General features: G+C 59.6%; 48 protein-coding genes, 1 other RNA gene and 1 pseudogene (1 of these 50 running past the window's edge). 14 read left to right on the forward strand and 36 right to left on the reverse strand.

Annotated features, from left to right (window positions below; all coding sequences use genetic code 11):
* Positions 1 to 948: 948 nt before the first annotated feature.
* The 7 genes from AK821_RS26240 (at position 949) to AK821_RS26270 (ending at position 11,107) form a co-directional block, all read left to right on the forward strand.
* A complete protein-coding gene (locus tag AK821_RS26240; protein WP_064392856.1) occupies positions 949 to 2,109 on the forward strand; it encodes an efflux RND transporter periplasmic adaptor subunit in 1,161 nt (386 codons plus the stop codon).
* Positions 2,106 to 5,207 (forward strand): multidrug efflux RND transporter permease subunit, encoded by a 3,102-nt coding sequence (locus AK821_RS26245; RefSeq protein WP_064392857.1) that lies wholly within the window; start codon positions 2,106 to 2,108, stop codon positions 5,205 to 5,207. Before AK821_RS26240 ends, AK821_RS26245 begins: the two co-directional genes overlap by 4 nt.
* An 8-nt stretch (positions 5,208 to 5,215) precedes the next feature.
* Positions 5,216 to 5,893, forward strand: a complete 678-nt coding sequence (locus tag AK821_RS26250; protein ID WP_007916978.1) for a heavy metal response regulator transcription factor — start codon at positions 5,216 to 5,218, stop codon at positions 5,891 to 5,893.
* Positions 5,883 to 7,247 (forward strand): heavy metal sensor histidine kinase, encoded by a 1,365-nt coding sequence (locus tag AK821_RS26255; protein WP_064392858.1) that lies wholly within the window; start codon positions 5,883 to 5,885, stop codon positions 7,245 to 7,247. The genes AK821_RS26250 and AK821_RS26255 overlap by 11 nt, the downstream gene beginning before the upstream one ends.
* 403 nt (positions 7,248 to 7,650) lie before the next feature.
* A complete protein-coding gene (locus tag AK821_RS26260) occupies positions 7,651 to 7,872 on the forward strand; it encodes a hypothetical protein (protein ID WP_064392859.1) in 222 nt (73 codons plus the stop codon).
* Positions 7,873 to 8,069: 197 nt separating this feature from the next.
* Entirely contained in the window at positions 8,070 to 9,386 is a 1,317-nt protein-coding gene (locus tag AK821_RS26265; protein WP_064392897.1) for an OprD family porin, read from the forward strand.
* Positions 9,387 to 9,598: 212 nt separating this feature from the next.
* The gene (locus tag AK821_RS26270; RefSeq protein ID WP_064392860.1) at positions 9,599 to 11,107 is read left to right on the forward strand and encodes a sensor domain-containing diguanylate cyclase; all 1,509 of its coding nucleotides are present in this window, start codon (positions 9,599 to 9,601) and stop codon (positions 11,105 to 11,107) included.
* Between the two features lie 179 nt (positions 11,108 to 11,286).
* On the opposite strand, the pseudogene lpxC reads toward AK821_RS26270, so the two are convergent.
* The 18 genes and pseudogenes from lpxC to rsmI all read right to left on the reverse strand — a co-directional run.
* Positions 11,287 to 12,195, reverse strand: a pseudogene (gene lpxC, locus AK821_RS26275) (UDP-3-O-acyl-N-acetylglucosamine deacetylase); the annotation flags it as partial.
* Between the two features lie 112 nt (positions 12,196 to 12,307).
* Complete coding sequence (ftsZ, locus tag AK821_RS26280) at positions 12,308 to 13,504, reverse strand: cell division protein FtsZ (RefSeq protein ID WP_007916986.1); 1,197 nt, start codon at positions 13,502 to 13,504, stop codon at positions 12,308 to 12,310.
* 67 nt (positions 13,505 to 13,571) lie between these two features.
* Positions 13,572 to 14,831 carry a cell division protein FtsA gene (gene ftsA, locus AK821_RS26285; RefSeq protein ID WP_008082764.1) on the reverse strand — a complete coding sequence of 420 codons (1,260 nt, stop codon included), beginning with the start codon at positions 14,829 to 14,831 and terminating at the stop codon, positions 13,572 to 13,574.
* Positions 14,832 to 14,846: 15 nt separating this feature from the next.
* Positions 14,847 to 15,713, reverse strand: coding sequence for a cell division protein FtsQ/DivIB (locus AK821_RS26290; protein WP_064392861.1), 867 nt, complete (start codon positions 15,711 to 15,713; stop codon positions 14,847 to 14,849).
* 4 nt (positions 15,714 to 15,717) lie between these two features.
* On the reverse strand, positions 15,718 to 16,677 hold the full coding sequence (locus tag AK821_RS26295; protein WP_064392862.1) for a D-alanine--D-alanine ligase: 960 nt from the start codon (positions 16,675 to 16,677) through the stop codon (positions 15,718 to 15,720).
* Positions 16,674 to 18,134 carry a UDP-N-acetylmuramate--L-alanine ligase gene (murC, locus tag AK821_RS26300; RefSeq protein ID WP_064392863.1) on the reverse strand — a complete coding sequence of 487 codons (1,461 nt, stop codon included), beginning with the start codon at positions 18,132 to 18,134 and terminating at the stop codon, positions 16,674 to 16,676. The genes AK821_RS26295 and murC overlap by 4 nt, the downstream gene beginning before the upstream one ends.
* Positions 18,127 to 19,197: an undecaprenyldiphospho-muramoylpentapeptide beta-N-acetylglucosaminyltransferase gene (murG, locus tag AK821_RS26305; RefSeq protein ID WP_064392864.1), complete on the reverse strand. Its 1,071-nt coding sequence runs from the start codon at positions 19,195 to 19,197 to the stop codon at positions 18,127 to 18,129. Before murG ends, murC begins: the two co-directional genes overlap by 8 nt.
* A complete protein-coding gene (ftsW, locus tag AK821_RS26310) occupies positions 19,187 to 20,404 on the reverse strand; it encodes a putative lipid II flippase FtsW (protein WP_016987575.1) in 1,218 nt (405 codons plus the stop codon). The genes murG and ftsW overlap by 11 nt, the downstream gene beginning before the upstream one ends.
* Positions 20,401 to 21,747, reverse strand: coding sequence for a UDP-N-acetylmuramoyl-L-alanine--D-glutamate ligase (gene murD / locus AK821_RS26315; protein ID WP_064392865.1), 1,347 nt, complete (start codon positions 21,745 to 21,747; stop codon positions 20,401 to 20,403). The genes ftsW and murD overlap by 4 nt, the downstream gene beginning before the upstream one ends.
* A 5-nt stretch (positions 21,748 to 21,752) precedes the next feature.
* The gene (gene mraY, locus AK821_RS26320; RefSeq protein ID WP_007917000.1) at positions 21,753 to 22,835 is read right to left on the reverse strand and encodes a phospho-N-acetylmuramoyl-pentapeptide-transferase; all 1,083 of its coding nucleotides are present in this window, start codon (positions 22,833 to 22,835) and stop codon (positions 21,753 to 21,755) included.
* Positions 22,835 to 24,202 (reverse strand): UDP-N-acetylmuramoyl-tripeptide--D-alanyl-D-alanine ligase, encoded by a 1,368-nt coding sequence (locus AK821_RS26325; RefSeq protein ID WP_064392866.1) that lies wholly within the window; start codon positions 24,200 to 24,202, stop codon positions 22,835 to 22,837. The genes mraY and AK821_RS26325 overlap by 1 nt, the downstream gene beginning before the upstream one ends.
* Complete coding sequence (locus AK821_RS26330) at positions 24,195 to 25,658, reverse strand: UDP-N-acetylmuramoyl-L-alanyl-D-glutamate--2,6-diaminopimelate ligase (protein WP_064392867.1); 1,464 nt, start codon at positions 25,656 to 25,658, stop codon at positions 24,195 to 24,197. The genes AK821_RS26325 and AK821_RS26330 overlap by 8 nt, the downstream gene beginning before the upstream one ends.
* On the reverse strand, positions 25,658 to 27,397 hold the full coding sequence (locus AK821_RS26335) for a peptidoglycan D,D-transpeptidase FtsI family protein (protein WP_177330985.1): 1,740 nt from the start codon (positions 27,395 to 27,397) through the stop codon (positions 25,658 to 25,660). Before AK821_RS26335 ends, AK821_RS26330 begins: the two co-directional genes overlap by 1 nt.
* A complete protein-coding gene (gene ftsL, locus AK821_RS26340; protein ID WP_007917008.1) occupies positions 27,397 to 27,690 on the reverse strand; it encodes a cell division protein FtsL in 294 nt (97 codons plus the stop codon). The genes AK821_RS26335 and ftsL overlap by 1 nt, the downstream gene beginning before the upstream one ends.
* Positions 27,687 to 28,634: a 16S rRNA (cytosine(1402)-N(4))-methyltransferase RsmH gene (rsmH, locus tag AK821_RS26345; protein ID WP_007917010.1), complete on the reverse strand. Its 948-nt coding sequence runs from the start codon at positions 28,632 to 28,634 to the stop codon at positions 27,687 to 27,689. The genes ftsL and rsmH overlap by 4 nt, the downstream gene beginning before the upstream one ends.
* Complete coding sequence (mraZ, locus tag AK821_RS26350; RefSeq protein ID WP_007917012.1) at positions 28,631 to 29,086, reverse strand: division/cell wall cluster transcriptional repressor MraZ; 456 nt, start codon at positions 29,084 to 29,086, stop codon at positions 28,631 to 28,633. The genes rsmH and mraZ overlap by 4 nt, the downstream gene beginning before the upstream one ends.
* 402 nt (positions 29,087 to 29,488) lie before the next feature.
* An RNA gene (gene rnpB / locus AK821_RS26355) (RNase P RNA component class A) lies at positions 29,489 to 29,842 on the reverse strand.
* Positions 29,843 to 29,915: 73 nt separating this feature from the next.
* Positions 29,916 to 30,821: a 16S rRNA (cytidine(1402)-2'-O)-methyltransferase gene (gene rsmI, locus AK821_RS26360; RefSeq protein ID WP_064392869.1), complete on the reverse strand. Its 906-nt coding sequence runs from the start codon at positions 30,819 to 30,821 to the stop codon at positions 29,916 to 29,918.
* Between the two features lie 177 nt (positions 30,822 to 30,998).
* Here rsmI and AK821_RS26365 point away from each other — a divergent pair, with 177 nt between their 5' ends.
* From AK821_RS26365 to AK821_RS26380, 4 genes are all read left to right on the forward strand, one after another.
* Complete coding sequence (locus AK821_RS26365; protein WP_064392870.1) at positions 30,999 to 32,810, forward strand: penicillin-binding protein activator; 1,812 nt, start codon at positions 30,999 to 31,001, stop codon at positions 32,808 to 32,810.
* Complete coding sequence (locus tag AK821_RS26370) at positions 32,810 to 33,172, forward strand: YraN family protein (RefSeq protein WP_064392871.1); 363 nt, start codon at positions 32,810 to 32,812, stop codon at positions 33,170 to 33,172. The genes AK821_RS26365 and AK821_RS26370 overlap by 1 nt, the downstream gene beginning before the upstream one ends.
* A 104-nt stretch (positions 33,173 to 33,276) precedes the next feature.
* Positions 33,277 to 33,870: a phosphoheptose isomerase gene (locus tag AK821_RS26375; protein WP_008082788.1), complete on the forward strand. Its 594-nt coding sequence runs from the start codon at positions 33,277 to 33,279 to the stop codon at positions 33,868 to 33,870.
* Positions 33,867 to 34,445, forward strand: a complete 579-nt coding sequence (locus AK821_RS26380) for a BON domain-containing protein (protein ID WP_007917023.1) — start codon at positions 33,867 to 33,869, stop codon at positions 34,443 to 34,445. Before AK821_RS26375 ends, AK821_RS26380 begins: the two co-directional genes overlap by 4 nt.
* Before the next feature lie 146 nt (positions 34,446 to 34,591).
* Here the strand turns inward: AK821_RS26380 and AK821_RS26385 are convergent, their stop codons facing one another.
* From AK821_RS26385 to rplM, 7 genes are all read right to left on the reverse strand, one after another.
* Positions 34,592 to 35,005, reverse strand: coding sequence for a ClpXP protease specificity-enhancing factor (locus AK821_RS26385; protein ID WP_064392872.1), 414 nt, complete (start codon positions 35,003 to 35,005; stop codon positions 34,592 to 34,594).
* A gap of 16 nt (positions 35,006 to 35,021) precedes the next feature.
* Positions 35,022 to 35,639 (reverse strand): glutathione S-transferase N-terminal domain-containing protein, encoded by a 618-nt coding sequence (locus AK821_RS26390; protein ID WP_007961620.1) that lies wholly within the window; start codon positions 35,637 to 35,639, stop codon positions 35,022 to 35,024.
* Positions 35,640 to 35,784: 145 nt separating this feature from the next.
* A complete protein-coding gene (locus tag AK821_RS26395) occupies positions 35,785 to 36,567 on the reverse strand; it encodes a cytochrome c1 (RefSeq protein WP_064392873.1) in 783 nt (260 codons plus the stop codon).
* Positions 36,567 to 37,778, reverse strand: coding sequence for a cytochrome b (locus AK821_RS26400; protein WP_064392874.1), 1,212 nt, complete (start codon positions 37,776 to 37,778; stop codon positions 36,567 to 36,569). Before AK821_RS26400 ends, AK821_RS26395 begins: the two co-directional genes overlap by 1 nt.
* Positions 37,778 to 38,371, reverse strand: a complete 594-nt coding sequence (petA, locus tag AK821_RS26405; protein WP_007917031.1) for a ubiquinol-cytochrome c reductase iron-sulfur subunit — start codon at positions 38,369 to 38,371, stop codon at positions 37,778 to 37,780. Before petA ends, AK821_RS26400 begins: the two co-directional genes overlap by 1 nt.
* A 270-nt stretch (positions 38,372 to 38,641) precedes the next feature.
* Positions 38,642 to 39,034, reverse strand: coding sequence for a 30S ribosomal protein S9 (rpsI, locus tag AK821_RS26410; RefSeq protein WP_008080273.1), 393 nt, complete (start codon positions 39,032 to 39,034; stop codon positions 38,642 to 38,644).
* A 14-nt stretch (positions 39,035 to 39,048) separates the two neighbouring features.
* Positions 39,049 to 39,477, reverse strand: coding sequence for a 50S ribosomal protein L13 (rplM, locus tag AK821_RS26415; RefSeq protein WP_007917032.1), 429 nt, complete (start codon positions 39,475 to 39,477; stop codon positions 39,049 to 39,051).
* A gap of 245 nt (positions 39,478 to 39,722) precedes the next feature.
* Between rplM and AK821_RS26420 the strand changes: the two genes are divergently transcribed.
* The gene (locus AK821_RS26420; RefSeq protein ID WP_064392875.1) at positions 39,723 to 40,763 is read left to right on the forward strand and encodes an NADP(H)-dependent aldo-keto reductase; all 1,041 of its coding nucleotides are present in this window, start codon (positions 39,723 to 39,725) and stop codon (positions 40,761 to 40,763) included.
* Between the two features lie 105 nt (positions 40,764 to 40,868).
* Here the strand turns inward: AK821_RS26420 and AK821_RS26425 are convergent, their stop codons facing one another.
* Positions 40,869 to 42,005: an acyl-CoA dehydrogenase family protein gene (locus AK821_RS26425; RefSeq protein WP_064392876.1), complete on the reverse strand. Its 1,137-nt coding sequence runs from the start codon at positions 42,003 to 42,005 to the stop codon at positions 40,869 to 40,871.
* Positions 42,006 to 42,255: 250 nt separating this feature from the next.
* Between AK821_RS26425 and AK821_RS26430 the strand changes: the two genes are divergently transcribed.
* Positions 42,256 to 43,152: a GlxA family transcriptional regulator gene (locus AK821_RS26430; protein WP_177330986.1), complete on the forward strand. Its 897-nt coding sequence runs from the start codon at positions 42,256 to 42,258 to the stop codon at positions 43,150 to 43,152.
* A 195-nt stretch (positions 43,153 to 43,347) separates the two neighbouring features.
* Here the strand turns inward: AK821_RS26430 and zapE are convergent, their stop codons facing one another.
* The 3 genes from zapE to AK821_RS26445 form a co-directional block, all read right to left on the reverse strand.
* A complete protein-coding gene (zapE, locus tag AK821_RS26435) occupies positions 43,348 to 44,442 on the reverse strand; it encodes a cell division protein ZapE (RefSeq protein WP_038361044.1) in 1,095 nt (364 codons plus the stop codon).
* A gap of 90 nt (positions 44,443 to 44,532) precedes the next feature.
* Complete coding sequence (locus tag AK821_RS26440) at positions 44,533 to 45,888, reverse strand: tryptophan--tRNA ligase (protein WP_064392878.1); 1,356 nt, start codon at positions 45,886 to 45,888, stop codon at positions 44,533 to 44,535.
* A 24-nt stretch (positions 45,889 to 45,912) separates the two neighbouring features.
* On the reverse strand, positions 45,913 to 46,542 hold the full coding sequence (locus tag AK821_RS26445) for an alpha/beta hydrolase (protein WP_064392898.1): 630 nt from the start codon (positions 46,540 to 46,542) through the stop codon (positions 45,913 to 45,915).
* A gap of 144 nt (positions 46,543 to 46,686) precedes the next feature.
* Between AK821_RS26445 and AK821_RS26450 the strand changes: the two genes are divergently transcribed.
* The gene (locus tag AK821_RS26450) at positions 46,687 to 47,121 is read left to right on the forward strand and encodes a YhcB family protein (protein WP_064392879.1); all 435 of its coding nucleotides are present in this window, start codon (positions 46,687 to 46,689) and stop codon (positions 47,119 to 47,121) included.
* A gap of 228 nt (positions 47,122 to 47,349) precedes the next feature.
* Here AK821_RS26450 and AK821_RS26455 read toward each other — a convergent pair whose 3' ends face one another.
* The 7 genes from AK821_RS26455 to AK821_RS26490 form a co-directional block, all read right to left on the reverse strand.
* The gene (locus AK821_RS26455) at positions 47,350 to 48,084 is read right to left on the reverse strand and encodes an OmpA family protein (RefSeq protein ID WP_064392880.1); all 735 of its coding nucleotides are present in this window, start codon (positions 48,082 to 48,084) and stop codon (positions 47,350 to 47,352) included.
* A gap of 111 nt (positions 48,085 to 48,195) precedes the next feature.
* Positions 48,196 to 48,840, reverse strand: a complete 645-nt coding sequence (locus AK821_RS26460; protein ID WP_064392881.1) for an MBL fold metallo-hydrolase — start codon at positions 48,838 to 48,840, stop codon at positions 48,196 to 48,198.
* Between the two features lie 51 nt (positions 48,841 to 48,891).
* A complete protein-coding gene (locus AK821_RS26465; RefSeq protein WP_064392882.1) occupies positions 48,892 to 51,627 on the reverse strand; it encodes a LuxR C-terminal-related transcriptional regulator in 2,736 nt (911 codons plus the stop codon).
* A gap of 345 nt (positions 51,628 to 51,972) precedes the next feature.
* Positions 51,973 to 53,337, reverse strand: coding sequence for a DUF1329 domain-containing protein (locus AK821_RS26470; RefSeq protein ID WP_064392883.1), 1,365 nt, complete (start codon positions 53,335 to 53,337; stop codon positions 51,973 to 51,975).
* Between the two features lie 27 nt (positions 53,338 to 53,364).
* Entirely contained in the window at positions 53,365 to 55,254 is a 1,890-nt protein-coding gene (locus AK821_RS26475) for a DUF1302 domain-containing protein (protein WP_064392884.1), read from the reverse strand.
* Positions 55,255 to 55,590: 336 nt separating this feature from the next.
* Entirely contained in the window at positions 55,591 to 57,273 is a 1,683-nt protein-coding gene (locus AK821_RS26485) for a fatty acid--CoA ligase (protein WP_064392886.1), read from the reverse strand.
* A 146-nt stretch (positions 57,274 to 57,419) separates the two neighbouring features.
* Positions 57,420 to 57,671: the 3' end of an MFS transporter gene (locus tag AK821_RS26490; RefSeq protein ID WP_064392887.1), read on the reverse strand. The gene runs 933 nt beyond the window's last position; the window shows 252 of its 1,185 coding nt (coding positions 934-1,185); its start codon lies beyond the right edge, outside the window; its stop codon occupies positions 57,420 to 57,422.

Below are 57,671 nucleotides of genomic sequence, written 5' to 3' on the forward strand. Positions count from 1 at the left end.
GTCTACTGGAGTAGACATCGTATCGCCCGAATCGACTTGAACTTGCAGATCGTCACGGCAGGTAAGAAGATCTAAAACCGTCCACCATGTCTCCGAACATGTGTCCACCATGTCTCCGGTACATACACTCCCAGAGGGAGAGGGGACTGATCGTGGTGTTTGGGAGAGCTACGCCGACGTGCGATACCGCGTTGAACTCAGGTTTTGAAACAGATCAAAAGCCCCTCACCCTAGCCCTCTCCCAGAGGGAGAGGGGACTGATCGTGGTGTTTGGGAGAGCTACGCCGACGTGCGATACCGCGTTGAACTCAGGTTTTGAAACAGATCAAAAGCCCCTCACCCTAGCCCTCTCCCGGAGGGAGAGGGGACTGATCGTGGTGTTTGGGAGAGCTACGCCGACGTGCGATACCGCGTTGAACTCAGATTCTGAAAAGCTCACAAATCGGCTCCCTCTCCCTCGGGAGAGGGCTGGGGTGAGGGGCAGCCCCACCACAGAATCAAAGCCCAGCACGCTGTGCTCCTCACCACTCAACAGGATGAGCGTTAGCTCGGCTGCAGCTCTTGATCTGTAAGGCGACGTCGGAAGGCTGAGTGGAGGGGTTGATCCGGGGGTGGGAGCGCAGCGACCGTTTGGCGCAGCCAAACACATCGAGAGGAGGTGCAGCGAAGCAAACCGTAGGCGATGCCCCCCGGATCGATCCCGGAGCGAAGGAACCCCGAGCCCCAGCGAGCGGGCCGCACGCAGGAGCAAGCCTTTTTGGTTACTTTTTCGGCGTCTGGAAAAAGTGCCCCGCCGTAAGGGCGGAACCCTAAGCCGCCGTTACCGCAGCAACGGATATGCACCCAACGAAACTGACAGCGCTGACAGCTAGCCGTCACCCTACTGACCCGCAGACAGGTTTATAAAGACAACAACCCTGCCCAAACTCCGTCCGGCGCCCACCCCGCATGCGAATCCAAAAGAACAAAGCCCTGCTCGCCACCCTATTGATCGTCCTCGCAGGCGCAGGTCTGTGGTACGCCCTGAAACCCGCCCCGACCAAACTCGCCACCCCCACCGCCATCCCGGTGCGAGTCATCGCGGTCAGCGAAAAAGACGTCCCCCGCTACACCAGCGGCATCGGCTCCGTACTCTCACTACACAGCGTCGTGGTGCGCCCACAAATAGACGGCATCCTCACCAAAATCCTCGTCAAAGAAGGCCAACTCGTCAAAACCGGCGACCTGCTGGCCACCATCGACGACCGCTCCATCCGCGCCAGCCTCGACCAGGCCCGCGCCCAACTGGGCGAAAGCCAGGCGCAACTGCAAGTCGCCCTGGTCAACCTCAAACGCTACAAACTGCTCACCGTCGACGACGGCATCTCGAAGCAGACCTACGACCAGCAACAAGCCCTGGTCAACCAACTCAAAGCCACCGCCCAAGGCAACCAGGCCTCCATCGATTCCGCACAAGTACAACTTTCCTACACGCAGATCCGCTCCCCGGTTACCGGCCGCGTCGGTATTCGTACCGTCGATGAAGGCAACTTCTTGCGCATGACCGATACCACCGGACTGTTCACCGTCACCCAGATCGACCCGATTGCCGTCGAGTTCTCGCTGCCCCAGCAAATGCTGCCGACCCTGCAAGGCCTGATCAGCGACCCGCAACGCGCACCGGTCAAGGCCTACATCGGCGCTGATACCGACGGCGAAACCGGCAACCTGCTCGGCGAAGGTCACCTGACCCTGATCGACAACCAGATCAACGCCAACACCGGCACCATCCGCGCCAAGGCCGAATTCGCCAACGCCAGTCAAAAGCTCTGGCCCGGCCTGCTGGTCACGGTAAAAATTCAGACAGCCCTCGACAAAGATGCGTTGGTCGTACCGCCCACCGTCGTACAACGCGGCCTCGACCAACATTTCGTTTACCGGGTAAACGGCGACAAAGTCGAAGCCGTGCAGGTACAGATGGTTTACCAAGGCAGCGGTCAGGACATCATCAAAGGCGTGAAGGCCGGTGACGTGCTGGTGACCGACGGCCAGTCGCGGCTCAAACCAGGTTCGACCGTGCAAGTCATGACCGAGCCGGCGCAGGTGGTGCAAGCGGAGCCGAAACCATGAAGGCGCACAAAGGCGTCTCTACGTGGTGCATCGATCACCCGGTCGCGACGATTCTGCTGACCATCGCGCTGGTGCTGGTCGGCCTGATTGCCTTCCCGCGTTTGCCCATAGCCCCACTGCCGGAAGCGGAATTTCCGACGATTCAGGTTTCCGCGCAGTTGCCCGGCGCCAGCCCCGACACCATGGCCTCGTCCGTGGCCACGCCGCTGGAGGTGCAATTCAGCGCCATCCCCGGCATGACACAGATGACCTCCAGCAGTGCGCTGGGCTCAAGCCTTTTGACCCTGCAGTTCACCCTCGATAAAAGCATCGACACCGCCGCGCAGGAAGTCCAGGCGGCGATCAACACCGCCGCCGGCAAACTGCCCAAGGACATGCCGACGTTGCCCACGTGGAAGAAGGTCAACCCGGCCGACAGCCCGGTGCTGATCCTCAGCGTCAGTTCGACGCAAATGCCCGGCACCGAACTCAGCGACCTGGTGGAAACCCTGCTCTCGCGTCAGATCAGTCAGATCGACGGTGTAGGACAAATCAACATCACCGGTCAGCAACGTCCGGCGATTCGCGTACAAGCCTCGGCGGACAAACTGGCGGCGATAGGCCTGACCCTCGCCGACATTCGTCTGGCGATTCAGCAGACCAGCCTCAACCTCGCCAAAGGTGCGCTGTACGGCGAATCGAGCATTTCCACGCTGTCGACCAACGACCAGCTCTTCCACCCCGAGGACTACAGCCAACTCATCGTTTCCTACAAGGATGGCGCGCCGGTTCACCTGCGCGATGTCGCCAAAGTCGTCAACGGTTCGGAAGATGCCTACGTGCAAGCGTGGGCCGGTGATCAACCCGGGGTGAACCTGGTGATCTCGCGCCAGCCCGGCGCCAACATCGTTGAAACCGTCGACCGCATTCAAGCCGCCCTGCCCGGCCTCGAAGCGATGCTGCCGGCCTCGGTGCAGGTGAAAACCCTGATCGACCGCACGCAGACCATTCGTGCCTCGCTGCATGAAGTCGAAATCACCCTGTTGATCGCGATCCTGCTGGTGGTCGCGGTGATGGCGCTGTTCTTGCGCCAATTGTCGGCAACCCTGATTGTTTCAGCCGTACTCGGGGTGTCACTGATCGCCAGTTTCGCCCTGATGTACATCCTCGGTTTCAGCCTGAACAACCTGACACTGGTGGCGATCGTCGTCGCGGTTGGCTTCGTCGTTGACGACGCGATTGTGGTGGTGGAAAACATCCACCGGCATCTGGAGGCCGGCGACGATATGCGCGAAGCGGCGATCAAGGGCGCCGGCGAGATCGGCTTCACCGTGGTCTCGATCAGTTTCTCGCTGGTGGCGGCGTTTATTCCGCTGCTGTTCATGGGCGGCGTAGTCGGTCGACTGTTCAAGGAATTCGCCCTGACCGCGACCTCGACCATCATGATTTCCGTGGTGGTGTCGCTGACCCTGGCGCCGACGCTGGCGGCGCTGTTCATGCGTAAACCGGTGCACCACGCCCACACCAAACCGGGCTTCAGCGAACGTCTGCTCGGCTGGTACGAGAAAGGTCTGCGCCGCGTCCTCGCCCATCAGAAATTGATGATCGGCGTGTTCGGTTTATCGCTGGCGCTGGCCATCGGCGGTTACATCTTTATCCCCAAAGGTTTCTTCCCGGTGCAGGACACCGGTTTCGTCCTCGGCACCACCGAAGCCGCGGCGGATATTTCCTACGGCGACATGGTGAAAAAACACTTGGCCATGGCCGAAATCGTCGCCGCTGATCCGGCGGTTCAGGCGTTTTCCCATTCAGTCGGTGTCTCCGGCAGCAACCAGACCATCGCCAACGGCCGCTTCTGGATTGCCCTGAAAAAACGTGGCGACCGCGACGTCAGCGCCAGCCAGTTCATCGACCGCATCCGTCCGCAACTGATGAAAGTCCCCGGCATCGTCCTCTACCTGCGCGCCGGCCAGGACATCAACCTCAGCTCCGGCCCGAGCCGCGCGCAGTATCAATACGTACTCAAGAGCAACGACGGCGCGACCCTCGCAACATGGACGCAACGCCTCACGGAAAAACTGCGCAGCAACCCGGCGTTCCGCGACATTTCCAACGATCTGCAACTGGGCGGCAGCATCACCCACATCAGCATCGACCGCAGCGCCGCTGCGCGTTTTGGCCTGACCGCCAGCGATGTCGACGAGGCGCTGTACGACGCCTTTGGCCAACGCCAGATCAATGAATTCCAGACCCAGGTCAACCAGTACAACGTGATTCTGGAACTGGATACAAAACAACGCGGCAAGGCTGAAAGCCTCAACTATTTCTACCTGCGCTCACCGCTGAGTGGCGAGATGGTGCCGCTGTCGGCGCTGGCCAAATTCGACGCGCCGACCATTGGCCCGTTGTCGATTGCCCACGATGGGATGTTCCCGGCGGCCAACCTGTCATTCAACCTCGCGCCCGGCGTGGCATTGGGTGATGCGGTGATTCTGCTCAATCAGGCCAAGGCCGAGATCGGCATGCCCACCGCCATCAGCGGCAATTTTCAGGGCGCGGCGCAGGCGTTCCAGAGTTCGCTGGCCAGTCAGCCGTGGCTGATTCTCGCGGCGCTGGTGGCGGTGTACATCATTCTCGGTGTGCTTTATGAAAGCTTCGTGCACCCGCTGACGATCATCTCGACGCTGCCGGCGGCAGGCTTGGGCGCAGTGATCATGCTGTGGATCTGCGGTCAGGACTTTTCGATCATGGCGTTGATCGGTCTGGTGTTGCTGATCGGTATCGTCAAGAAGAACGGCATCCTGATGATCGACTTCGCCCTCGAAGCGCAGCGCCATCGAGGCCTGTCGCCGCAGGAGGCGATTTTCGAGGCGTGCATCACGCGGTTCCGGCCAATCATCATGACCACCCTCGCCGCCCTGCTCGGCGCGCTGCCGCTAATGCTCGGTTACGGCACCGGCGCCGAATTGCGCCAGCCGCTGGGGATCGCGGTGGTCGGCGGTTTGCTGGTCAGCCAGATGCTGACGTTGTTTACCACGCCGGTCATATACTTATGGCTTGAGCGGCTGTTCCATCGGCCTAAGCCCGCGCCATTACCAGCGCTAGCAACCACAGACTGAGGCGGGTCATGCGCGTTCTGATTATCGAAGACGAGGAAAAAACCGCGGACTATCTGCACCGCGGTCTGACGGAACAGGGTTACACCGTGGATCTGGCCCGCGACGGCGTCGAGGGTCTGCATCTGGCGCTGGAAAGCGACTACGCGGTGATCGTCCTCGACGTCATGCTGCCGGGCCTCGATGGCTTCGGCGTACTGCGCGCATTGCGTGCGCGTAAGCAAACCCCGGTGATCATGCTCACCGCCCGCGAGCGTGTCGAAGACCGCATCAAAGGCCTGCGCGACGGTGCCGACGATTACCTCGGCAAACCGTTTTCCTTTCTTGAACTGGTCGCGCGCCTGCAAGCGCTGACCCGACGCAGTGGCGGCCATGAACCGGTGCAGGTGAGCATCGCCGACCTGTGGATAGATTTGATCAGCCGCAAGGCCACCCGCGCCGGAACCCGACTGGATCTGACGGCCAAGGAGTTTTCCCTGCTCAGCGTTCTCGCCCGTCGGCAAGGTGAAATCCTTTCGAAAACCGCCATCGCCGAAATGGTCTGGGACATCAATTTCGACAGCGATGCGAATGTCGTCGAAGTGGCGATCAAACGCCTGCGCGCCAAGCTCGACGGGCCGTTCGACGAGAAACTGCTGCACACCATTCGCGGCATGGGTTATGTGCTGGAGAGCCGTGGTGTCCAGTAACTCGATTGCCCTGCGCTTGAGCGGGATGTTCACGCTGGTGGCGCTGCTGGTGTTTCTGTTGATCGGCGGCGCGTTGTATCAACAGGTCGACAAAGGCTTGGGATTGCTCCCGGAAGCCGAGCTGGATGCGCGTTACAGCGTGCTCGAATCCACCGTTGGCCGCTTCGGTACGCCCGAACACTGGGTGAAGATCAACAACAAACTCAAGCTGCTCGGTGAAGAAGACAAGCGCATCAGTTTCTGGATCAGCAGCGGCGATCCGCAATACGAATACGGCAACCTTACGCCGCAGATCCGCGAGATCACCAATGGGCCGCTGGGCATGCGCGATCTGCAATTGCCGGGGCAGCCTTATCCACTGAAAGTGCTGGTGAGTGAATTTCCGGCCAAGGATCAGCGCCCACCGCTGCGCTTCATGATCGGTATCGATACCGAGACGTTTCATGAGACGCAGCACAACCTGTTGATCGCATTGATCGCCCTGGCGATTGTCGGTGTGTTGATGGCCTCGGCGCTGGGTTATTGGGTGGCGCGGATCGGCCTCAAGCCGTTGATCAAGCTGTCCCATGAAGCTCAACGACTGGCGCCACCCCTTCGCGCCGGGCGCTTGCGTTTGTCGCCGCTGCCACCGGAGCTTGAGCAATTTGTCGACTCGTTCAACTCGACGCTGGAACGGGTCGAGCAGGCCTACTCGCGGCTGGAATCGTTCAACGCCGATGTCGCCCACGAGCTGCGCTCGCCGCTGACCAATCTGATCGGCCAGACCCAAGTGGCGCTGACCCGTGGGCGCTCTGCCGAACACTATTTCGAAGTGCTGCAATCCAATCTTGAAGAGCTGGAGCGGCTGCGTTCGATCATCAATGACATGTTGTTTCTGGCCAGTGCCGATCAGGGCAACAAGGCGACCAAACTCACGTCCACTTCGCTGGCGGATGAAGTGGCAACGACGCTGGAATATCTGGATTTCATCCTTGAAGACGCACAGGTTGAAGTGCACGTCAGCGGTGATGCGCTGGTGCAGATCGAGGTCGCGCATTTGCGCCGGGCGCTGATCAATTTGCTGAGCAATGCAGTGCAGCACACCGGGCCGGGACAGGTGATCGAGGTGCTTATTGAGGTTGAAGAGCATCAGGTGAGTATCGGTGTTGCCAACCCCGGAACGCCGATTGCCAGCGAGCATTTGCCACGGTTGTTCGAGCGCTTTTATCGGGTGGATGCGTCGCGCAGTAATAGCGGGAATAACCATGGCTTGGGGCTGGCGATCGTCAAGGCGATTGCGTTGATGCATGGTGGGGATGTGTTTGTGCGCAGTGATCGGGGGATGAATACTTTCGGGATTTATTTGCCGGTCTGAAAAGCCCCTCACCCTAACCCTCTCCCAGAGGGAGAGGGGACTGATTGGGGGATGCTGCAGATGTGCACCGACCTGATCTTGATTCACCGAATCCATAATCGACTGGATCTTTCAGGTCGATGTACAACGCCAGACACCTCGGTCAGCTCCCTCTCCCTCCGGGAGAGGGCTGGGGTGAGGGGCTTTTGACTGGCATTGAAATATCCAGTCGAACTCAGGCTTTGAAGAGCATGGAGATCTGCTCCCTTCCCCCTCGCCCCCTTGGGGGAGAGGGCTGGGGTGAGGGGGTGATTTTTGCTCTTGCTGTAACAGTCATTTATGAAAATCACGCTGTTTCCCAACGCCCGGCAACCTTATCTTTGCCCGCACCAAACAGCACTCGCCAAGCGAGAAGGTTTTCAAGATGTCCAACAGTATGGGTATTGCCAGCGCGTTCGTTTTGTCCTCATTGATCCTGTCGCCGATGGCGATGGCTGAAGAATCGCAGTCGTTCGTAGCGCACAACGTCGCTCGCGCTCAGGCTTACGATCAGTATCAGGCTGAAGTGATGGCCAAGGCGCAAAATACCTCGCAAGCCCCGCAGGCTGCCACTTCCCAGATTCAATCGTCCGAGAAAGACAGCTGAGTCGCGCATCGCGCCAACGTTTCCCTCGACGCGGTTGTTTGGCTCTTCCCGTTCAACCGTCGTCATTCCAGGCCGCTGCCTTTCAGCGGCCTTTTTTCGTTGTGGTCTGAAAGCCGTTTGGTTCGTCTGTAACAACAAGAAACATCGAGCGCCTCAAAATATAGAGGCGCCAGTTGACCCAAGGAGCTCCATTGCACGTGCGTTACCCAGTCAGTTTCACCCCGCTGTTCATTGCAATTGCCGCAACGATTGTGCCCGTCGCTCAGGCTGATGAGCCTGCCAAAGAAGGCTTCGTCGAAGGTTCGAGCCTCAACCTAAACGCCCGCAACTACTACATGAATCGCAACCGCTTGCAGAAAGCGGACGACAACATCGAGTGGGGCCAGGGCTTTCTCGGCGTATTCAAATCGGGTTACACCGAAGGCACGGTCGGTTTCGGCATTGATGCCCACGCCATGCTCGGGTTGAAACTCGACGGTGGTGGCGGCACGGACGGCTCAAGCATCTTGCCGGTCAGCGACGGTAACGGCAAAGCGCCGGGCACGTTCTCCACGGCGGGCGGCACACTGAAAATGCGCGCATTCGATACCGAATTGAAGGCCGGTGACCTGTTTCTCGCCAACCCGGTGATCGCCGGCGGTGAAACGCGCATGCTGCCGCAGACTTTTCGTGGTGTGAGCCTGAGCAACCACAGCTTCGATGGCTGGTTGATTGAAGGTGGTCAAGCGAGTTTTACCAAGCCTTACAACCAAAGCGGTCACACACGCATCGGCACGTCCTACGGAACATTGGCAGATGGCGACGAGAGCCAGCACCTGAACTGGGCCGGTGTGGCCTGGAGCGGTGTCGAAGGCCTGACCAGCAGTCTTTATGCCTCTGAGCTCAAGGACATCTGGAACCAGTACTACTACGACCTGGATTACACCTGGCAGTTGAACGATCTGGTCAGCCTCAACCCGGGCCTGCACTTCTATCACACGCAAGACACCGGTGATGCGCTGTTGGGCAACATCGACAACAACACCTACAGCCTGCATTTCACCGTGGGTATCGGTAGCCACAGCGTTACCGCCGCGTATCAGCGGGTCAATGGCAACACGCCGTTCGACTACATCAGCCAGGGTGACAGCGTTTACCTCGACAACTCCCAGCAGTACTCCGACTTCAACGGCCCGAACGAACGCTCGTGGAAGCTCAAGTACGCCTATGATTTCGCCGGCGTGGGTGTGCCGGGGCTGACTTCGTCTGTCTCCTACTCGCGCGGCACGGTGGATCTGACCAAGGTCGACGCCGACAGCAAAGGCTATTCCAACTGGTACAGCGCCGATGGCCGCAACGCCAAACACTGGGAACGCGACCTCGATCTGAAATACGTCGTGCAGAGCGGTCAGGCCAAGGATCTGGCGGTGCACCTGCAATGGGCGAGCAACCGTGGCGGCAACGGTTACGGTGCAATTGATTCGGACACAGATGAATACCGCATGATCATCGACTACCCGATCAACGTCTTCTAAGATCAGCGCCATAACACCGTCTTGAATTCAGTGATGCCCGCCCTGTGGGAGCGAGCCTGCTCGCGAAAGCGGTCTACCATTCGACATCCAGGTTGAATGACACAGCGCTTTCGCGAGCAGGCTCGCTCCCACATTGGGAATGGTTTCTGGTTTTGGCAGCAGTGTTTGTGCAACTACGCTTATAAGACTTCTCCCCAACCGACAGCCCAATCATGATCGCGAGCCGTACCCCACCCGTTGCGGGCAAGACCGGACGCCCCGAGTTGCTGCTGATCTGCGGCAGTTTGCTGACCGTGATCGCGATTGTCGGCATTGTCACTTTCTTGCTGATCCGCGAGCACGCCAACGCTCAGGAATCGGCGACCCGCAGCGCCACCACCATTGCGCAACTGATCGACGCCGATGTGCTGCGCACGGTCGAGTTGTACGACTTGACGCTGCAAGGTCTGATCGCCGCCGCCCAGCGTGATGACCTGCAAAATGTCTCGCCGCAGATCCGCCATCTGGCGCTGTTCGACCGCTCGACCACGGCACGCTTCAAGGGCGACATCCTGCTCCTCGACAAACACGGCGACGTGCTCGCCGACTCTTCGCGGGTCGAACCGAAACCGGGCAATTTCGCCGACCGCGACTACTTCCTCGCCCACGCCTTCAATCGCGATGTCGGCATGTTTATCAGCCGCCCGTTCAAGACCCGTTGCGACTGCGACGAGGCCAACCAGTGGCGCATCAGCTTCAGTCGGCGTATTTCCTCGCAAACCGGCGAGTTCGCCGGTGTGGCCGTGGCGTCGATGAAACTCGACTACTTCGATCAGTTGTTCAACAGCCTCGACATCGGTAAAGACAGCACGCTGAACATCATCAATAACGACGGTGTTCTGCTGGCGCAGAAGCCCTATCTGCAAAGCGATTCCATCGGCAAAAGCTTCGGTAACAGACCCAACGTGATACGGATTCTGCGCGACAAGGATGGCAATGGCAGTTTCACCAGTACTTCGAGCATGGATCATCAACAGCGTCTCTATACCTATTCGCGAGTCGGCAATTTGCCGCTGACCGTGATGGTCGCGCTGTCCAGCGATGAGGTATTCGGCACTTGGCGCCGCACCGCGTTGTTGATCAGTGGTGCCACGGGCGTGTTGTGCGTGGGTTTGCTGTGGCTGACCTGGCTGCTGGCCCGTGAATTGCGCTTGCGCCAGCGGGCCGAGCGGGAGCTGGCGCAACTGGCTGCCACCGACGCGCTGACCGGTGTGGCCAATCGGCGGATGCTCGATCAGGCGTTGCGTCACGAATGGTTCCGCGCCCAGCGCTCAGGCAAACCGATGTCGGTGATGATGATCGATGCCGACCACTTCAAGGCGTTCAATGATCGACATGGGCATCAGGGCGGAGATCAGGCGCTGAAGACGCTGGCCCGTGTCATCACTGAAAATGTCCGGCGACCGGCTGATCTGGTCGCGCGTTATGGCGGCGAGGAGTTTTCAGTGATTCTGGCCGAGACCGACGGTCATGGCGCGCAGCAGATTGCCGAGCATATTCGTCAGGCGGTGGAGCAGTTGCCGCTGGTCGATGGGGCCGAGCGGCCGATGACGGTGAGTATTGGCATCGCGACATGGACGACGGCGAGTGAGATGACGCTTGAGCAGTTGCTGTTTGCGGCGGACAAGGCGTTGTATCAGGCCAAGGAAGGTGGGCGTAACCGGGTGGTGGTGGCTGCCTGATAGATGTATTGGCTTCACCAGCCCTATCGCGAGCAGGCTCACTCCTACAGGGGAATGCATTCCAAATGTAGGAGTGAGCCTGCTCGCGATGAGGCCGGCCCAGGCAACACAAAAACCAAGGGCATAAAAAAAGGCCACCCAAGGATGGCCTTCAAAAAACTAGAGAGGTTTTTTACTTCCACCGCCGCAACCGGGCGCATGTAAGAGATTGGTGCGGTGCTGGCGTCTTCGAACGTCACCACTTCCCAAGCGTCTGTCTGCTCAATCAACTTGCGCAGCAGCTGGTTGTTCAGTGCATGACCGGACTTGAAGCCTTTGAACTCACCAATCAGGCTGTTACCCAAAAGGTACAGGTCGCCAATGGCATCGAGGATCTTGTGCTTGACGAATTCGTCTTCATAGCGAAGGCCGTCTTCGTTCAACACGCCATCGGCATCGACCACGATTGCGTTTTCAACGCTGCCGCCGAGTGCGAGGTTGTGCTTGCGCAGGTACTCGATATCACTCATGAAACCAAAGGTACGGGCGCGGCTGACTTCTTTTACGAACGAAGTGCTGGAAAAATCCACGCTTGCACTTTGGGTGCGGTCCCGGAATACCGGGTGATCGAAATCGATCTCGAAGCTCACCTTGAACCCTTCGAAAGGGACGAAAGTGGCGCGCTTGTCGCCGTCTTCCACTGTCACTTCACGCAGGATGCGGATGAATTTCTTGGCGGCGTCCTGTTCTTCCAGGCCTGCCGATTGAATCAGGAATACGAAGGGTCCAGCGCTGCCATCCATGATCGGGACTTCGGACGCGGAGAGCTCGACGTAGGCGTTATCGATGCCCAGGCCAGCCATGGCCGAGAGCAAGTGCTCTACCGTGTCCACTTTCACGTCGCCATTGATCAGCGTCGTCGACATAGTGGTTTCACCGACGTTTTCCGCGCGGGCAGGAATCTGCACCACAGGGTCGAGGTCAGCGCGACAAAACACAATGCCAGTGTCGACAGGCGCAGGCTTGAGGGTCAGATAGACCTTCTCACCGGAGTGCAGGCCTACACCTGTGGCACGGATAATATTTTTCAGTGTGCGTTGTTTAATCATGGCTTGGGCCGCTTCAGCGCAAATTGCGAACTGGTATCAACAAAGGCTGGCGATGATAGCAGACCATGCCTTTGCTGAACACCAATCACCTTCATAGCCCTGATACATTCCATCAATCGGCCTGACGACGCAGGAATGCCGGGATGTCCAGGTAGTCCAGATCATCTTGCGGATTCATCTTCGCGGCAGCCGCAGCACCGGCCTGAGCCTGGTTGCGCATGACGGTCGGACGGTCCAGATCACGGTAGTTGACCGCTGGCGCTTCCTGACGGGCCGCAGCCGGTTGTTGCACCTGGGCGGAAGCCATGGAGGTATGAACGGTGTTGTCGATGACCTTCACAGGCTTCTCGATTTTCGCGCCCAGACCGGTGGCAACCACAGTCACGTGCAGCTCGTCGCGCATGTCCGGATCGATAACGGTACCGACCTTGACCATCGCGTGCTCGGAAGCGAAGGCTTCGATGATGCTACCCACGTCGGAGTACTCACCCAGAGACAGGTCAGGACCGGCGGTGATGTTCACCAGGATGCCGCGTGCGCCTTGCAGGTTCACGTCTTCCAGCAGCGGGTTGCGGATTGCCGCTTCGGTTGCTTCACGTGCACGGTTCGGACCGCTGGCGCAGCCAGTGCCCATCATCGCCATGCCCATTTCGCTCATCACGGTACGCACGTCGGCGAAGTCGACGTTGATCATGCCCGGACGCTTGATGATGTCGGAGATACCGCGAACGGCACCGGCCAGTACATCGTCAGCCTTGGCGAAAGCCGACAGAAGGCTGGCGTCTTTACCGAGGATGGTCAGCAGCTTCTCGTTAGGAATGGTGATCAACGAGTCGACGCTTTCCGAGAGCATACGGATGCCTTCGTCGGCAATCTGCATACGCTTGCGGCCTTCGAACGGGAACGGACGCGTCACGACCGCAACGGTCAGAATGCCCATTTCCTTGGCCACTTCGGCGATGATCGGCGCAGCACCGGTACCGGTACCGCCGCCCATGCCAGTGGTGATGAACACCATGTTGGTGCCCTGCAGGACTTCGGCAATGCGCTCACGGTCTTCGAGAGCGGCCTGACGACCTACTTCAGGGTTGGCGCCAGCGCCCAGACCTTTGGTCACGCCGGTGCCCAGTTGCAGAATGGTACGCGCGCCGATGTTTTTCAGCGCTTGAGCATCAGTGTTGGCGCAGATGAATTCAACGCCTTCGATGTTGCTCTTGACCATGTGATTGACAGCGTTGCCGCCGCCACCGCCAACACCGATAACTTTGATTACCGGGCTTGCGGGGATGTTGTCTACGAGTTCGAACATTTTCCCTCTCCTTACATTCTCTAGTTTTTTCGCCTACTGCTGTTTGTTGCGGTGCTGCGGTAAAGCTTTAGAAGTTGCCTTGAACCCACTTCTTCAATCGGTCCAGCAACGGTGCCTGTGGCTCTTCGTTGCTGTAGCTGTCGCGGCTGCCGATGCCCGAGAACGAGATCCCGTCGGACTGCTTTTGCAGGCCGTACATCAACAAGCCAACGCCAGTGGAATAAATCGGATTGCGCACCACGTCATCCAGACCTTTGACGCCGTGCGGCACGCCCAGACGAACCGGCATGTGGAAGATTTCTTCGGCCAGTTCAGTGGCGCCTTCCATCTTCGAGGTACCGCCGGTGAGGACGATGCCGGCCGGGATCAGGTCTTCGTAGCCGCTGCGACGCAGCTCGGCCTGAATCAGCGTGAACAGTTCGTCGTAACGCGGCTCGACCACTTCGGCCAGGGCCTGGCGCGACAGTTCACGCGGTGGACGGTCGCCCACGCTCGGCACCTTGATGGTTTCACCGGCACCGGCCAGTTTGGCCAGGGCGCAGGCGTAACGGATCTTGATCTCTTCGGCGTACTGGGTCGGGGTGCGCAACGCCATGGCGATGTCGTTGGTCACCTGATCACCGGCAATCGGGATCACCGCGGTGTGACGGATCGCGCCTTCGGTGAAGATCGCGATATCGGTGGTGCCGCCGCCGATGTCGACCAGGCACACGCCCAGCTCTTTCTCGTCGTCGGTCAGTACCGAGTAGGCCGAGGCCAGTTGCTCGAGAATGATGTCGTCGATTTCCAGACCGCAGCGACGCACGCATTTTTCAATGTTCTGTGCGGCGTTGACGGCGCAGGTGACCACGTGAACCTTGGCTTCCAGACGTACGCCGGACATGCCCAGTGGCTCACGAACGCCTTCCTGGTTATCGATCACGTAATCCTGCGGCAGGGTGTGCAGCACGCGCTGGTCAGCCGGTATCGCCACAGCCTGAGCAGCGTCGAGCACGCGTTCAAGGTCGGCCGAGCTGACTTCGCGATCACGGATCGCGACGATGCCGTGGGAGTTCAGGCTGCGGATGTGATTGCCCGCCACGCCGACGAACGCCGAGTGAATGCGGCAGCCCGCCATCAGTTGGGCTTCTTCGATCGCACGCTGGATCGATTGCACGGTGGACTCGATGTTCACCACCACGCCCTTCTTCAGGCCACGGGACGGATGGGTACCGATCCCGACGATTTCCAGCGAGCCGTCGTCGGAGACCTCGCCGACCAGCGCCACCACCTTGGAGGTGCCGATATCGAGACCGACGATCATTTTGCCGCTTTGCACGTTTGCCATGGGTCCTGCCTCTTCTTAATTCTTTGCGACAGCGGGTTGGGCTGTCGTCGGCGCTACAGGTTCCCGCCAGCCAACAGCGAGGCCGTTGGCGTAGCGCAGATCGATGCGCGCAATGTTCGTAATCTGGTCTTTAAGCGTCTTGTCATAGATGGCGATGAAGCGGCGCATCTTTTCCACCAGGTTGCCGCGTCCCAGCAGCAGCTCGATGCCGGGGCCGGAACTGCCGGCACCGGTGGTCAGGAACCAGCTCCCGCGTTCACGCAATTCCAGGCGCGCAATCGAGAAGCCCAACGGCCGCAGCATCTGGCTCAGCACCTGGTACTGCTGCATCACTTGCTGCTGGGCCCGTTGTGGGCCGAACAGCTGGGGCAGGTGTTCGTAGTTCGCCAGTTCCTTGGGCGTAAACGCCTGGCCCTGGTTGTTGAGCAACGACTCGTCGCCCCAACGCGCCACCGGCAGTTGCTCTTCGAGGCGGATCACCACCTGGTCCGGCCATACCCGACGCACTTCGGCGTGGGCGATCCAGGGCATCTGCTCAAGCTCGGTGCGCATCCCGGCGAGGTCGATGGTGAAGAAGCTCGACGCCACGTACGGGGCGATTCGTTGCTGCACCGCTTGCTGACTGATGTAGCTCAGGTCGCCCTGCACGGCGATCTTGGTGATCGGCCGGTCGGCGTACGGGAGCAAACGCGTTGCGCCTTCGTACGTACCAAAACCCAGCACGACCAGCAGCACCGGCCAGAACAGACTTTTCACGAAGCCGAAATTGGCTTTCGGCAGGCGCGCGGACATCGGCTCTTTCGCCACCATGCGGCTGGCACCCCGCGGCACCGGCTTGCGGCCGGGTGCGGGAGGCTGATGTCGGAGCTGAGCGCCTTGCATCGTCTTAACCTCGAGCGTCTTCAACACTGGCGGCCAGAATGGCCAGAACCAGTTGCTGGAAATCCAGACCGGCAGCACGGGCCGCCATTGGCACCAGACTGTGATCGGTCATGCCCGGTGCGGTGTTCACTTCCAGGAACCAGAACTGCCCGTCGGCGTCCTGCATCACGTCCGCCCTGCCCCAACCGGCAATACCCAGCGCCTCACAGGCCTTGGCCGTGAGATCCATGAGTTGCTGTTCCTTGGCGGCATCCAGCCCGCACGGAATGCGGTACTGGGTATCGTTGGCGATGTACTTGGCGTCGTAGTCGTAGAACGTGTGCGGTGTACCCAGGGCGATAGGAGGCAACACCTGGTCACGCAGGGTGGCGATGGTGAACTCCGGACCTTGAATCCATTGCTCAACCAAGACTTGCGAATCGTAGGTACTGGCCGCTTTCCATGCGTCGATCAACTCGGACGCAGAACTCACTTTGGCCATCCCGATACTTGAACCTTCATGCGCCGGTTTGACGATCAAAGGGAAGCCCAGTTCCGTCGCTGCCGAAATACAATCGGCTTCGCTGCACAGCACGGCGTGACGTGGCGTCGGAATCCCGAGGCTGTGCCAGACCTGCTTGGTGCGCAGTTTGTCCATCGCCAGTGCCGAGGCCAGAATGCCACTGCCGGTGTACGGAATGCCCGCCACTTCGAGCAGGCCCTGCATGGAGCCGTCTTCACCGCCACGGCCGTGAAGAATGATGAAGGCACGGTCGATCTTTTCGCTGAGCAGACGTTGCAGAATGTCGTCGCCAACGTCGATGCCGAACGCGTCCACGCCAGCGCTTTGCAGCGCGTCGAGCACGGCGTTACCGGATTTCAGCGAAACCTCACGCTCGGCACTCAGACCGCCGAAGAGCACGGCGACGCGGCCGAAGTCCTTCGGCGCGATAGTGGAAAACAGCTTGGCGTAGGCAGCAGTCATTTCAACTTCCCCTCGACCGACGCCGCCACGGCGCCAGCGAACAATTCACTTTTCAACAGCTTCGGCGCGAGGCCGCCGATATCACCGGCGCCCTGACACAGCAGGATGTCGCCGGCGCGCAGCAGCGGCTTGACCAGTGGCGCCAGATCGACGCCACGCTCGATATAGATCGGGTCGAGCTGACCGCGCTGACGGATGCTGTTGCACAACTTGCGGCTGTCGGCACCCGGGATCGGCTCTTCGCCGGCCGGATAGACTTCCATCAGCAGCAACACGTTGGCATCGGCCAGTACATTGACGAAGTCGTCGTACAGATCGCGGGTGCGGCTGTAACGGTGCGGCTGGTAGACCATCACCAGGCGGCGCTCCGGCCAGCCACCGCGTACGGCTTTGATCACCGCCGCGACTTCGGTCGGGTGGTGACCGTAGTCGTCGACCAGCATCACGTTGCCGCCGTCCACCGGCAGTTCGCCGTAGACCTGGAAGCGTCGACCGACCCCCTGGAAACCCGACAGGCCCTGAACGATGGCTTCATCGCTGACGCCCTCGTCGGTGGCGATGCAAATGGTCGCCAGCGAGTTGAGTACGTTGTGGTTGCCGGGCATGTTCACCGACACGTCCAGCGGTTCACGATCCGGGCGCAGCACAGTGAAGAAGGTCTGCATGCCTTGCTGGCGAATGTTGATCGCGCGTACGTCAGCGTCTTCGCTGAAGCCATAGGTCACGGTCGGACGCTTCACCAGCGGCAGGATTTCACGCACCACCGGATCGTCCAGGCACATCACCGCCAAACCGTAGAACGGCAGGTTGTGCAGGAATTCGACGAAGGTTTTCTTCAGCTTGTTGAAGTCACCGTCGTAGGTAGCCATGTGGTCGGCGTCGATGTTGGTCACCACAGCCACCAGCGGTTGCAGATGCAGGAAACTCGCATCGCTTTCATCGGCTTCAGCGATCAGGTAACGGCTGGTGCCGAGTTGGGCATTGGTGCCCGCGGCATTCAGACGGCCACCGATAACGAACGTCGGGTCCAGGCCACCGGCGGCGAACACCGAAGCGATCAGGCTGGTGGTGGTGGGTTTGCCGTGCGTACCGGCGACGGCGATGCCGTGGCGATAGCGCATCAGTTCGGCGAGCATTTCCGCGCGCGGCACCACCGGAATACGACGCTCAAGCGCGTTCGCCACTTCCGGGTTCGAGGTATTTACAGCGCTCGACACCACCAGCACGTCGGCGGCAGCGGCGTTCTCGGCACGGTGGCCGATGAAAATCTGCGCGCCGAACGATTCCAGACGCTCGGTCACCGGCGAAGCTTTGAGGTCGGAACCGGACACTTCGTAGCCCAGGTTCAACAACACTTCGGCAATCCCGCACATGCCCACACCGCCGATGCCGACGAAGTGGATACGACGGATGCGGCGCATTTCCGGTTGCGGCATGGCTTTCTGATTCTCAACCATGGGCCACCTCCAGACAGGTATCGACCACGCTACGGGTGGCATCGGGTTTCGCCAGACGGCGGGCCGCTTGGGCCATATCTTCGAGTCGTTGCGGTTGCATCAAGACCTCTGTCAGGCGCGCGGCAAGGTCCGCGGCACCAGTCGTTCTTTGCGGCATCAGGAAGGCAGCGCCTTCACGGGCCAAATAATCGGCGTTGCGGGTCTGGTGATCGTCGATCGCGTGGGGCAAAGGCACCAGCATCGAGGGCAGACCGGCGGCAGCCAGCTCACTGATGGTCAACGCGCCGGCGCGGCACACCACCAGGTCAGCCCAGCCATAGGCCTGGGCCATGTCTTTGATGAACGGCTGCACCTGCGCATCAACGCCGGCGGCGCGGTAGCGCTCTGCAGTCACTTCATCGTGGTTTTTGCCGGCCTGATGAAACACTTCCGGGCGCAAATCGGCAGCGACTTGGGCCAGGGCTTCAGGCAGCAACTTGTTCAACGGCTCTGCGCCAAGGCTTCCGCCGAGGATCAGCAAACGCGCTTTGCGCCCTGCCAGAGCAGGTCGCGATGTGTCGAGGAACAGCTCGCTGCGCACCGGATTTCCGGTGGTACGGCGGGTGTCCGACAGAGTAAAGGTGTCGGGGAACGCTTCACACACCCGGGCGGCGAACGGCACCAGCAACCGATTGGCGGTGCCGGCCACAGCGTTCTGCTCGTGAACGATCACCGGCACGCCGGCCAGTTTCGCGGCAAGGCCACCGGGACCAGTCACATAACCACCGAAGCCGACCACACACACCGGCTTCAAGCGACGAATGATCGCCCGCGCCTGCCACACTGATTTCAGCAGCATGAACGGCGCCTTGAGCAGCGACAGCTTGCCCTTGCCGCGCAGGCCCGTAGCGTTGATGCGGTGCAGTTCAAGACCTGCGGCCGGCACCAGTTCGTTTTCAATTCCGCGTGGCGTGCCGAGCCAGTGCACGGTGTAGCCGCGCGCCTGAAACTCGCGAGCACAAGCCAGCGCCGGGAACACGTGGCCGCCGGTTCCGCCGGCCATGATCAATACGTTAGCGCCCATGATTCGGCTCCTCGGCGAAGTCGCTCTCATGGAATTCCATCTCTTCACTGCCCAGGTGGGTTCGACTCTCCCACTCGATCCTCAATAACAAGCCGAGGCAGGCACAGCAGATCACCAACGAGCTGCCGCCGTAACTGAGGAACGGCAACGTCAGACCCTTGGTTGGCAGCAGGCCGACGTTCACCCCGATGTTGATCAGGAACTGACCAATCCACAGGAACGACAAGCCGTAAGCCACATACGCGGCGAAGAACTGTTTGGCTTTCTCTGCCCACAAGCCGATGTACATGCCGCGAATACACACGAACACGAACAGCGCGACGGTGCACAGCGAACCCACTGCGCCGAGTTCTTCGGCCAATACCGAGAACACGAAGTCGGTGTGCGCTTCCGGCAGGTAGAACTGCTTCTGCACGCTGTTGCCCAGACCGACGCCCAGCCATTCACCGCGACCGAAGGCGATCAGGGCTTGCGACAACTGATAGCCGGCGCCGAACTGGTCAGCCCACGGGTCGGCGAAGTTGGTCAGACGCGCCATACGATATGGCTGCATCTGAATCAGCAAGACCACGGCCCCGACCGCCAACACCACCATCAGCGAGAAGCGGAACAACCCGACCCCGCCGAGGAATAGCATCGCTGCCGCAGCGCCCATCATCACCACGGTGGCACCGAAGTCCGGCTCCATCAGCAACAGGCCGGCCATCGGCAGCAGCACGATGAATGGCTTGAAGAAGCCCATCCAGCTCTCGCGCACTTCCTTCTGACGCCGCACCAGATAACCGGCGAGGTAGATCACCACGAACACTTTGGCGATTTCCGACGGCTGCACGTTGAAGAAGCTGAAACCGATCCAGCGCATCGAACCGTTCACTTCACGCCCGATGCCGGGGATGATCACCATCACCAGCAAGCCGAACGCACCGATCAGCATCAGCCAGCCGAGGCGCTGCCAGGTGGCGATCGGAATCATCATGGTGACGATGCACGCGCCCAGGCCCAGCACCACATAGATAAGGTGGCGAATCATGTAATACAGCGGGCTGCCCGACTGCGCAGCTGCCACTTCAGTGGACGCCGAGGCAATCATGATCAGGCCAAGACCTAGCAGCGCCAGGCAACCGGCGAGCATCGGGAAATCGAGGTCGATGCCGCGCCCGGTGATGATCGGCGACGGATACGGCTTGATGATATTGAACAGGCTCATGCCAGGTCCTCCACAGCGCGGACGAACTGGTGACCACGATCTTCATAGTTCTTGAACATGTCGAAACTGGCGCAGGCCGGCGACAGCAGCACCACATCACCCGGCTGGGCGGCGGCGCGGCATTGCGCAACGGCGTCAACCAGCGAGGTTGCGCGAATCAGTGGCACGGCATCACCGATGGCCGCGCCGATCTTGTCGGAGTCGCGGCCCATCAGGATCACGGCGCGGCAGTTGGCCGCTACCGGATCACGCAGATCGTTGAACTCGGCACCCTTGCCATCACCGCCAGCGATCAAAACAACCTTGCCGTCGATGTCCGCGCCGAGGCCTTCGATGGCCGCCAGTGCGGCGCCGACGTTGGTGGCTTTGGAATCGTTGTAGTACGCCACACCGTCGAGATCACGTACCCACTGGCAGCGATGTTCGAGGCCGGCAAAGGTGCGCAACGCCGCGAGCATGGCGTCGAACGGCAAGCCCACGGCATGCCCCAGTGCCAATGCCGCGAGGGCGTTGGACTGGTTGTGGGCGCCGCGAATCTTCAGCTCACGCACCGGCATCAGGTTCTGGAATTCGAAGGCCAGATACTTCTCGCCATCTTCTTCACGGATACCGAATGCCTTGAAATCCGGTTTGGTCAGGCCGAAGGTCCAGCACGGCTGGCCCTCGCCCATCAACGGACGGGTCAGCGCATCCTGACGGTTGACCACGAACTGCTTCGCGCCACGGAAAATCCGGTGCTTGGCCAGGTGGTACGCCGGCAGACCGCTGTAGCGATCCATGTGGTCTTCGCTGATGTTCAGCACGGTGGCCACTTCAGCGTTGAGCTGATCGGTGGTTTCCAGCTGGAAGCTCGACAGCTCCATCACGTACAGCTCGACGTCGTCGCTGAGCAGATCCAGCGCCGGGGTGCCGAGGTTGCCGCCGACGGCGACGCGTTTGCCGGCCGCAGCCGCCATCTCGCCAACCAGGGTAGTGACGGTGCTTTTCGCGTTGGAACCGCTGATGGCCACGATCGGCGCCTGCGCGTTACGCGCGAACAGCTCGATGTCACCGGAGAGTTTCACGCCACGCGCCGCAGCGGCTTGCAGGGCCGGGGTCGCCAGCGCCAGACCGGGGCTCACGTAGAGTTCGTCGGCACGGCACAGGAATTCGACGTCCAGCTCGCCACAACGCACTTCCACGTGCGGATAGTCACGCTTGAGCGTGGCCAGTTCCGGTGGATTTTCCCGCGTGTCCGCCACAGCAAACGACGTGCCCCGGTTCGCCAGAAAGCGAACCAGGGACATGCCGCTCTTGCCGAGGCCGACAACGATGCGGAAGTGGTCAGAAGCGATCAGAGACACTCGTTCTACCTCAGCTTCAGGGTGGCAAGGCCGATCAGCACGAGAATCACGGTGATGATCCAGAAACGGACGATCACGCGCGGCTCGGGCCAGCCCTTGAGTTCAAAATGGTGGTGAATCGGTGCCATGCGGAACACACGGCGACCGGTCAGCTTAAAGGACGCAACCTGAATGACCACTGACAGGGTTTCCATCACGAACACGCCGCCCATGATGAACAGGACGATTTCCTGACGGACGATCACGGCGATGGTGCCCAGTGCCGCGCCGAGTGCCAGCGCACCGACGTCACCCATGAACACTTGCGCCGGATAGGTGTTGAACCACAGGAAACCCAGACCGGCACCGATCAGCGCGCCGCAGAACACGATCAGTTCGCCCGCGCCCGGCACGTAGGGAATCAGCAGGTACTCAGCGAATTTCACGTTACCCGACAGGTAGCAGAAAATGCCGAGGCCACCGCCAACCATCACGGTCGGCATGATCGCCAGACCGTCGAGCCCGTCAGTCAGGTTGACTGCGTTGCTCGAACCGACGATCACAAAGTAAGTCAGCACGATGAAGCCCAGGCCCAGCGGAATGCTGTAATCCTTGAGCATCGGCAGGATCAGCGTGGTTTCCACCGGGGTGGAAGCAGTCATATAAAGGAAGATCGCCGCGCCGAGGCCGAACACCGACTGCCAGAAATACTTCCAGCGGCTCGGCAAACCACGCGAGTTCTTCTCGATGACTTTGCGGTAATCGTCGACCCAGCCGATGGCGCCAAACAGCAGGGTCACCAGCAGAACAGTCCAGACGTAGCGGTTGCTCAGGTCAGCCCAAAGCAGCGTGCTGACGCCGATCGAAGACAGAATCAGTGCGCCGCCCATGGTCGGTGTGCCCGACTTGGACAGGTGCGATTGCGGGCCATCGTTCCGCACGGATTGACCGATCTGACGGTTCTGCAGGGTGCGGATCATCCACGGGCCATAGCACAGCGACAAAACCAGCGCGGTCAGCACACCGAGGATCCCGCGCAGGGTCAGGTACTGAAAGACCGCGAAGCCTTTGTAGAACTGTTGCAGATACTCCGCTAGCAGCAGCAGCATTAATGTTTCTCCAGACTGGACCCGCACAGAGCCGCAACGATGTTTTCCATCGCTGCACTGCGCGAACCCTTGATCAAAATGGTGGTGTTTGTGTCCTGCTCGGCGTCGAGGGCCTGAATCAGTTCGGCTTGGCTGCCGAAGTGATGCGCCTGTTCACCGAAAGCGTTTACGGCGTGAACCATGTTTGGCCCAACGGCATAAAGCGCGGAAACCTTGCCCCGGGCGTACTCGCCCACGTCGCGGTGCCCCTGCTCCGCCCAATCGCCCAACTCGCCGATATCTCCGAGCACCAGGACGGTGCGGCCGGAAAAGCCGGCGAGTATATCAACGGCGGCGCACATAGAGGTGGGGTTTGCGTTGTAAGTGTCATCAATCACGCGCATACCGTTTTTCGCCAGTTGCGCGACGGTGCGCCCCTTGACCGGTTGCACGGCGCCAAGCCCGGTGGCAATGCCGAACAGCGACACGCCCAAGGCGTGCGCGGCAGCGGCGGCGGCCATGGAATTGGCGACGTTGTGGGTGCCGAGCAGGTTCAGTTGAACGCGTTCGTCACCTTCAGGTGTATGCAGGTTGAAGGCCGGGCAACCACGGGCATCGGTGCTCAGATCGCTGGCGTAGAAGTCCGCGTGCGTGTTGCTCAGGGCAAAAGTCAGCACTTTGCGCGCGCCCGCACGGGTCTTCCAGATGCCGAAGGCCTTGTCATCGAGGTTAAGCACGGCGACGCCGTCGGCCGCGAGCCCGTCGATGATTTCACCTTTAGCTTCAACGATTTTTTCCGGGCCGCCAAACTCACCGACGTGCGCGGTGCCGGCATTGTTCAGGATCGCCACGTGCGGTTTGGTCAGGCCAACGGTGTAAGCGATTTCGCCGAGACGCGAGGCACCCAGTTCGATCACCGCCGAGGTGTGTTCCGGCGCCAGTTCGAGCAGGGTCAGCGGTGCGCCGAGGTCGTTGTTCAGGTTGCCACGGGTCGCCAATACCGGACCGCGCGTGCGCAGGATGCTCGCGAGCATTTCCTTGACGGTGGTCTTGCCGCTGGAACCGGTGATCGCGGCGACTGGCTGAGTGAATGCAGCACGGTTCAGCGCACCCAACTGGCCGAGGGCCTGACGAGTGTCTTTGACCAGCAATTGCGGCAAGGTGCTGTCGGCGACTTCGCGCTCGACCAGCGCAGCCACTGCGCCTTTGGCGGCGACATCGTTCAAATAGTCATGACCGTCGAAACGCGGACCGGTCAACGCAATAAACAGTTGCCCAGGCTGGATCGCGCGACTGTCGATGCTGACGCCGTCGAAACTGGCATCACCAGCGATCAAACGCGCATCGAGGGCGTTGGTCAGTTCGCTGAGTTTCAGGGCCTTAAGCATGGGCCACCTCCCAAGCGGTCAGGGCGTGATCAGCCTCGACCAGATCGGAGAAAGCGTGGCGTTCGCCATTGATTTCCTGATAGTCCTCGTGACCTTTACCGGCCAGGACAACCACGTCGTCGGCGGACGCGCCGGCAATCAGTTGCGCAATCGCCTGGCCACGGCCGGCGACGAAGGTGACTTTATCCACAGCCGTAAAACCGGCGCGGATGTCGTCGAAAATCACTGCTGGATCTTCGGTGCGCGGGTTGTCGTCAGTGACCAGTACCTGATCGGCCAGGCGCTCGACCACTTCGGCCATCAACGGACGCTTGCCGCGATCACGGTCGCCGCCGCAGCCGAACAGGCACATCAGCTGACCTTTGACGTGCGGGCGCAACGCGGTCAGGACTTTCTCCAGCGCGTCCGGAGTGTGGGCGTAATCGACCACCACCAACGGCTGCGTGCCGCCACCGAGACGCTGCATGCGTCCGGCCGGGCCTTCGAGTTTCGGCAGCACCTTTAGAATTTCGTCGAGCGCGTAATCCAGACCGAGCAAGGCGCCGACCGCAGCCAGGACGTTGCTCAGGTTGAAACGGCCGAGCAGCGTGCTGCGCAGATGATGTTCGCCCTGCGGCGTGACCAGCGTGGCGCGCACGCCGTGGTCGTCGAACTGCGCTTCGCGGCAATACAGATAGGCGCTGCTGTCGAGCAGGCTATAAGTGATCAAGCGCGACTCACGTTTTTCCGCGGCCAGTTGTCGGCCGAAATCGTCGTCAAGGTTGACCACGCGGCACTTCAGGTCATTCCAGGCGAACAGCTTGGCCTTGGCCTCGGCGTACGCCTCCATGCTGCCGTGATAATCCAGGTGATCGCGGGACAGGTTGGTCATCACCGCCACGTCGAACGCCAGCGCCGTGACGCGGCCCTGATCCAGACCGTGGGACGAGACTTCCATGGCCACGGCTTTGGCGCCGGCCTTTTTCAGGTCGCCCAGGGTCGCTTGCACGGCGATCGGATTCGGCGTGGTGTGCAGACCGCTTTCCAGCGCGCCATAGAAGCCGGAACCGAGGGTGCCGACGATGCCGCAATGCTGACCGAGCAGATCCAGCGCCTGCGCAACCAATTGGGTCACGCTGGTCTTGCCGTTGGTGCCGGTCACGCCGATCAGGTTCAAGTGATGGCTCGGCTCGCCGTAAAAACGCCCGGCGATGTCCGACAGCTGTGCCGCCAGACCTTTGACCGGAATCAGCGGCACGTCAGTGATCGGCAGCACGGTGGCGCCTTCCACTTCATAAGCTACAGCCGCCGCACCGCGTTGCAGTGCGTCGGCAATGTGCGCACGGCCATCGAATTTGCCGCCAGGCACGGCGAGGAACAGATCGCCTGCGCGCACGTTACGGCTGTCCAGCGCCAATTCACGGATCAACAGATCGTGGCCGGCGTGGGGGAATATCTTGTTCAGACTTAATGACATCAGCCGCGCCCTCCATTGGCTTTCAGCGGAACGACCGGGGTAGCGTTGGCCTGTTGCGTGGTCGGCAGGTTGTCCGGGGTCACGTTCATCAGGCGCAGGGTGCCGGACATCACGCGGCTGAACACCGGCGCCGATACCAGACCACCGAAGTAGCCGGCCTTGGACGGCTCATCGATCACCACAACAATCGCGTAACGCGGATCGCTCATCGGGCCGAAACCGGCGAACAGCGAGCGGTACGAGTTTTCCGCGTAGCCTTTGGTGCCGACCGATGTTTTACGTGCAGTACCCGACTTGCCCGCCACGTGATACGCCGGCACTTGCGCACGGAACACTCCGCGCGGTGCTTCGATCACTTGGGTCAGCATGCCTTGCATGGTTTTCGCCACGGCTTCCGGCAGCACTTGGGTGGTCTGCGGCATCTTGTCGGTTTTGATCAGCGTCAGCGGCGCGAGACGACCGTTGTTGGCCAGTGCAGAGAACGCGTGAACCAGCTGGATCGCGGTCACGGAAATACCGTAGCCGTAGGACAGCGTCGCGGTTTCGGCCTTGCGCCACTCGCGATAGTTCGGCAGGTTACCGACACGTTCGCCCGGGAAACCGAGGCCGGTGTCCTGGCCAAGTCCGACTTTCTGCGCGAGGCGGAAAATGGTTTCGCCGCCGATATCGAAGGCGACCTTACTCATACCAACGTTACTGGAATTGATCAGAATGCCGGTCAGGTCGAGCACCGGGCCTTCAGTCCTGGATACGTCTTTGATCGTGTATTTGCCGATCTGCAGGGAACCCGGATACACCTCGACGGTGTCGCTCGGTTTCCAGCGGCCGGTTTCGATCGCGGCGCTCATCGAGATGGCTTTCATGGTCGAACCTGGCTCGAACACGTCGATCATCGCGCGGTTGCGCATCATCGCCGGTTGCAGGTTGCGACGGTTGTTCGGGTTGTAGGTCGGCTGGTTGACCATGGCCAGAATCTCGCCGGTCTTGACGTCCATGATCACCAGACTGCCGGCCTTCGCGCCGTTCTCGATGATCGCGTTACGCAGTTCGCGGTTGGCCAGATATTGCAGACGCAGGTCAATGGACAACGCCAAGGGCTTGCCGGCCTTGGCGTTTTTGGTGACCTGGACATCCTTGATCAGCCGACCGCGCCGATCCTTGATGACCTGCCGTTTGCCCGGCACCCCGGCGAGCCATTCGTCATAGGCCAGCTCGACACCTTCACGACCGTGGTCGTCGATATCGGTAAACCCGACCATGTGCGCGGTGACCTCACCGGCCGGATAGAAGCGGCGGAATTCTTCGATGCCGTAGACGCCCGGCACTTTCAGGTCGAGCACAGCCTGGCCCTGCTCGGGGGTCAGCCCGCGCACCAGATAAATGAATTCTTTGTTGGCCTGAGCTTCGAGGCGTTCGGTCAGTGCTTTCGGATCCTGACCCAGCGCGGCGGCGAGTGCCGGCCACTTCTCTTTCGCCGTTTGCATTTCCTTGGCGTTGGCCCACAGCGTGGTCACCGGGGTACTCACGGCCAAAGGCTCGCCGTTACGGTCGGTGATCAGACCACGATGAGCCGGAATCGGAATGTGACGCAGACTGCGCGCGTCGCCCTGACCTTTGAGGAAGTCACGGTCAACCACTTGCAGGTCGATGATGCGCCAGCAGATCGCCGCGACCATGATGCCGAGCAGCGCCACCATCAGGCGGAAGCGCCATGGGAACAGTGCGCCTTCGAGTTTCATCATGGCGCCACCATCTTCACGTCAGCCGCGCCGGGAATGTGCATTTTCAGTTGTTCGGTGGCCAGCACTTCGATGCGGCTGTGCGCGGTCCAGGTGCTCTGTTCGAGAATCAGACGGCCCCACTCGGCCTGCGCCTTGTCGCGCACGCTGAGTTCGTTATAAAGGGTGTTGAGCAACTGCCGGTTCCAGTGCGCGCTGTACGACACGGCAATGGCCGAGACGAGCACGCCGATAAACAGCAGCAGCATCAGAAAGCTGCCGCCGGGCAGTGGCTTGGCGAAAAGCTTGCTCACCGCAGCTTCTCCGCGACGCGCATGACGGCGCTACGGGAACGTGGGTTGGCTTTGAGTTCGGCGTCGGAGGCCGTCTGCGCTTTGCCATGGACTTTGATTTTCGGTTCGAACGCGACGTGGCGAACCGGCAGGTTGCGCGGCAGGTTGTCGGCTTCGCCTTTCACCAGCTTGCGCATGAACAGTTTGACGATGCGGTCTTCCAGCGAGTGGAAGCTGATCACCACCAGACGGCCGCCGACTTCCAGAGCGTCCAGCGCGGCTTCGAGGCCGGCTTCCAGATCACCCAGTTCGTTGTTGACGTGAATACGCAAACCCTGGAAGGCACGGGTGGCCGGGTTCTTGCCCTTCTCCCAGGCCGGGTTGGCGACTTTCAATACTTCGGCCAGATCGGCGGTGCGCTCGAACGGCTTGATATCGCGACGCTCGGCGACGGCACGAGCCATGCGACCGGAGAAACGTTCTTCACCGTATTCCTTGAACACCCGGGCGATTTCCTCAGCCGGCGCGGTGTTGACGAATTCGGCAGCGCTGATGCCACGGGACGGATCCATGCGCATGTCTAGCGGGCCGTCATTGAGGAAACTGAAGCCGCGTTCAGCGTCGTCGAGCTGCGGCGACGACACGCCGAGATCGAGCAGGATGCCGCTGACCTTGCCGCTCAGGCCTTGCTCGGCAACCACCGAACCCAGCTCGGCAAAGCTGCGCTGCACAACGACAAAGCGGCCGTCTTCGGCCGCTAGCGTCTGCCCGGTGGCAATCGCTTGTGGGTCTTTGTCGAATCCGATGAGACGACCGTCCGTGCCGAGCTGGCTGAGGATCAACCGGCTGTGTCCGCCGCGCCCGAACGTACCGTCCAGATAGCAGCCATCAGGACGTACGGCGAGAGCCTCGACGGCTTCGTCAAGCAGTACGGTGATGTGGTTAAAGCCGCTATCAATAGTCACAGGATCAAATCACGCAGTTCATCAGGCATCGCGCCCGGTTGTTGAATGGCAGCAAGGTCAGCGGCAGAAACCGCGTTCCATGCATCCTCGTCCCACAATTGGAACTTGTTCAGTTGGCCTACCAGCATTGCGCGCTTATCGAGCTTGGCGTACTCGCGCAGACGCGGTGGAACCAGAAAACGGCCACTGCCGTCGAGTTCGAGGTCGACGGCGTTGCCAATCAATAAACGCTGCAAGCGACGGTTCTCTTCGCGAAGCGAAGGGAGTGCGCGCAACTTGGTTTCAATAATTTCCCACTCGTCGAGCGGATAGACACACAGACACGGATCAACGGCATCAATGGTCACGATCAATTGGCCGGAACTGCGCGAATCGAGCTCGTCACGGTACCGGCTCGGCATGGCGAGACGGCCCTTTGCATCGAGACTGATAGCGTTAGCTCCGCGAAACACGTCTGCGTTTCTCCAATTTTTATCGTTTTGAGCTCAAAAAACCCACTTCATGCCACTTTCCGCCACTTGCGCACACTATAGGAATGCGCCCACCACACCGTCAAGGCGCGGATTAAAGGAAAACCCTTACAGAACGGAGATTTAGGAGCATAAAAGGAGGCGTAACGACAATCTGGCGCAGACTTTCGACCCATAACTTGATGCAGCACTGACAGCTGCGCTCGAAAGTTAAAGTAATTTGTTAAGAGTAAGATTTTTTCGGTATTACAAAAGCGCTTCTGCTGTTGATTGAAGCAAGGTGGGAAATGGCTATTACTGCGTTTGCCGCTGCCGAACTTTCAGGGCAGGCCTGCTGATATTACACAGCCCTGTTGCCTTTGATTCAAGCAGGGAAAGAAAAAGGTGGAGAGTCGATCTGTAAGCCGGGTTCTGTCTTGAACAGTCATTCGTCTACGATGGCCATCACTGGACATCTTTAGCAACCTACCCGGTCCCAGCGCGGGCCACGCCTTGGGACCCTATTTGGTCTTGCTCCAAGTGGGGTTTACCTAGCCACGAACTGTTGCCAGACGTGCGGTGCGCTCTTACCGCACCTTTTCACCCTTACCGGCGCCGAAGCGCTTAGGCGGTTATTTTCTGTGGCACTTTCCGTAGGCTCACGCCTCCCAGGCATTACCTGGCACTTCGCCCTATGGAGCCCGGACTTTCCTCCCCCCCCTAATTTTCATAGAGGGCAGCGACTGTCCGATCGACTCTCCGCCGCGAAGGTTAACGGCAGAGCGGCCGAAGAACAAGCGCTAATAGCCGCAAAACCTGTCTGCGCGACGGGTTACTCGCCCTTCTGTTTATCCAGCGCGACCTGATACAGCACGTTTTTGCGCTCGCCAGTGATCTGCGCAGCCAAGGCAGCAGCACGCTTGAGCGGCATCTCTTCGAGCAACAGATCGAGCACCCGCATCGCCTCGCTGCTGACGGTGTCTTCAGACTCCGGCGCGGTCCAGCCCGCCACCAGCACGACGCATTCGCCGCGCTGCTGATTACTGTCGGATTCAACAAATGCGCGCAGCTCAGCCAACGGCAGGCCCTTGAGCGTCTCGAAGGTTTTGGTGATTTCACGGGCAAGCAATGCCTGACGCTCACCACCAAACACTTCTTCCATATCCTGCAGACATTCAAGAATGCGGTGCGGGGCTTCATAGAAAATCAAAGTCCGCGGCTCTTCTTTAACAGCTGCCAGCCGCGCCTTGCGTCCGACCGACTTGGCTGGCAAGAAGCCTTCAAAGATAAAACGATCGGACGGCAGCCCCGCCGCTGATAGCGCAGCAATCAATGCACAAGCACCCGGCACCGGCACAACATTGATCCCGGCAGCACGGGCCTGCCGTACCAAGTGATAACCCGGATCGGAAATCAGCGGCGTGCCGGCATCGGAGATCAGCGCAACGTTGTCGCCCGCCAGCAAACGGGTAATAAAGCGACTACCTTCATCTCGTTCGTTATGTTCGTGACACGCAGCCAGCGGCGTGGCAATCCCGAAGTGCTGCATCAGGCGCGCCGAGTGACGAGTGTCTTCAGCAGCGATCAATGCCACTTCACGGAGGATTTTCAGGGCCCGGGCGCTGATGTCGTCCAGGTTGCCGATGGGCGTCGCCACCACATAAAGCGAGCCAGCAGCGGAATTCAGGGAACCTGGAGCAGTCAAAGCGCACACCTCGTGATCGGTAAAAGCGGCCATTGTAGCGCGACACGAGGCTTGCGACGCGCTTCGACCCACCACGGTTTTCCTCGTGGTTACGCACCATCGCAACATTTACTACAGCTAAATCGTTCGTTTCACGCCACTAACATCGCGCCCCGGCCAGTGCTTGGGTACAATTCGACGCTAATTTGATCGAGTATCAGGAACACTTACATGATCGCTTGCCTGCGGCTGTTCACTGCCCTCTGCCTCGCTGCCCTGTTGGCGGCTTGCGCCAGCTCCCCTTCCTCCAGCCTTGGCGAACTTCCACGGACCCCGGATGCCAGCATCGAGCAACTGCTCGAACAGGCGACCCAGGCGAAAACCCCGGAAAAAGCCGCCCTGTTGCGCCTCAGCGCGGCGGATCTGGCTTATCGCCAAGGCAACGCCGGACAGTCCGCGCAAATCCTGCAACAAGTGCCGATGGAGCAACTGAAGCCAGGCCAGCAGATTTTCGCCAGCACGCTGAATGCTGAGCTGGCCATGACCCGCAATCAGCCGAAAGCCGCGCTGACTGCCCTGAGCCATCCAAGCCTGCAACACTTGGGCGAGATGCCTGAAGAGCAGCAAGTGCGCACCGGCACCGTTCACGCCCGCGCCCTTGAAGCCGACGGTCAGACGCTCGCAGCCGCTCGCGAGCGCGTGTTCATCGCGCCGATGCTGCAAGGCGAAGCCGCGAGCAAGAACCACGAAGCGATCTGGACCCTGATTGGCTCGCTGCCGTCCGACCAACTGCAACCGAACACCACCGACGATCTCGGCGGCTGGATGGGCCTGGCGCTGGCAGTGAAATCCGCCGGTACGCTGGAACAGCAGCAAGCCGCGATCGACACCTGGCGGGCGCAGAATCCAAAGCACCCGGCCGCGATCAACCTGCCGCTGCCGCTGACCAAACTCAAGGAGCTGGCCAGCCAGCCTCTGAGCAAAATCGCCCTGCTGCTGCCGCAGGACGGCCAACTGGCCGCCGTTGGCAAGGCGCTGCGTGAAGGTTTCATGGCTGCGCACTATCAGGCGCAACAGGCCGGGCAGAAGCCGCCAGCGATCGAGTTCTACGACAGCTCGAAGCTGACTTCGATGGACGAGTTCTACCGCAAGGCTCAGGCTGACGGCGTGCAACTGGTCGTTGGCCCACTGGAAAAACCACTGGTCAAACAACTGAGCACTCGCCCGCAACTGCCGATCACCACCCTCGCGCTGAACTACAGCGAAGGCGATCAGGGCCCGGCGCAGCTGTTCCAGTTTGGTCTGGCCGCTGAAGACGAAGCCCGCGAAGTGTCGCGCCGCGCTCGTGCCGATGGCTTGCACCGCGCCGCGATCATGGTGCCGAAAGGCGAATGGGGCGACCGTGTACTGCGTGCCTTCAGCCAGGACTGGCAAGCCAACGGCGGCAGCATTGTTGCCACCGAACGCGTCGATCAGCCGGTGCAACTGGCCCAGCAGATCGCTGACATGTTCCAGCTGCGTCAGAGCGAAGCCCGCGCCAAGAGCCTGCAGAATGCCGCTGGCACCAACGTCGCCGCACAGCCCTCGCGTCGTCAGGACATCGAGTTCATCTTCCTTGCCGCTACGCCGCAACAGGCACAACAGATCAAACCGACCCTGAACTTCCAGTACGCCGGTGACGTTCCGGTCTACGCAACCTCGCACGTGTACAGTGCCAGCGGCGACGTCAACCAGTACAACGATATGAACGGCATTCGCTTCTGCGAAACTCCATGGCTGCTGGACACCAGCGACCCACTGCGTCAGCAAGTGGTTGCACAGTGGCCGCAAGCCGCTGGCAGCCTCGGCCGCCTGTACGCGATGGGTGTTGACGCCTATCGCCTGGCACCGCGCCTGGGCCAACTCAAAGCCCTGCCGGACAGCCGCATCGACGGTGAATCGGGCAGCCTCGGCATGACCCAGACCCAACGCGTTGTGCGTCAATTGCCTTGGGCGCAGTTCGTCAGCGGCCAGGTTCAGCGCCTGCCGGACACGCCGCGCTAATGCCCGACAGGTCACGCTCGCAGAGCGGCAAGGATGCCGAGCGCCAGGCGCTCGAGCATCTGCAAAACCAGGGGTTGCAGCTGCTTGCACAGAACTGGTTATGCAAACGCGGCGAGCTTGATCTGGTCATGCTTGATGGCGATACAGTAGTATTCGTTGAAGTTCGCTACAGAAAAAACACTCAATGGGGTGGCGCGCTCGCTAGCATCGACGGGCGCAAGCAGCAGAAACTGATTTTCGCTGCGCAGTATTTTCTTCAGCGCGAGTCGCGTTGGGCCAATTCCCCCTGCCGCTTCGACGTGGTGGCCATCGACAGCCATCCGGATCAGCTGAACTGGTTGCAGAATGCTTTCGACAGTTGATCGCCGGCGTTGCTACCCGGACAATCCCACCGACAAATTTTGCTCTTTGCTTTGCGGGCTGCACATTCATGTGCCGAATAGCCGCGCTACTTAAGGTCACACAGATGGACATGCAATCCCGAATTCGCCAGCTTTTCCAGGCCAGTATCGACACCAAGCAACAGGCGATGGACGTACTTGCACCGCACATCGAGCAAGCCAGCCAGATCATGGTCAACGCCCTGCTCAACGAAGGCAAAATGCTCTCGTGCGGCAACGGCGGCTCGGCCGGCGACGCGCAGCACTTCTCGTCCGAGCTGCTCAACCGCTTCGAGCGCGAGCGCCCGAGCCTGCCGGCTATCGCTCTGACTACCGACACGTCGACGATTACCTCGATCGCCAACGACTACAGTTACAACGAAGTGTTCTCCAAACAGATCCGCGCGCTCGGTCAGCCAGGCGATGTCCTGCTGGCGATTTCGACCAGCGGCAACTCGGCAAACATTATTCAAGCGATCCAGGCCGCACATGATCGCGAAATGATTGTCGTAGCTTTGACCGGACGCGATGGCGGCGGCATGGCGTCGCTGCTGTTGCCCGAGGACGTCGAGATTCGCGTACCGGCCAATGTCACTGCACGTATTCAAGAAGTCCACTTGCTGGCGATCCATTGCCTCTGCGATCTGATCGACAGCCAACTGTTCGGGAGTGAAGAATGACCCCTAATCGCCTTGGCCTTCTGGCCTTGACCCTGTGCCTCGGCATCAGCGGTTGCACCTCGGTGGTGAACGCCAGCCGTGAAGCACCGATCGATGACGATCGTGGCACCCGCACCTTCGGCAGCAAGATCGACGACTCGTTGATCGAAACCAAAGTGGGCGTAAACGTGGCCAAAGCCGACCCGGCCCTGGACAACGATTCGCACATCGTCGTCACCAGTTTCAACGGAGTTGTCTTGCTGGCCGGCCAAACGCCTCGCGCAGACTTGAAAGCCAAGGCCGAGCAAGCGGCAGCCGCCGTGCAACGGGTAAAAACCGTTCATAACGAACTGCAAGTCATACCGCCGTCCGGCTTCCTGGCGCGCCAGAACGACACCTGGCTGACCTCCAAGATCAAGACGCAGATGCTCACCGACGCCAGCATCCCTGGCTCGCGCATCAAGGTCGTGACCGAGAACGGCATCGTCTACCTGCTGGGCCTGCTGACCAAACAGGAAGCCACTCAGGCGACCAACCTGGTTCAGGGCGTTTCCGGCGTGCAGAAAATCGTCAAGCTGTTCGAGTACATCGACTGACGCACAACCCTTTGCAGGAACTGCCGAAGGCTGTGATCTTTTGATCCTGATCTTTTAAAGCAAGATCAACAGATCGTCCGATCGCGGCCCGAGCCTTCGGCAGCTCCTACGCAATAAAAAAGGCGATCCATCCGGATCGCCTTTTTTTATTTCACCACTTTCAGACTTGGCCGGCCGCTTGGACGCGGTGGCTCACTGTCCGGTGGCGGCTGCTCGTCACCCAGCTCGATGTCGTCTTCGTCATCCATCGGTGATTCGAGATCGAACACCATGCCTTGACCGTTCTCCCGGGCATAGATGCCCAGAATCGCGCTGATCGGCACATACAAGCTGTGTGGAACGCCACCGAAGCGACCTTCAAAGGTCACCACGTCGTTGTCCATGTGCAGATGACGCACGGCGCTCGGCGAGATGTTCAGGACAATCTGCCCGTCACTGGCAAAACCCTGCGGCACCTGCACCGCCGGGTATTCGGAATTGACCAGCATGTGCGGGGTGCAATCGTTATCAACAATCCACTCGTAGAGCGCGCGGACCAGATAAGGTCGACTGGAGTTCATAGCGGCTCCTTAAGCCTTAGCGCATATCGCGTTCGACGCCAGACAGACTCGCCTGGAAAGCCTCACGCGCAAACTGGCGCTCCATGTAATCAAGCAGCGGCTTGGCTGGCCGCGGCAGTTCAATACCCAGAATCGGCAAACGCCAGAGTATTGGCAATAGGCAGCAATCCACCAGACTTTGTTCCTCACTGAGGAAAAATGGCTTGTCGGCGAACAGCGGCGACACGCCCGTCAGGCTTTCTCGCAATTCCTTGCGCGCCACGACTCGCGCGGCCTCCTTGCTTTTCGGATCCAGGATCAGATCCACCAGACCACACCAGTCTCGCTGAATACGGTGAATCAGCAGACGGCTGTTGGCACGCGCTACCGGATAAACCGGCATCAATGGCGGGTGCGGGTAACGCTCATCCAGATATTCCATCACCACGGTCGACTCCCACAACGCCAGGTCACGATCGACCAGCGTCGGCAGACTGCCGTAAGGGTTCACCTCAATCAGTTTAGGCGGCTGACGACCAGCTTCCACATAAATGATTTCGGCGCTGACACCCTTCTCTGCAAGCACGATGCGCACTCGGTGGGAATAGTGGTCGGCGGGGTCGGAGTAACAGGCCAACCGATTGGTCACGCCCATGGCGATCCTCCTCGCTTGTTGAATTTGTCGGAACCGGAAAAACGCGCGCGCCCAGAGGGCGCCTCCCACAACATCTGGCGAACCAGATCTTGTGTACCGGAGGCGCCCTTGGGCGCGCGCGATTAACAGCAATGCTTGAAGCGTATCAGTGCACGTCTTTCCAGTATTCACGCTTGAGCAGGTAGGCGAACACAAAGAAGAACGCCAGGTACAGCAAGACATAAGTACCGATGCGCTGATGTTGCAGCTTAACCGGGTTAGCCGAGTAAGCCAGGAAGGTTACCAGATTCTTGACCGTCTCATCGAACTGCTCTGCATTCTGAGTACCGGTCTTCGGCACGATGGTCAGCTGATCACACGCTTCATGGGTCAAAGGCGTGCCGGTCAGCGGATCGTATTGCTTTTTGCCATCCTCGACGATCTGCACCTGTTTGCAACCCACAACCTGACGACCTTGCAGGCCGACCAGTACGTTAGGCATGCCGACGTTCGGGAAGACCTTGTTGTTCACGCCCCATGGACGCGCAGGATCTTCGTAGAACGAATGCAGATAACCGTAGAGCCAGTCGGTGCCGCGCACGCGCGCCACCAGCGTCAGGTCCGGTGGCGCCGCGCCAAACCAGGTCTTGGCGTCGGCTGGCTGCATGCCAATGTTCATGTGATCGCCGATTTTCGCGCCGGTGAACACCAGTTTTTCCAGCATCAGTTCGTGAGGGATACCGAGGTCATCGGCAACCCGCTCGTAACGCTGGAACTTGGCACTGTGGCAACCCATGCAATAGTTGGCAAAGGTACGCGCACCATCCTGCAAGGCAGCCTTGTCGGAGACGTCAATGTCGACCTTTTCCAGCTCCGGACCACCGTGTTCAGCGGCGAAAGACAAGACAGGCAGAGCAGCAAAAATCAGAGCAAAAAATAACTTTTTCATCAGCCAGTCACCCTTTCCGGAACCGGTTTGGTCTTCTCGAGCCGGGTGTAGAACGGCATCAGAATGAAGTAGGCGAAGTACAGGAAGGTGCAGACCTGCGACAGCAAGGTTCGCCCCGGAGTCGGCGCAAGAACGCCAAGAATGCCGAGAATAACGAACGAAATGCAGAACACCACCAGCCAGATTTTGCTCATCCAGCCTTTGTAGCGCATCGATTTCACCGGGCTGCGATCGAGCCACGGCAGCACGAACAGCAAGGCAATCGAGGCGCCCATGGCGATAACACCCATGAGTTTGTCCGGAATCGCACGCAGGATGGCGTAGAACGGCGTGAAGTACCAAACCGGGGCAATGTGCTCAGGCGTCTTGAACGGGTTAGCTTGCTCGAAGTTTGGTTTTTCGAGGAAGTAGCCGCCCATTTCCGGGAAAAAGAACACAATAAAGCAGAAGATAAACAAGAACACCACAACACCGACAATGTCCTTCACGGTGTAGTACGGGTGGAAGGCAATGCCGTCCAGCGGGATGCCGTTTTCGTCTTTGTGCTTCTTGATATCGACGCCGTCAGGGTTGTTCGAACCCACTTCGTGCAACGCCAGAATGTGCAACACCACCAGACCGAGAATCACGATTGGCAGCGCGACAACGTGCAAGGCGAAGAAGCGGTTCAAGGTGATTCCGGAGATCAGATAGTCACCACGGATCCACTGCGTCAGGTCGTTACCGATGACGGGAATCGCACCGAACAGCGAGATGATCACCTGGGCACCCCAGTACGACATCTGGCCCCACGGCAGTAGATAACCCATGAAGGCTTCGGCCATCAGCGCCAGGTAAATCAGCATGCCGAACACCCAGACCAGCTCGCGCGGTTTCTGGTACGAACCGTAAAGCAGACCACGGAACATGTGCAGATACACCACGATGAAGAACATCGAAGCGCCGACAGCGTGCAGCAGGCGCAAGATCGAACCGTGATTGACGTCACGCATGATGCCTTCGACGGACGCAAAAGCCTCTTCTGCCGATGGCGTGTAGCTCATCGTCAGCCAGACACCGGTGACGAGCTGGTTGACCAGCACCAGCAGCGCCAGGGAGCCGAAAAAGTAGAAGAAGTTGAAGTTTTTTGGAGCGTAATACTTGCTGAGATGGTCTTCCCACATTTTGGTCGCAGGAAAGCGCGCATCAACCCAATCCATGAATTTGCTCATCACGCTTTCTCCGTATCGACGCCAATGACAATCAGGTCATCGGTCTCATAGGAATGCGGGGGAACTGGCAGGTTCAAAGGCGCAGGTTGCGACTTGTAGACGCGGCCAGCCAGATCGTAGTGGGAACCGTGGCAAGGGCAGAAATAGCCACCGACCCAGTCTTTGCCCAGATCCGCAGGTGCCACTTCGGGACGGAAGGTTGGTGAGCAACCCAGGTGCGTGCAGATCCCGATCAGCAACAGAATTTCCGGCTTGATCGAGCGCACCTCAGGGTCGACATAGGTGGGTTGCGTGGAGTTTTTGGAGGTCGGATCGGAGAGCTGGCCCTCGATCTTCTTGAGATTCCCCAGAATTTCCTCGGTACGGCGGACAATGAACACCGGCTGGCCGCGCCACTCAGCAATCATCTGCTGTCCTGGCTCGATTTTGCTGACATTCACTTTCACCGGTGCACCAGCGGCTTTCGCCTTGGCACTGGGAAACCATGACCCCACGAACGGGACCGCAGCCCCCACCGCTCCTGCAGCACCCACCACGGATGTGGCTGCTACCAAGAAGCGACGCCGGCCTGCATTCACGCCGTCATTGCTCATTCAGTCCTCTCCCATCAGCTTTTGTGGCCTGTTAAATCAGGCATCTACTAAATAAATCAATGTTACTTATAAAAATTTTGCCGAGATGGTAATGAAAAGCCCCAATTCTGACAAGGGAATTACCCGGAGCTCATACCCTCAAGCCTTGCAGTATAGGGGGTCTACAGAAGTGGCAAGTTGTCGCAGCGCAATTCTTTGATAAATCGCAGGCATAAAAAAACGCCCGCTTCCGTGAGGAGGCGGGCGTTCTTTTTGAACGCGAAAGCGGAATTAACGCTTCGAGTACTGCGGACGCTTACGCGCTTTACGCAGACCAACTTTCTTACGTTCAACTTCACGGGCGTCGCGAGTAACGAAGCCAGCTTTGCGCAGAGCGCCACGCAGGGTTTCGTCGTAGTCCATCAGAGCGCGAGTGATACCGTGGCGGATTGCGCCAGCTTGACCACTTACACCACCGCCGATCACGGTGACGTAGATGTCGAACTTCTCGACAGTCTCAGTCAGCTCCAGCGGCTGGCGAACTACCATGCGGGCAGTTTCACGGCCGAAGAAGTTTTCCAGCGAACGGTTGTTGATGGAGATGTTACCAGTACCCGGACGCAGGAAAACGCGTGCGGTTGCGGTCTTGCGACGGCCAGTGCCGTAATTTTGAGTCGCCGACATAATGTACTATTCCGTTAAAACTTCAGTTCTTGGGGCTGCTGAGCAGTATGTGGGTGTGCAGCGCCCGCATAGACTTTCAGCTTACGGTACATGTCGCGACCCAGTGGGTTTTTAGGCAGCATGCCTTTAACCGCGGTCTCGATCACGCGCTCAGGGGCTTTAGCGATCAGCTTTTCAAAGTTGATCGACTTGATGCCGCCCGGGAAACCGGAGTGGGAGTAGTACATTTTGTCAGTGGTTTTAGCACCGGTAACACGAATCTGCTCAGCGTTGATTACGACGATGTAGTCGCCGGTGTCAACGTGAGGAGTGTACTCAGGCTTGTGCTTGCCACGCAGACGGCTCGCGATTTCGGTGGCCAGACGACCCAGGGTCTGACCAGCAGCGTCGACGACAAACCAGTCGCGCTTTACTGTTTCCGGTTTAGCAGTAAAAGTTTTCATTCTTTATAGCCTCAGGGGCCGCCCTGTAAATTAGACGGCGGATCTTACTGAATAGTGCGTACTTTGACAAGTCAAAGGCAGCCGGATACAGACGCTTTCGGGGGCTCGGGTCGGCGCGTCCGTTCAACGGCAAGATTCTTCGGCGGCGGCGCATCACTTCCACTGCAGAAAGAGGTCGGCAATTATGCAGATTGCGAAAAATATTTCAACCTGCTTTTATGATTGTTTTGCCCAAGGAGCACCCGATGGACTATCGCCAGCTAGGCCGTACCGACCTGAACGTGAGTGCAATCTGCCTCGGCACCATGACCTGGGGCGAGCAAAACACTGAAGCTGAAGCCTTCGCCCAGATCGAACGGGCCAAGCAAGCCGGGATCAATTTCATCGACACCGCCGAGATGTACCCGGTGCCGCCAAAAGCCGAAACCTACGCTACCACCGAGCGCTACATCGGCAATTACTTCAAAAGTCGCGGCGACCGCGCCGACTGGATTCTCGCCAGCAAGATCGCAGGTCCGGGCAACACCATCGACTACATCCGCGACAAGAACCTGCGCCACAACCGTCAGCACATCACTGAAGCCGTCGATGCCAGCCTCAAGCGCCTGCAGACCGATTACATCGACCTGTACCAATTGCACTGGCCAGAGCGCAGCACCAATTTTTTCGGACAGCTGGGCTACAAACACAAGATCGAAGCGAACCTGACCCCGCTCGAAGACACCCTCGAAGCACTCGACGAGCAGGTAAAGGCCGGCAAGATCCGCCACATCGGCCTGTCCAACGAAACACCGTGGGGCACCATGCGTTTTCTGGCGCTGGCCGAAGCCCGTGGCTGGCCGCGCGCGGTGTCGATCCAGAACCCGTACAACCTGCTCAACCGCAGTTTTGAAGTGGGTCTGGCGGAAATCGCCATCCGCGAACAGTGCGGCCTCCTCGCCTATTCGCCGCTGGCGTTCGGTTTCCTGTCAGGCAAGTACGAAGGTGGCGCTCGTCCACCGAAGGGCCGCCTGAGCCTCTACAGCCGCTTCAGTCGCTATTTCAATGCGCAATCGGAAGCAGCGTGCAGCCGTTATGTGGCGCTGGCCCGTGAACACGGTCTGGATCCGGCGCAAATGGCATTGGCGTTCGTGACGCAGCAACCGTTCGTCACCAGCAACATCATTGGGGCGACGACGCTTGAGCAACTGGACAGCAACATCGCCAGCTTCGACCTGAAGCTGTCGGATGAAGTGCTGGAAGGGATTGAGGCGATTCACAAGGATCATCCGAATCCTGCGCCTTGATTAATTCATAGACCCAATCGCGAGCAGGCTCACGCCTACAAGGGAACGCATTCCAAATGTAGGAGTGAGCCTGCTCGCGATAGCGGTCTGACAGTCACCAGAATTTCAAAGCGACCGCGCAATGATCTCCTTCATGATTTCATTGGTGCCGGCATAGATCCGTTGCACCCGCGCATCCGCCCACGCCCGGGCCACCGGGTATTCCCACATGAAGCCGTAGCCACCATGCAATTGCACGCACTCGTCGAGCACCTTGCATTGCAGGTCGGTGCCCCAGTATTTCGCCATCGCCGCTGTCGGCACATCCAGTTTGCCTTGCAGGTGCAGCTCCAGACACTTATCGACGAAGACCCGACCGATCTGAATCTCCGTGGCCATCTCAGCCAATTTGAATCGGGTGTTCTGAAAGTCGGCAATCGCCTTGCCAAAGGCTTTGCGATCACGGGTGTAATCCAGCGTCCACTGCAATGCCGCTTCGGCTGAAGCCAGCCCACCGATCGCCACGGTCAGGCGCTCCTGCGGCAATTCCTGCATCAGATAAGCGAATCCGGCCCCAGCCTGACCCAAGAGGTTTTCCTTCGGCACACGCACGTCCTGGAAGAACAATTCCGACGTATCCTGGGCCTTCATTCCGACCTTCTCCAGGCGTTTGCCCTTCTCGAAGCCCGGCGTGTTCGCTTCGACCAGAAACAGGCTGGTGCCCTTGGCGCCGGCCTTGGGATCAGTCTTGGCGACAACGATCACCAGGTCTGCGAGAAAACCGTTGGTGATAAAGGTTTTCGAGCCGTTGATCACATACTCGTCACCGTCCAGCACAGCGGTGGTTTTCACGCCTTGCAGATCGGAACCCGCGCCCGGCTCGGTCATGGCGATGGCCGTAACCATCTCGCCCGAAACCAGTTTCGGCAGGTATTTGTGCTTCAGCGCTTCGCTGCCGTAATGCAGGATGTAAGGCGCGACGATGTCGGAATGCAACGAGAAGCCGATGCCGGTCAGGCCCAGCCGACCGACCTCTTCGATCACCACGGCGCTGTAGAGAAAGTCCGCGCCCAGCCCGCCGTACTCCTCCGGAAGGTGCGAGCAAAGCATCCCCGCCTCCCCTGCCTTGTTCCACAGCTTGCGGTCGATATGGCCTTGTTTCTCCCATTGCGCGTGATACGGCACGGCCTCTTTCTCAAGGAACGTTCGTACGCTGTCGCGAAACAATTCGTGCTCGGAGCTGAACAAGGTTCTGGGGATCATGCGGCACCTTACTTTCTTGTTGGAGGATTATGGCCTTCAGAGACTAAGCCTCCCCTCTGACACAGGACACTGGACACATCCGACAAAAAATAAGACGATCCAGCCGTCTGGTGACCACTTTCCCTTATAAAAACAAAACAAAAGTTGAATTATGTCCAAGCAAGTCTCCACGCCCTTGCGGCGCGTCAGCATCCTGGCAATCGACCGGGTTTTCGCTTACACCCTCATGCAGGCCAAGGATTTTTTCCATGTGGCCAGCCTCCGTTACGGCAAACAACTGGGCCACGGCCTGACGCCGGCGTTTGAAACACGAATCGTCAGCCCCGATGGCAAACCGGTGAAAAGCTTCAGCGATGTCGTCATGCCGGTGGATGGTGGTCTGGAAAACACCGATATCATCATCCTCCCGGCGTTCTGGGATGATTTCGAGACCTTGTGCAGCCGTTATCCACAGATCCTGCCTTGGCTGCGCGAGCAACATGCCCGCGGCGCTGTGCTGTGCGGCGAAGCCACTGGCGTGTTCTGGCTGGCCGAAGCCGGGTTGCTCGATGGCAAGGAAGCGACGACCTACTGGCGTTTCTTCAATGCCTTTGCCGAACGCTTTCCGAAGGTCTACCTCAATCAGGACAAGCACCTGACCGACGCCGATAACCTTTACTGCGCCGGCGGCACCACATCGGCCTGCGACCTCTATATCTACCTGATCGAGCGTTTCTGCGGTGCCAACGTGGCGCAAGCCGTGGCCCGCGACATTCTCTATGAGGTGCAGCGCAGCTATGCGCCGGGGCGTATCGGTTTCGGCGGGCAGAAGCTGCATCAGGACGTGATCATCCTGCAGATTCAGCACTGGCTCGAAGAGCATTTCGCCGACAAGTTCCGCTTCGAAGACGTCGCCCGCGAGCATGGCATGAGCATCCGCAATTTCATGCGGCGCTTCCAGACCGCCACCGGCGACAAGCCGCTGCACTACCTGCAACGCCTGCGCATCGAGACGGCCAAGGGCTTGTTGTCCGGCAGCCGCAAGAGCATCAAGACCATCAGTTATGAGGTCGGTTACGACGACGCGAGTTTCTTTGCGCGGTTGTTTCGCCAGCACACGGAGCTGTCGCCGAACCAGTATCGGCAGCAGTTCCAACAGGCTGCGTAGCCTTCTGTCCACACACAAACCCTGTGGGAGCTGGCTTGCCAGCGATGGCGTCGTGTCAGGTGATACTTATTTCTCTGACGAACCGCTATCGCTGGCAAGCCAGCTCCCACAGGGATCGCAGTACATTCGGATTTTTCTTCAGCGCATAAAAAAGGGCCTGCAATCGCAGGCCCTTTTTTTGTTTTGCGAATCTGTTTAAGGCTTGTGCGCCCGCGACAGGAACTCGTGCGATTGCATCTCCAGCAATCGGCTCAACGTGCGCTGGAACTCGAAGTTCAAACGTCCGCCGGTGTACAGATCCTTCAGCTCGACTTCAGCAGAAATGATCAGCTTGACGTTACGGTCGTAGAACTCGTCGACCATGTTGATGAAGCGGCGAGCGATGTCGTCGGTGGTGACGCTCATCTGCTCGACACCGCTGAGCAGCACGGCGTGGAAGATTTTGCCCAGCTCAATGTAATCGTTCTGGCTGCGCGGGCCGTCGCACAGTTCGCGGAAGTCGAACCACGCCACGTCATCGCAAGTACGCAGGGCGCGGATCTCGCGGTTTTCGATGATCAGTACATCGTTCTCGACCGCGGCAGTGCATTCCGGCGTCAGTGCCTTGAAGCTCTTGCGCAGGCTTTCGTGAGCGGCTTCATCGAGCGGATAGTGGAACAGCTCCGCTTGTTCGAGGTGACGCAGACGATAGTCGACGCCGCTGTCGACGTTGACGATCTCGGTGTTCTGCTTGATCAGCGCAATGGCTGGCAAGAAGCGCGCACGCTGCAGACCGTCCTTGTACAGGCCGTCCGGGACGATGTTCGAGGTCGCGACCAGGGTCACGCCATTCTTGAACAGCTCTTCCATCAGCGTGCCGAGGATCATCGCATCGGTGATGTCAGACACGAAGAACTCATCGAAGCAAATCACCCGCGACTCAGTCGCGAAGCGCTTGGCGATGATGGTCAGCGGGTTTTTCTCGCCGCCGAGGGTTTTCATTTCTTCGTGCACGCGCTTCATGAAGCGGTGGAAGTGGGTACGGGTCTTTTCCTTGAAAGGCAGCGCTTCGAAGAAGGTGTCGACCAGGTAAGTCTTGCCGCGACCTACGCCGCCCCAGAAATACAGGCCCTTGACCGGCGTCTGATCTTTTTTGCCGAACAGTTTGCTCAGCAGACCCGGCTTGTTCTGATCGGCGGCGATCAGATCCTCGTACAAACGCTGCAAATGACGCACAGCAGTTTCCTGCGCGGCGTCATGGAAGAAGTCCGGGCGTTTCAGATCAGCTTGGTATCGTTCTAGGGGCGTCATAATTCGTTAGCAAGGCAACAAAAACGGGCCGTCACTGTAGCGACGGCCCGTAGGAATGGCAATCGGCCCTTGGTCGGGTCGTGCCGCCGATTAGTCCTGAACCGGGGTCAGCGCGACGCGCAAAGCCTCGATGGCTGCGTCCCGCGCAGCAGCGTCGGCGAACGCCGGGCTGTCACCAACGCACTCGCCTTCCAGCCAGACGCTGAAGCTCAGGTCTTCGCTGCGCACGTCCAGCGGCTGACCGGATTGCAGTTGCTTGGTCACCCGGCCTGCGGTTTTGCCGTCAGCGAAGTTGCGCGACAGCAGCAGTTGCTCGCCATCGGCTGCCAGCAGACGGAAACGGAAGCTGCCGTCGTCTTCGCGGAAGCTGACGAAACGCGCGGCTTTCGCGGCTTTCTTCTTGGTGGTCGCAGCAACCTGAACCTGATTGACGAAGGAGCGCAGGCCAACGGCTTCGCGCAGTTCGTTGAGGAACGGCGTTGCCACGGCGCGGGCCTTCTTGGCACCGATCTGCAGAATGTCTTCCAGATCCGCCGGGCGCTCGATCAACTGGTGATACTTGTCGCGCGCTTCGCCGAGATCGTTGTCGAGCAACTGGAACAAACGGTTCTTCGCCTCGCCCCAACCCAGACCGCCCAACAGTTCGCTGCGGAATTCGTCAGCCTGCGCCGGCGTGGCAAACGCCTGGAACAGCGTGAACAGGTGCGAATTGTCCGGATCCTTGGCTTCGCCTGGCGCTTTGGAGTCGGTGACGATCCGCGAAATCGCGTCCTTCATCTCTTTGGCGCTGGAGAACAACGGGATGGTGTTGTCGTAGCTCTTCGACATCTTGCGACCGTCGAGGCCTGGCAACGTCGCCACGCTTTCTTCGATCAGCGCTTCGGGCATGGTGAAGAATTCTTTGCCCTGACCGAACAAGTGGTTGAAACGTTGGCCGATGTCGCGGGCCATTTCCACGTGCTGGATCTGGTCACGACCGACCGGCACCTTGTGCGCGTTGAACATCAAAATGTCCGCCGCCATCAGCACTGGATAGCTGTAGAGGCCCATGGTGATGCCGGCGTCCGGGTCTTCACCGGTTTCGACGTTTTTGTCCACCGACGCCTTGTAGGCGTGCGCGCGGTTGAGCAGGCCCTTGGCCGCGACGCAGGTCAGCAGCCAGGTCAGCTCAGGGATTTCCGGGATGTCGGACTGGCGGTAGAACGTCACGCGGTCGACATCGAGGCCACCGGCCAGCCAGGTCGCGGCGATTTCCAGACGCGAGCGCTGGATGCGCAGCGGGTCATCGCATTTGATCAGGGCGTGGTAGTCGGCAAGAAAGTAGAACGAGTCGGCATTGCTGTCGCGGCTGGCAAGGATCGCCGGGCGGATGGCGCCGGCATAGTTGCCCAGGTGCGGCGTGCCGGTGGTGGTGATGCCGGTGAGGATACGGGTACGGTTCGTCATGGGTAATCGCTTGTCAGACTGCAATCAATTCGAGAGACGCGGCAGGATCAGATCCTTGAGATCGGTCAGCTTGCCATGAAAAAAGTGTCCGCATTCTGCCACTTTCAGCAGCTCATGGGGGCGCTGGAGTTTTTCCGACCAGTCGTAAACCAGTTGCGGATCGATGACTTCGTCGGTTTCCGGCTGGATCACCGTGAGTTCGCCGTGTTGCGGCAGTTGATCCTGCTCGCCAAGACGCATCACCGCCGGCGCGACCATGAACAGGTGCTTGAGCTGCACGCCTTGCGCTTCGAGACGGCCACCGAGACTTGCTGCAACAAATCCGCCGAAGGAGAAACCGAACAGGGTCAGCGGTAGATCCGGGTGCTTTTCCCGCAGCCATGCGGCGGCAGCCTGGGCATCGTCGACTTCACCGGTGCCCATGTCGTGGGAACCTTCACTGGCACCCACGCCGCGATAGTTGAAGCGCAAGGTGATCAGGCCGGCGTCGCGCGCGGTGCGCTGCAGGGTCGAGACGACCTTGTTGAGCATGGTGCCGCCCTGCACCGGGTTCGGATGGCAGATCAGCGCGATGCCGATTGGCTGCTCGTTATCCAGGTACAACGCTTCGATTTGGCCGACGGGGCCGGCAATCACTACAGGGGTTTCACGCATCAGCAAGGAAGGAACTCCGTGACCTCGAATCGGGTCGACTCGTCTAGCAAATTGTCTGTGCCAATCTATTGCGAGTGAATCGCGGTATACAGCGCAGGTTCGAGCCGTTAACGTAAAGCAAAGCCGTTTATAGAGGAAGGACTCGTGGAACACTCGCTCTTAGTTTGGTTGTTACCGACTCTTGCCCTGGTTGTGGGTGTCGCCATTGGATTCCTGATCGCGCGCGTTGCGCCGAACGCCGCACCGAGCCGTACGCAGCGTCAACTGGATGATATCCAGGAGCGTTTCGACAGTTATCAAAACGAGGTGGTCACCCACTTCAACAGCACCGCGATGCTGGTCAAGAAGCTGACCCAGAGCTATCAGGAAGTGCAGGATCATCTCGCCGAGGGTGCCAATCGTCTGGCCCTGGACGAGCAGACCCGCCAGCGCCTGATCGCTGCCCTGCACGCTGACGCGGCGCAGGCGCCACGTGAACGCCTGACGCCACCGCGCGATCAGGAGCCGCCACGCGACTACGCACCGAAGACGCCGAACTCACCGGGCATGCTCGATGAGCACTATGGCTTGAAGAAGTAATCAGTCTTCGCTGACAAACAAAAAGCCCCCGGACAGTGATGTGTCCGGGGGCTTTTTTGTATCTGATAGTTTTGTGCGGCCGACTTGATCGCCATCGCGAGCAGGCTCACTCCTACATTTTGAAATGCATTCCCCTGTAGGAGTGAGCCCGCTCGCGAAGGGGCCAGCACAGGCCAGACAAAAAAATGCCCGATCACCGGATCGGGCATTCTTCATTCAGGCAAGCGCTTATGGATACTGCTGAACAGTGCCCGGCTGTTGCTGCTGACCACCATATTGCTGGCCCGGAATCGCCTTCAGGTTGACTTCAACCCGACGGTTCTGCGCCCGGCCATTGACGTCGCCGTTGCTGGCAATCGGATTATCCGGACCGGCACCACGGGCCGTCAGGTTGGCACCGCTGACGCCTTGCGAGGTCAGGTAGGTCGCCACGCTCTGCGCACGACGCTGGGACAGGTCCATGTTGTGCTGGCGGCTGCCGGTGCTGTCGGTGTAACCGACGATCTCGATCTGATTCTGGTTGAACTCTTTCAGCGAGTTGGCCAGATTGTTCAGCGGTTGATAGAAGCTGGACGCGATGTTCGCCGAGTCGGTCGCGAAGGTGATATTGCCTGGCATGATCAGCTTGATCTGATCGCCCTGACGCTGCACTTCAACCCCGGTGTTGGCCATGCTCGCGCGTAGCTTGGCTTCCTGCTTGTCAGCGTAATAACCGTAACCGGCCGCCGAAGCCCCCACCACCGCCGCGCCGATCAAGGCACCTTTGCCGCGATTGTTATGGTCGATGGCAGCACCGGCCAAAGCACCGGCCAGCGCACCGAGACCACCGTACTTGGCGGTTTTGCTCATGCCTTGAGAGCCACCATCGGCCTGGCCCTGATTGTCATACGGATTAGGCGAGGCGCAGCCGGACAGCAAGGCCACGGCGGTAGCGACAATAATCAAACGACGCTTGGTGAACATGGAGAGCTCCTACTTTTGCATTCTATGACGGCCATTTTTGGCAATGGACCTGTGCGGGCGTTGGATCATGACAATGCACAAAAATTCCGCCGGGCACTCGTGACAAAATATTTACGCCCGCACAAAAGGGTTCTCGCGCATTTCATCGCCCAACCGTGTATCCGGACCGTGCCCGGTCACCACTGTTGCGTCTTCGTCCAGGGTATACAGCCGCTGTTTGATCGAACGCACGATGGTCGCCTGATCGCCGCCCCACAAATCCGTACGTCCTACGCCACGACGAAACAGCGTGTCGCCGGCAATCAACAGCTTAGCCTCGGAAAACCAAAAGCTCATGGAACCGGGGGTATGTCCCGGCGTATGCAGGGCCACGCCGCAACCACAGGCCAGTTCTTCATCATCGTTTAACCAGCGATCTGGCGATGGCACCGGAGTGTATGGCACACCGAACATCTGACACTGCATCTCGAGGTTGTCCCAAAGAAACTGGTCTTCCTTGTGCAAATGCAGGGTCGCGCCGGTTTTTTCCTTCATCTGCCCGGAAGCAAGGAAATGATCGAGGTGCGCGTGGGTGTGGATGATGCTGACCACTTTCAGGCCATGCGCATCGAGGCGCGCCATGATCAGGTCAGGGTTGCCGCCCGGGTCGACGACAATGGCTTTTTTGGTCAGCGGGTCGCCGATGATCGTGCAATTGCACTGCAACGGGCCAACAGGGAAGGTTTCGCGGATCAGCGCTGGTTTTGCAACGGTCATGGGCAATCCTGAGCCAAGGTTCGAAGCGGCAGATCGGCGATTTTACCGCCGTTAGATCATTAACCCCAGCTCCTTGGCCCGCGCCACGGCTTGGGTGCGCCGCTCGACACCCAGCTTGCTGTTGATGTGGCTCGCATGGGTTTTCACCGTGTGCAGTGAAATGAACAACTGCTCGCTGATCTCCTGGTTGGAACAACCTTGGGCGATCAGTCGCAGCACCGCCAGCTCACGACTGCTGAGCTGTTCTGCTGCCGGACACTCGGGCACCGGACGGGTGGTAGACGGGGCAATGTGTTCGAGCAATTGCTGGCCAACCGGGTTCGTCACGTTAGCCGCCAATTGCCCGCGCACCCAGTCCGGATGTTCCTTGAGCAAGCCATCGAAGGGTTGCAGCACGCCGCCCGCTGCGGCATCCAGCGCCAGGCTCAAAGTCTTGCGCGCTTCCGGCTCGCGACCACCGGCCAGCAGCAACGCCACTTTCTGCGTCAACGCCATCACACTGAGCAACTGGCGGCCGGTTTGCTGGCCGTTTTCATGCAACACGTTCAACCGCCCTTCGGCGAGCATCGGTTGCCCTTGAATCATGTCGAGCAGTGCCTGTTGCAGTTCGACATGCAAGGGCAACTGCGGATGAAATTCCGGTGGCGCGGCAGCACGTTCGCCGGTGTAGGTCTGGCCCAGTCGCGCCAGCCAGGCTTCGGCCAGATCGGTGCGGCCCTGGGCCAGCCACAGTTCGCATTTGACCAGCGTGATCATCGCCAGATAGTAGATCGGCGGCACGTCCCAGATATGCATCAGCCGTTCGGCTTCGGCCAATTCCGCAAAAGCACCGGCGAACTCGCCTTTGGCGCCATCCAGCCGGGCGATCACACAATGGCCGATCAACACGCTGATATCGCGACAGGCGCGCGCCTCTGCGATCCCGCTCAGCAGGGGCCCGCGCGCGGCCTGGGGTTGCAGGCGCATCGCCAGCAGAAAGCCCTCGTATAACGTCAGACGCGCACGTACGGCGTACAAACGTTGCGCCGACAACCCGCGCAAGCGCTCCAGCCCTTGGTGCACTTCCGTGAGCGCACGGAGAATTTCACCTCGCGATTGCAGAACCCGCGCCCGGTCGTAATGCGCCAATGCTTCAAACAAGGGATTGCCGACCCGCTGCGCCAGCTCAAGGGATTCGCGGTTCAAGCCCCGCGCGCGCCACAGATCGCCATCGGCAATGGCCAGATTCGACAAGGTCGACAAGCACATCAACCGCTGACCGTAGCGCTTGGCCGGCAGGCTTTCGAGCGCTTCGCTGCAATAGCGCAGCGTCAACTCTCGATGCCCGCGTCCGCGAGCAATGATTCCGCTGAGTGCCAGCCATTGCGCCAGCATCGACTTTTGCGCAGTGGCAGAAGGCGCTGGCAGAAAACGGCTCAGATGACTGGACAACTCTTCGGCGGCATCGAGCTGACAGGCCAGCCCCAGCGCCCAACTGTAGAGCACGATCAAGCGTGGCGTGCTGATCAGCAGACTGTCTGGCAAATCCATTTTCCAGCGCAGCAACATGCCGATGTTTTGCTCGGCAAGCAGTTGTTCTTCGGAGAGGTTCTGCACCAGATTCGCTGCCACGTCGAGATGGCCGGCGCGCAAGGCCTGCTCCACCGCTTCGTCGAGCAGCCCCTGCGCGTTGAACCAGCGGCAGGCGCGCAGATGCAGGGTCGCCGGCGGCACCATCGCCTGCGCGATCGGACGACTGCGCAGCAAGTCGGAAAATAAATGGTGATAGCGATACCAGTGGCCATGTTCGTCCAGTGGCACCAGAAAGACTTGGTGTGCGAGCAGGAAACGCAGGATTTCGGCACTGTCATGGGCTTCGCGCACGGCATCGCAGAGTTCGCTGCAAAAGCGCTCCTGTGGCGCCGTGTCGTAGAGAAATGCCTGCACTTCGGCCGGCAAACAATCGATGACCTCTTCCAGCAGATAGTCGCGGATCAGCCCTTCCCCGCCGTTCAACGCTTGCGGCAACACCGCATCGCTGCCGGCCTCGGCCACCGCCAGCAGCCAGAAACGCAAACCCGCGACCCAGCCTTCGCTGCGCTGAATCAGGCTTTCCAGGGCTTCACCGCGCAGAGACGTGCTGTGCCTATCGAGCAGGCTCAGTGCTTCGTCGTGGGTCAGGCGCAAATCCTGTTCATGCAATTCGAGCAACTGTCGCGACAGGCGCAAGCGCGCCAGATGCCAGTCCGGTCGCTGCCGGCTGGTAACCATGACCAGCAGGCCATCGGGCAAATGATTGAGGAAGAATTGCAGGCAACGGTCAAGAACCGGGCCTTGAGCGAGATGGTAATCGTCGAGCAACAGCAGCAACGGCGCCGCCGGATCAAGTTGCAGCGCCAGTTCGTCGAGCAAGCCATCGAGCCATTCCTCGAAGGCAAATGGCTGATGCCGTTGGCGCATTTTCAGCAGGCCCAACGCGCGGCTGCCCAACTGTGGAAAGTAGTCCTGCAGGCCTTCGAGCAAGCGTTCGAGAAACCGCCCCGGGTCGCTGTCCCGTGGGCTCAGACCCAGCCATAAACTTTGCCAATGCGCTGGCAGGCTCTGACAAAACTCCACCGCCAGCGAACTCTTGCCAAACCCGGCCGGGGCGCTGACCAGCAACAGTCGCCCACCGAGCCCGGCTTGCAGGCGCTCGCAAAGTCGTGGTCGCAGCACGTATCCGTCGGGGAGTGGCGGGCGAAAAAAACGCCCGTCCAATGCCGTGACGGCAACACTTGCGGGACCCGGAAGTGGGGACAGATCAGTCATGGCCGGCTCTTGTTCGAATTGCTGTTGGCGGCGTTGCAGATGTCCGCAGACTAGCCTTAAACGAAGAGGGAATGAAGGTTGCTGCTACAAATGGCTACAAAAAAGCTACACAGCGCCGACAAAAACCGGCATCACCGCGGCATCGCGCCCCCGATGAACCCCTGTAGGAGCTGCCGCAGGCTGCGATTTTTTGACGTTGTTTTGCCCTCCCCCTCAAAAAAAGCAGGATCAAAAGATCGCAGCCTGCGGCAGCTCCTGCACAAGCAGGGAAATCTGATCGAAAAAAAACGCCCCGAACCAGTCGGGGCGTTTTTCACGAGGATGCGGCCTCGGGTTTACAGCGGTTTAGCGGACGCCATCCTGACGCAGTGCGGCCGGGGTGAAATCGCTGGTGGTAGCAGTGAAGCCGAAGTCATATGCCTGCTTCTCTTCGTTCTTCATGCCCAGAGCCAGATAACGGCCGGACTGCAGGTCGTAGAGGGTTTCCAGGGCGTACCACGGCACTTGCTTGTCGTAGTAGTTCTCGGCATGCGCCTCGGCCACACGCCACAGCTGACCACGACCATCGTAATGGTCGATCACCGCGGCTTGCCAGGTGTCTTCGTCAATGTAGAAGTCACGCTTGGCGTAGATGTGGCGCTGACCTTCCTTCAGGGTCGCGACCACATGCCAGACGCGGCGCAGCTCGTAACGCGCCAGATCCTGGTTGATGTGACCGGCCTTGATGATGTCAGCGTATTTCAGCTTCGGATCGTCGAGCTTGTAGCTGTCGGAGGCAATGTACATCTCTTTCTTGCCTTCGAGCTTCCAGTCGTAGCGATCCGGTGCACCGTTGAACATGTCGAGGTTGTCGGAAGTACGCAGGCCATCCGCCGCGGTACCCGGGCCGTCATAGGACACTTGTGGCGCGCGACGCACGCGGCGCTGACCGGCGTTGTAGACCCACGCTGAGCGCGGTTCCTTCACTTGGTCGAGAGTCTCGTGCACCAGCAACACGCCACCGGCCAGACGTGCCGGCGCGGTCACTTTCTGCTTGAAGTAGAACAGGATGTTGCCCGGATTCGCCGGATCGTAGTCCTTCATCTTGTCGCGGAACACGAACTGATCCTGGAAGTACACCAGGCTGTACGAGCCGTTCGGTTGCGGCGTGGCCTGAGTCACCAGACGGGTCACGCTGCCGCCGCGATAGCGGGTGATGTGGTTCCAGATGACTTCCACACCGGTTTTCGGAATCGGGAACGGCACGGCGGTATCGAAGTTTTCCAGACCGTTGCCGCCGGACACCAGATTGGTGGTGGTGGCGTTTTTCTTGATGGCGGCGAACACGTCATCCGGCACGGTCGCACCGCGATGGGACGGATACACCGGCATCTTGAAGGTGTCCGGGTAACGCTTGAACATCGCGTACTGCCCCGGCGCGAGTTTGTCCTTGTACTTGTCGACGTCTTTCGCCGTGATGGTGAACAGCGGTTGCTCACTGGCGTATGGATTGGACAGGAAACCCTTGCTGTCGACCGAGCCGGCATTCTTCGGCAGTGGCTTCCAGGCAGGAATGGAACCATCGGCATTACCAGCCATTTCGGCGCCCATCGGCGTCAGGCTCTTGCCCAGTTTGTCGGCTTCGGCGGCAGGTACCGCGGCCATGACACCGGTCGCCAGCAGCGACAGACCCAGAACACCGGCGTGGAACAGACTCTTTGTTATTTTCATATGTGTGTTCGTCCTGAAATGCAGTGCTTAGAAGTTCACGCCGAAGCTGAGCGCAACGAAGTCGCGATCATCCACGGTGGTGTACTTGCCATCGAAGAAGTTGGTGTAAGCCAGGCTCGCGGTGTAGGTGTTCTGGTATTCCGCGTCGACACCGAGGCTGACAGCCTTGCGACCTTCCTCGAAGTTGCCGCCAGGGCCAGGCGAGTAACCGCTGACGTCGTGGGACCAGGCCACGTTCGGCTTGAGGTTCACACCGGCGAACACGTCGTTGTATTCCCAGATGGCACGACCGCGATAGCCCCAGGAAACCGATGTGGTGAAGCCGTCATTGTCGCAATTGCGGCTGCGGTTGTTTTGCGGCGACCCAGGCCCTGCACCGTTGATGGTGCTGGCGTTGAGAATGTTGGAGCAGGTATTGATACCGCCAGTGGCCGGCAACTCACCCGGGCCATACACGGGATCGCGGCCATAACGCATGTCGGAACGGCTTTCCAGCCCGCCGACATAGGTCGCACCGACTTCACCGACCAGGGTCAGACGGCTGGCGCCCATGACCTGATCGAAGAAGTGCGTGAAGGTGGTCTGGATCTGGGTGATTTCCTTGCGTTCGTAACCGTGCAGATCCTGACCCGGCACGCCGTTGAGTAGCGAAGCGTTGGTCAGTGCACCGCCCAGTGGACGTACACCGGCAAACAGGATGTCGGTGGAGTTCAGCTGCACCGGCGCATTCGGACGGTAGCTGATCTCACCGCTCCACGCAGTGCCCGTAGGCAGGGTGGTGGAGAAGCTCAGGCCGTAGAGACGAATGTCTTCAGGGTATTCAATGAAGTATTGCGAGTTGCCCGCGACCAATAGGGGGGCGAGTGCGGCAAAAGGCCCCGGCAGCCCGCGCGCCGTGTTGTAGACAGATTGCGGCGCACCGGTGGCACTGAAGATCGGCGCACGGCTGTGGTAGTTCATGAAGTAGGCACCGAACTCGGTGTCCAGCGGTTCGTACATGTACTTGAAGGATGCGCCCCACTGGCCGCTGTCACGGGCATCGCGGTCGCCGCCACGGCGTACCAGAACACCTTCTTCGTTGACGTTGACGCCGTTGGCGGCCAACGGCCCCAAGGCGACGGCCGGAATCTGCGAACGTTTGTTCAGCACGCGCAGGTTGTCGTTGCAACCGTCGGCAACGATGTCCGGCTGCGAGAAGAACGTGCCGCAGTTGTCGACGACGGTCTGGTCCCATTCCAGTTGATAGAACGCTTCGGCCGAGAGGTTCTCGGTGAGACTCTGGGACACATAGAACATGTTGACCGGGATCAGGCCTTCCTTGATCTCGGCGCCCGGACGACGGAACGCCGACACGTCGATCGGGTTGATCGAGTTGATGCCGCCGCCGATGAAGGTACTTTCACCCCAGCTCACGACCTGCTTGCCCAGACGCACCGAGCCCGGCTGATCGGCAACCGAATAGTTGTGATAGACGAAGGCATCGAGGATCTGCCCGCCGGACGACTTGGCGCCTTCCTTGCGGTTGCTGTCACTGATGTCCTTGAACTGTCGGCTTTCGTCCTTGAGCTCGAAGTCGTACCAGTATTTGCCACGGACGAAGACACCGGTGTCGCCGTATTTCAGTTCAAGGTCATGGATGCCCTTGAAGATTTTCGAGAAGGTCTCGCCGCTCTTGAAGTTGGCGTGGCCGTCATCGGAGGTCTGCGACAGGCCATGGCCGCCGTTGTTGACGCCGATGAGGTTCTTGTTCGGGCTCTGAGTAGACCAACTGGCACCGATCGACAGAGAAGAGTCGAACTGGCCTTCGATTTCACCGACGTTGAAACTGACGCCGAATGCGGGCCCGGCGAGCGAAGAGGCAATGCTGACCGCCAGAGGCAGTTTTGCCCGGCGCCAGAACTGGTTTACTGAGGTCATCGACGCTACTCCATGTGCATTATTGTTATGGCAGTGAGTACTTTTAAAAACGCTGTGGAAGACCGGGCGCCAGGGCTGCCCGAAATCATTCCAAAGTTGCTCGCCCCGTTCAGTGCGTGTGCTCCGTTCTTAAAAATCCTTGAGCGGACTATAGCCAGCAGGTGGTACTGCTTGATCCCTCTAAAGTGTGATTTGCAGCTGCCGGCCACTCTGGAACAGTCCTTTCGCCAGTCCGACACGTGTCGGCACGGCAAGGATGGCTGAATTTTTCGATTTCACAAGGCAAGCGCTTGCTTGGTGGGCCTGGCGCGCCGTTTTCGGCGCGCCGGCAGACACTTAAAGTGTCGAGAGGAAGGTACTGTTGTTAGCCTGCCATTCGGTGATGTCGAGGCGGATGCGCTTCTTGTCGAGCTTGCCGACACTGGTCTTGGGAATTTCGGTAACAAGGGCGATCTGACTCGGAATCGCCCACTTGCTCAGGTGCCCCAATTCCACAAATGGCTTGAGGTGTTCCTTGAGCTCGCGCGCCCCGATCACGTGCCCTTCGCGGATTACCAGCAGGGCAAACGGCCGCTCGCCCCACTGCGGATCGGCAATGCCCACCACTGCTACTTCGCGTACCGCGACGTGTCGGCTGATCAGGTCTTCGAGGTCCAGCGAGGAAATCCATTCTCCGCCGGTCTTGATCACGTCCTTGATCCGGTCGCGGATGTCGATCACGCCCATGCTGTCGAGCGTGGCGACGTCGCCGGTGTGCAGCCAGCCGCCGGCCCAGAGCTCGGCGCCCTTCTGCGGTTCGTTGAAATAACCTTCGGTCAGCCAGGGTGCGCGCAGCACCAGTTCGCCCTGGGTTTCTCCATCTGCCGGGAGAAAATTACCTTCAGTGTCGACGATCGCCGCTTCCACCAACGGCCCTGGCACACCGGCCTTGATCCTGTAGGTGGTGCGTTCATCTTCTGTGCCGGCCATCAGTTCGTCGTTTAGGTGAGCACAGGACACCAGCGGGCCGGTTTCCGACATGCCGTAGGCGGCGGTGAGCTGAATACCACGGGCCTTGGCGGTTTCATACAAGGTGCGGTTGAGTGCGCTACCGCCGATGACGATTTTCCAGCCACCGAAATCGGTGCTCTGCGCGCCTTTGGCGTTGAGCAGCATTTGCAGGATGGTCGGCACACAGTGAGAGAAGGTGACCTTTTCCTTGCGCCACAACTCCACGAGAAACTCCGGGTCGTAGCGCCCCGGGTAAACCTGTTTGAGCCCGAGCATGGTTGCCACGTACGGCAGACCCCAGGCGTGGACGTGGAACATCGGGGTGATCGGCATGTACACATCGTTGGTGCCAAGCAGGCGTACGCTGTCGATCGAGCCCATGATCGTCGACACGCCCATGGTGTGCAGCACCAGTTGCCGATGGGTGAAGTACACGCCTTTCGGGTTGCCGGTGGTGCCGGTGGTGTAGAACGTGGTGGCGACGGAATTTTCGTCGAAGTCCTGGAAATCGTACTGCGCACTAGCGGCGGCCAACAGTTGCTCGTACTCGCCGACCAGATTCGGCAAGTCGGCAGTTTTCTCCGGCAGATCGGTCAGCAGCAGGGTTTTCTCGACCGTGGTCAGGTGCGGTGCGATCGCTTGGTACAGGCCAACAAACTCGCTGTTGACCAGCACAAAGCGGTCCTCGGCGTGGTTCATGGTGTAGAGGATCTGTTCCGGCGACAGACGCACGTTGATCGTGTGAATCACTGCGCCAATCATCGGAATCGCAAACATGCATTCCAGATAACGGTGGCTGTCCCAATCCATCACCGCCACCGTGTCACCGGCCTTCACACCAGCCGCCGTGAGCACATTGGCCAGGCGTGCCACCCGTTCGATCAGCGTCGGGTAGCTGTAGCGCAACTGGTCACGGTAGATGATCTCGCGGGTTTTCTCGTAACGGGCGCCGGACATGAGCAGCCGTTTGATCAGCAATGGATACTGGTAGGCCCCATCGGCCGGGGGAATGACGCGAGTCTGCAACATAAGAATCCCTTTTCTGACTGCACGGTGTTGGCGTAGAGATTGGTACTCTAGAACCCTTATACGCCAGCCAAATCAGCCAAAGGAATGATTTGCAAAGCCGTACAAATGCTAGCTTTGCGCCAGCATTTGTCGGTTTTCGTCATTTGTCAGGCGGTTTGTCCTACAGCCTCTTCAGAAGGCGTGCGTGGGAAAACCACCGCAGCGAGGAAGGTCAATGCGCCGAAGCCCGCGAGAATCAAATACAGGCCTACGAAACCTTGGCGCGGTTCGACATAGGAAATCAGCGGAATCGCCGTGGCGCTGGCGCCGAACGATAAACAGTAACGCAGGGCGAAGATTCGCGATTGCCATTGCGGGGCGACGAAGTTGGCAACCATCGCATCGTTCACTGTTACCTG

This window comes from Pseudomonas sp. RIT-PI-r (assembly GCF_001297015.1).
Classification (GTDB): domain Bacteria; phylum Pseudomonadota; class Gammaproteobacteria; order Pseudomonadales; family Pseudomonadaceae; genus Aquipseudomonas.

Bases quoted from the DNA above. Each gene is read 5' to 3' on its own strand.
- AK821_RS26395 (WP_064392873.1), bottom strand. From the start codon at position 36,567: ATGAAAAAGTTATTTTTTGCTCTGATTTTTGCTGCTCTGCCTGTCTTG.
- murC (WP_064392863.1), bottom strand. From the start codon at position 18,134: ATGGTTGAGAATCAGAAAGCCATGCCGCAACCGGAAATGCGCCGCATC.
- zapE (WP_038361044.1), bottom strand. From the start codon at position 44,442: ATGACGCCCCTAGAACGATACCAAGCTGATCTGAAACGCCCGGACTTC.
- petA (WP_007917031.1), bottom strand. From the start codon at position 38,371: ATGAGCAATGACGGCGTGAATGCAGGCCGGCGTCGCTTCTTGGTAGCA.
- AK821_RS26445 (WP_064392898.1), bottom strand. From the start codon at position 46,542: ATGCGTGAAACCCCTGTAGTGATTGCCGGCCCCGTCGGCCAAATCGAA.
- AK821_RS26260 (WP_064392859.1), top strand. From the start codon at position 7,651: ATGTCCAACAGTATGGGTATTGCCAGCGCGTTCGTTTTGTCCTCATTG.
- AK821_RS26295 (WP_064392862.1), bottom strand. From the start codon at position 16,677: ATGACTGCTGCCTACGCCAAGCTGTTTTCCACTATCGCGCCGAAGGAC.
- AK821_RS26380 (WP_007917023.1), top strand. From the start codon at position 33,867: ATGACCCCTAATCGCCTTGGCCTTCTGGCCTTGACCCTGTGCCTCGGC.
- AK821_RS26440 (WP_064392878.1), bottom strand. From the start codon at position 45,888: ATGACGAACCGTACCCGTATCCTCACCGGCATCACCACCACCGGCACG.
- rplM (WP_007917032.1), bottom strand. From the start codon at position 39,477: ATGAAAACTTTTACTGCTAAACCGGAAACAGTAAAGCGCGACTGGTTT.
- AK821_RS26370 (WP_064392871.1), top strand. From the start codon at position 32,810: ATGCCCGACAGGTCACGCTCGCAGAGCGGCAAGGATGCCGAGCGCCAG.
- AK821_RS26420 (WP_064392875.1), top strand. From the start codon at position 39,723: ATGGACTATCGCCAGCTAGGCCGTACCGACCTGAACGTGAGTGCAATC.
- ftsW (WP_016987575.1), bottom strand. From the start codon at position 20,404: ATGAGCCTGTTCAATATCATCAAGCCGTATCCGTCGCCGATCATCACC.
- AK821_RS26485 (WP_064392886.1), bottom strand. From the start codon at position 57,273: ATGTTGCAGACTCGCGTCATTCCCCCGGCCGATGGGGCCTACCAGTAT.
- ftsA (WP_008082764.1), bottom strand. From the start codon at position 14,831: ATGGCAAACGTGCAAAGCGGCAAAATGATCGTCGGTCTCGATATCGGC.
- AK821_RS26325 (WP_064392866.1), bottom strand. From the start codon at position 24,202: ATGCTTAAGGCCCTGAAACTCAGCGAACTGACCAACGCCCTCGATGCG.
- murG (WP_064392864.1), bottom strand. From the start codon at position 19,197: ATGGGCGCTAACGTATTGATCATGGCCGGCGGAACCGGCGGCCACGTG.
- AK821_RS26240 (WP_064392856.1), top strand. From the start codon at position 949: ATGCGAATCCAAAAGAACAAAGCCCTGCTCGCCACCCTATTGATCGTC.
- AK821_RS26245 (WP_064392857.1), top strand. From the start codon at position 2,106: ATGAAGGCGCACAAAGGCGTCTCTACGTGGTGCATCGATCACCCGGTC.
- AK821_RS26330 (WP_064392867.1), bottom strand. From the start codon at position 25,658: ATGTCATTAAGTCTGAACAAGATATTCCCCCACGCCGGCCACGATCTG.
- rsmI (WP_064392869.1), bottom strand. From the start codon at position 30,821: ATGGCCGCTTTTACCGATCACGAGGTGTGCGCTTTGACTGCTCCAGGT.
- AK821_RS26455 (WP_064392880.1), bottom strand. From the start codon at position 48,084: ATGTTCACCAAGCGTCGTTTGATTATTGTCGCTACCGCCGTGGCCTTG.
- AK821_RS26400 (WP_064392874.1), bottom strand. From the start codon at position 37,778: ATGAGCAAATTCATGGATTGGGTTGATGCGCGCTTTCCTGCGACCAAA.
- AK821_RS26465 (WP_064392882.1), bottom strand. From the start codon at position 51,627: ATGACTGATCTGTCCCCACTTCCGGGTCCCGCAAGTGTTGCCGTCACG.
- AK821_RS26475 (WP_064392884.1), bottom strand. From the start codon at position 55,254: ATGACCTCAGTAAACCAGTTCTGGCGCCGGGCAAAACTGCCTCTGGCG.
- AK821_RS26270 (WP_064392860.1), top strand. From the start codon at position 9,599: ATGATCGCGAGCCGTACCCCACCCGTTGCGGGCAAGACCGGACGCCCC.
- AK821_RS26460 (WP_064392881.1), bottom strand. From the start codon at position 48,840: ATGACCGTTGCAAAACCAGCGCTGATCCGCGAAACCTTCCCTGTTGGC.
- AK821_RS26365 (WP_064392870.1), top strand. From the start codon at position 30,999: ATGATCGCTTGCCTGCGGCTGTTCACTGCCCTCTGCCTCGCTGCCCTG.
- AK821_RS26290 (WP_064392861.1), bottom strand. From the start codon at position 15,713: ATGCAAGGCGCTCAGCTCCGACATCAGCCTCCCGCACCCGGCCGCAAG.
- AK821_RS26470 (WP_064392883.1), bottom strand. From the start codon at position 53,337: ATGAAAATAACAAAGAGTCTGTTCCACGCCGGTGTTCTGGGTCTGTCG.
- mraY (WP_007917000.1), bottom strand. From the start codon at position 22,835: ATGCTGCTGCTGCTAGCGGAGTATCTGCAACAGTTCTACAAAGGCTTC.
- AK821_RS26375 (WP_008082788.1), top strand. From the start codon at position 33,277: ATGGACATGCAATCCCGAATTCGCCAGCTTTTCCAGGCCAGTATCGAC.
- AK821_RS26390 (WP_007961620.1), bottom strand. From the start codon at position 35,639: ATGGGCGTGACCAATCGGTTGGCCTGTTACTCCGACCCCGCCGACCAC.
- AK821_RS26385 (WP_064392872.1), bottom strand. From the start codon at position 35,005: ATGAACTCCAGTCGACCTTATCTGGTCCGCGCGCTCTACGAGTGGATT.
- AK821_RS26335 (WP_177330985.1), bottom strand. From the start codon at position 27,397: ATGAAACTCGAAGGCGCACTGTTCCCATGGCGCTTCCGCCTGATGGTG.
- AK821_RS26250 (WP_007916978.1), top strand. From the start codon at position 5,216: ATGCGCGTTCTGATTATCGAAGACGAGGAAAAAACCGCGGACTATCTG.
- AK821_RS26425 (WP_064392876.1), bottom strand. From the start codon at position 42,005: ATGATCCCCAGAACCTTGTTCAGCTCCGAGCACGAATTGTTTCGCGAC.
- ftsZ (WP_007916986.1), bottom strand. From the start codon at position 13,504: ATGTTCGAACTCGTAGACAACATCCCCGCAAGCCCGGTAATCAAAGTT.
- rpsI (WP_008080273.1), bottom strand. From the start codon at position 39,034: ATGTCGGCGACTCAAAATTACGGCACTGGCCGTCGCAAGACCGCAACC.